This is a genomic window from Saprospiraceae bacterium, from assembly GCA_016716185.1.
Lineage (GTDB): Bacteria > Bacteroidota > Bacteroidia > Chitinophagales > Saprospiraceae > Vicinibacter.
On record JADJWV010000002.1, the window covers coordinates 1,510,589 to 1,568,259 of the forward strand.

At 44.6% G+C, this 57,671-nt stretch carries 34 protein-coding genes (2 of these 34 running past the window's edge); 13 read left to right on the top strand and 21 right to left on the bottom strand.

The features are described from left to right. The 4 genes from IPM34_07785 to IPM34_07800 form a co-directional block, all read right to left on the bottom strand. Positions 1-2,550: the beginning of a T9SS type A sorting domain-containing protein gene (locus IPM34_07785; GenBank protein ID MBK8955439.1), read on the bottom strand. 4,227 nt of this gene lie to the left of the window's left edge; 2,550 of the gene's 6,777 nt are visible here — the first part of the coding sequence; it begins with the start codon at positions 2,548-2,550; its stop codon lies beyond the left edge, outside the window. Positions 2,551-2,559: 9 nt separating this feature from the next. After that, the gene (locus IPM34_07790) at positions 2,560-2,739 is read right to left on the bottom strand and encodes a hypothetical protein (protein ID MBK8955440.1); all 180 of its coding nucleotides are present in this window, start codon (positions 2,737-2,739) and stop codon (positions 2,560-2,562) included. Positions 2,740-2,793: 54 nt separating this feature from the next. After that, positions 2,794-25,827, bottom strand: coding sequence for a hypothetical protein (locus IPM34_07795; protein ID MBK8955441.1), 23,034 nt, complete (start codon positions 25,825-25,827; stop codon positions 2,794-2,796). Positions 25,828-25,952: 125 nt separating this feature from the next. Then, the gene (locus IPM34_07800) at positions 25,953-26,201 is read right to left on the bottom strand and encodes a hypothetical protein (protein ID MBK8955442.1); all 249 of its coding nucleotides are present in this window, start codon (positions 26,199-26,201) and stop codon (positions 25,953-25,955) included. A gap of 388 nt (positions 26,202-26,589) precedes the next feature. Between IPM34_07800 and IPM34_07805 the strand changes: the two genes are divergently transcribed. Both IPM34_07805 and IPM34_07810 read left to right on the top strand, forming a co-directional pair. Then, positions 26,590-28,560 (top strand): cytochrome C peroxidase, encoded by a 1,971-nt coding sequence (locus IPM34_07805; GenBank protein MBK8955443.1) that lies wholly within the window; start codon positions 26,590-26,592, stop codon positions 28,558-28,560. A gap of 5 nt (positions 28,561-28,565) precedes the next feature. Next, positions 28,566-28,925, top strand: a complete 360-nt coding sequence (locus IPM34_07810) for a cytochrome c (GenBank protein ID MBK8955444.1) — start codon at positions 28,566-28,568, stop codon at positions 28,923-28,925. A 35-nt stretch (positions 28,926-28,960) separates the two neighbouring features. On the opposite strand, the gene IPM34_07815 is transcribed toward IPM34_07810, so the two are convergent. Further along, complete coding sequence (locus IPM34_07815; GenBank protein ID MBK8955445.1) at positions 28,961-29,386, bottom strand: nucleoside-diphosphate kinase; 426 nt, start codon at positions 29,384-29,386, stop codon at positions 28,961-28,963. 131 nt (positions 29,387-29,517) lie between these two features. Between IPM34_07815 and IPM34_07820 the strand changes: the two genes are divergently transcribed. The 3 genes from IPM34_07820 to prfB all read left to right on the top strand — a co-directional run bounded on the left by IPM34_07820 (position 29,518) and on the right by prfB (position 32,616). Then, on the top strand, positions 29,518-30,507 hold the full coding sequence (locus IPM34_07820; GenBank protein ID MBK8955446.1) for a bifunctional oligoribonuclease/PAP phosphatase NrnA: 990 nt from the start codon (positions 29,518-29,520) through the stop codon (positions 30,505-30,507). A 110-nt stretch (positions 30,508-30,617) separates the two neighbouring features. Continuing rightward, the gene (locus IPM34_07825) at positions 30,618-31,442 is read left to right on the top strand and encodes an FKBP-type peptidyl-prolyl cis-trans isomerase (GenBank protein ID MBK8955447.1); all 825 of its coding nucleotides are present in this window, start codon (positions 30,618-30,620) and stop codon (positions 31,440-31,442) included. An 81-nt stretch (positions 31,443-31,523) separates the two neighbouring features. After that, a protein-coding gene (gene prfB / locus IPM34_07830) for a peptide chain release factor 2 (GenBank protein MBK8955448.1) occupies positions 31,524-32,616 on the top strand; the annotation gives its coding sequence in 2 pieces (ribosomal slippage) (positions 31,524-31,571 and positions 31,573-32,616; 1,092 coding nt in all). A gap of 311 nt (positions 32,617-32,927) precedes the next feature. Here the strand turns inward: prfB and IPM34_07835 are convergent. Next, a complete protein-coding gene (locus IPM34_07835; protein MBK8955449.1) occupies positions 32,928-33,245 on the bottom strand; it encodes a divalent-cation tolerance protein CutA in 318 nt (105 codons plus the stop codon). Between the two features lie 38 nt (positions 33,246-33,283). Continuing rightward, the gene (gene ppk1, locus IPM34_07840) at positions 33,284-35,392 is read right to left on the bottom strand and encodes a polyphosphate kinase 1 (GenBank protein ID MBK8955450.1); all 2,109 of its coding nucleotides are present in this window, start codon (positions 35,390-35,392) and stop codon (positions 33,284-33,286) included. Positions 35,393-35,493: 101 nt separating this feature from the next. On the opposite strand from ppk1, the gene IPM34_07845 reads away from it, so the two are divergent. Then, positions 35,494-36,264: a triose-phosphate isomerase gene (locus tag IPM34_07845; protein MBK8955451.1), complete on the top strand. Its 771-nt coding sequence runs from the start codon at positions 35,494-35,496 to the stop codon at positions 36,262-36,264. Between the two features lie 30 nt (positions 36,265-36,294). Here IPM34_07845 and purE read toward each other — a convergent pair whose 3' ends face one another. Both purE and purK read right to left on the bottom strand, forming a co-directional pair. Further along, positions 36,295-36,816: a 5-(carboxyamino)imidazole ribonucleotide mutase gene (gene purE, locus IPM34_07850; protein ID MBK8955452.1), complete on the bottom strand. Its 522-nt coding sequence runs from the start codon at positions 36,814-36,816 to the stop codon at positions 36,295-36,297. Continuing rightward, on the bottom strand, positions 36,813-37,967 hold the full coding sequence (gene purK, locus IPM34_07855) for a 5-(carboxyamino)imidazole ribonucleotide synthase (protein MBK8955453.1): 1,155 nt from the start codon (positions 37,965-37,967) through the stop codon (positions 36,813-36,815). Before purK ends, purE begins: the two co-directional genes overlap by 4 nt. Before the next feature lie 66 nt (positions 37,968-38,033). Between purK and IPM34_07860 the strand changes: the two genes are divergently transcribed. After that, positions 38,034-39,371: a dihydroorotase gene (locus IPM34_07860; protein ID MBK8955454.1), complete on the top strand. Its 1,338-nt coding sequence runs from the start codon at positions 38,034-38,036 to the stop codon at positions 39,369-39,371. Position 39,372: 1 nt separating this feature from the next. Here IPM34_07860 and IPM34_07865 read toward each other — a convergent pair whose 3' ends face one another. From IPM34_07865 to IPM34_07885, 5 genes are all read right to left on the bottom strand, one after another. Next, on the bottom strand, positions 39,373-40,221 hold the full coding sequence (locus IPM34_07865; protein ID MBK8955455.1) for an MBL fold metallo-hydrolase: 849 nt from the start codon (positions 40,219-40,221) through the stop codon (positions 39,373-39,375). 26 nt (positions 40,222-40,247) lie between these two features. Continuing rightward, positions 40,248-40,739, bottom strand: a complete 492-nt coding sequence (locus IPM34_07870) for a 6,7-dimethyl-8-ribityllumazine synthase (GenBank protein ID MBK8955456.1) — start codon at positions 40,737-40,739, stop codon at positions 40,248-40,250. 18 nt (positions 40,740-40,757) lie between these two features. Continuing rightward, positions 40,758-41,468, bottom strand: coding sequence for a tetratricopeptide repeat protein (locus IPM34_07875; GenBank protein ID MBK8955457.1), 711 nt, complete (start codon positions 41,466-41,468; stop codon positions 40,758-40,760). 87 nt (positions 41,469-41,555) lie between these two features. Beyond that, positions 41,556-42,566 (bottom strand): pyruvate dehydrogenase (acetyl-transferring) E1 component subunit alpha, encoded by a 1,011-nt coding sequence (gene pdhA / locus IPM34_07880; protein MBK8955458.1) that lies wholly within the window; start codon positions 42,564-42,566, stop codon positions 41,556-41,558. Between the two features lie 81 nt (positions 42,567-42,647). After that, a complete protein-coding gene (locus tag IPM34_07885) occupies positions 42,648-44,663 on the bottom strand; it encodes a S9 family peptidase (protein MBK8955459.1) in 2,016 nt (671 codons plus the stop codon). A gap of 140 nt (positions 44,664-44,803) precedes the next feature. Between IPM34_07885 and recF the strand changes: the two genes are divergently transcribed. The 3 genes from recF (at position 44,804) to IPM34_07900 (ending at position 47,267) form a co-directional block, all read left to right on the top strand. Further along, a complete protein-coding gene (recF, locus tag IPM34_07890; GenBank protein MBK8955460.1) occupies positions 44,804-45,907 on the top strand; it encodes a DNA replication and repair protein RecF in 1,104 nt (367 codons plus the stop codon). Between the two features lie 28 nt (positions 45,908-45,935). Then, the gene (locus IPM34_07895) at positions 45,936-46,220 is read left to right on the top strand and encodes a DUF721 domain-containing protein (protein ID MBK8955461.1); all 285 of its coding nucleotides are present in this window, start codon (positions 45,936-45,938) and stop codon (positions 46,218-46,220) included. A gap of 210 nt (positions 46,221-46,430) precedes the next feature. Then, positions 46,431-47,267, top strand: coding sequence for a DUF2911 domain-containing protein (locus tag IPM34_07900; GenBank protein ID MBK8955462.1), 837 nt, complete (start codon positions 46,431-46,433; stop codon positions 47,265-47,267). 145 nt (positions 47,268-47,412) lie between these two features. Here the strand turns inward: IPM34_07900 and IPM34_07905 are convergent, their stop codons facing one another. The 3 genes from IPM34_07905 to IPM34_07915 are packed head-to-tail and all read right to left on the bottom strand — an operon-like array spanning position 47,413 to position 51,726. Beyond that, positions 47,413-49,068 (bottom strand): sodium:solute symporter, encoded by a 1,656-nt coding sequence (locus tag IPM34_07905; GenBank protein ID MBK8955463.1) that lies wholly within the window; start codon positions 49,066-49,068, stop codon positions 47,413-47,415. Beyond that, complete coding sequence (locus IPM34_07910; protein MBK8955464.1) at positions 49,065-49,202, bottom strand: hypothetical protein; 138 nt, start codon at positions 49,200-49,202, stop codon at positions 49,065-49,067. The genes IPM34_07905 and IPM34_07910 overlap by 4 nt, the downstream gene beginning before the upstream one ends. A gap of 1 nt (position 49,203) precedes the next feature. Then, positions 49,204-51,726: a PIG-L family deacetylase gene (locus IPM34_07915; protein MBK8955465.1), complete on the bottom strand. Its 2,523-nt coding sequence runs from the start codon at positions 51,724-51,726 to the stop codon at positions 49,204-49,206. 60 nt (positions 51,727-51,786) lie between these two features. Between IPM34_07915 and IPM34_07920 the strand changes: the two genes are divergently transcribed. Then, on the top strand, positions 51,787-52,854 hold the full coding sequence (locus IPM34_07920; protein MBK8955466.1) for a bifunctional 3-deoxy-7-phosphoheptulonate synthase/chorismate mutase type II: 1,068 nt from the start codon (positions 51,787-51,789) through the stop codon (positions 52,852-52,854). A gap of 125 nt (positions 52,855-52,979) precedes the next feature. Here the strand turns inward: IPM34_07920 and IPM34_07925 are convergent, their stop codons facing one another. Further along, positions 52,980-53,840, bottom strand: a complete 861-nt coding sequence (locus IPM34_07925) for a cupin-like domain-containing protein (GenBank protein ID MBK8955467.1) — start codon at positions 53,838-53,840, stop codon at positions 52,980-52,982. A 95-nt stretch (positions 53,841-53,935) separates the two neighbouring features. Here IPM34_07925 and IPM34_07930 point away from each other — a divergent pair, with 95 nt between their 5' ends. Beyond that, a complete protein-coding gene (locus IPM34_07930; GenBank protein ID MBK8955468.1) occupies positions 53,936-55,102 on the top strand; it encodes a phosphoribosylformylglycinamidine cyclo-ligase in 1,167 nt (388 codons plus the stop codon). Positions 55,103-55,108: 6 nt separating this feature from the next. Further along, positions 55,109-55,396: a hypothetical protein gene (locus IPM34_07935; protein MBK8955469.1), complete on the top strand. Its 288-nt coding sequence runs from the start codon at positions 55,109-55,111 to the stop codon at positions 55,394-55,396. A 47-nt stretch (positions 55,397-55,443) separates the two neighbouring features. Here the strand turns inward: IPM34_07935 and purB are convergent, their stop codons facing one another. The 3 genes in view from purB to IPM34_07950 are tightly spaced (at most 13 nt apart) and all read right to left on the bottom strand, a layout consistent with a single transcriptional unit that may run on beyond the window. Next, positions 55,444-56,784, bottom strand: coding sequence for an adenylosuccinate lyase (gene purB, locus IPM34_07940; protein ID MBK8955470.1), 1,341 nt, complete (start codon positions 56,782-56,784; stop codon positions 55,444-55,446). Further along, positions 56,781-57,497: a TIGR02206 family membrane protein gene (locus IPM34_07945; GenBank protein MBK8955471.1), complete on the bottom strand. Its 717-nt coding sequence runs from the start codon at positions 57,495-57,497 to the stop codon at positions 56,781-56,783. The genes purB and IPM34_07945 overlap by 4 nt, the downstream gene beginning before the upstream one ends. A 13-nt stretch (positions 57,498-57,510) precedes the next feature. Beyond that, positions 57,511-57,671, bottom strand: the 3' portion of a protein-coding gene (locus tag IPM34_07950; GenBank protein MBK8955472.1) for a tRNA-(ms[2]io[6]A)-hydroxylase. Its footprint extends 424 nt past the window's final position; only the last 161 of its 585 coding nucleotides appear in the window; its start codon lies beyond the right edge, outside the window; the stop codon is at positions 57,511-57,513.

Below are 57,671 nucleotides of genomic sequence, written 5' to 3' on the forward strand. Positions count from 1 at the left end.
GGTGACAGAACCACCACAAGCCGGAGGAGCACCCGCACTGTTGTTGGAGATCGCGGCATTGCAACCGCCGGAGAAACTAACAGTTGTAAGCCAGTTGGTAAAGGCAGCATCCACAGAGGCCTGCGATTGACAAGCTGTATGGGTCTGATTGACCGGACAGGTGAGGTTGACAGCCGGAGCTGCATTTACCGAGAACACAGCCGAACAGCTCACGGGCCCTTCACAGGAAGAAGTGACGGTCCAGGTTACTGTTTTCGAGCCACCACAAGCAGAAGGTGCCGCACCTCCGTTGTTGGAGATGGCAGCATTACAACCACCGGAGAAGGTGGCAGCATTCAACCATGCGGTATAAGCCGCGTCGATAGTCGACTGAGTTTGGCAAGCTACCTGGGTATTGTTGGCCGGACAGGTCAAAGAAACCGCCGGAGGTGTAGTAACGGTAAAGGAAGCCGAACAAGTCACCGGACCTTCACAGGAAGAAGTAACCGTCCAGGTAACTGTTTTAGATCCGCCGCAGGCAGGAGGAGCAGAACCGCCATTATTGGAAACAGCAGCATTGCAACCACCGGAAGAAGTAGCCGTGTTTAACCAGGCTGTGTATGCTGCATCGATTGCGGCCTGAGACTGACAAGATCCCTGCGTATTGTTGGCCGGACAGGTCAGAGAAACAGCGGGAGCCGCAGTAACGGTGAACGAAGCAGAACAGGTCACAGGTCCTTCACAGGAAGAAGTCACAGTCCAGATCACAGTCGTGGAACCCCCGCAAGCGGGAGGTGCACCGGAACCATTATTGGTAATCGTTGCATTGCAACCACCGGAAGAAGTTGTGCTGTTGAGCCAGGTGTTGTAAGCAGCATCAATAGCGGCCTGAGTCTGACAAGCTGCCTGGGTATTGTTGGCCGGGCAGTTGAGGACGACAGGAGGAGCTGCCGTTACGGTAAAGGAAGCGGAACAGGTAACGGGCCCTTCACAAGAAGAAGTAACGGTCCAGGTCACGGTAGTAGAACCACCGCAAGCAGGAGGCGCACCCGTACCATTATTGGAAACAGCGGCATTGCAACCACCGGAAGAAGTAGCAGCATTTAACCATGCGGAATAAGCTGCATCGATAGCCGCTTGTGTCTGACAGGAAGCCTGAGTATTGTTGGCCGGACAATTGAGCACGACAGCCGGAGCAGCAGTGACGGTAAAGGAAGCGGAACAAGTGACGGGTCCGGCACAAGAAGAGGTGACGGTCCAGGTCACAGTCGTGGAACCTCCGCAAGCAGCAGGAGCAGGTCCTGCATTATTGGAGATCGCTGCATTGCAACCGCCGGAGAAACTAACGGTCGTAAGCCATGTGGCATAGGCCGCATCAATAGCCGCCTGATTCTGACAGGCCGCTTGTGTGTTGTTAACCGGACAAGTGAGGACCACCGCCGGAGCTGCAGTCACGGTAAATGAAGCGGAGCAGGTGACCGGAGCAGCACAAGAAGAAGTAACGGTCCAGATCACAGTCGTAGAACCCCCGCAAGCCGGAGGAGCGCCGCTGGCGTTGTTACTGATGTCGGCATTGCAACCGCCGGAGAAACTAACGGTAGTTAGCCATGTATTGTAAGCAGCATCAATGGAAGCCTGCGATTGACAAGCTGCCTGAGTGCTGTTCGTGGGACAATTGAGCACGACAGCCGGAGCTGCAGGTACGGTAAAGGAAGCAGAGCAGGTCACGGGTCCTTCACAGGTCGAAGTGACGGTCCAGGTCACGGTGACAGAACCACCACAAGCCGGAGGAGCACCCGCACTGTTGTTGGAGATCGCGGCATTGCAACCGCCGGAGAAACTAACAGTTGTAAGCCAGTTGGTAAAGGCAGCATCCACAGAGGCCTGCGATTGACAAGCTGTATGGGTCTGATTGACCGGACAGGTGAGGTTGACAGCCGGCGCTGCATTTACCGAGAATACAGCCGAACAGCTCACGGGCCCTTCACAGGAAGAAGTGACGGTCCAGGTTACTGTTTTCGAGCCACCACAAGCAGAAGGTGCCGCACCTCCGTTGTTGGAGATGGCAGCATTACAACCACCGGAGAAGGTGGCAGCATTCAACCATGCGGTATAAGCCGCGTCGATAGCCAACTGAGTTTGGCAAGCTACCTGGGTATTGTTGGCCGGACAGGTCAAAGAAACCGCCGGAGGTGTAGTAACGGTAAAGGAAGCCGAACAAGTCACCGGACCTTCACAGGAAGAAGTAACCGTCCAGGTAACTGTTTTAGATCCGCCGCAGGCAGGAGGAGCAGAACCGCCATTATTGGAAACAGCAGCATTGCAACCACCGGAAGAAGTAGCCGTGTTTAACCAGGCTGTGTATGCTGCATCGATTGCGGCCTGAGACTGACAAGATCCCTGCGTATTGTTGGCCGGACAGGTCAGAGAAACAGCGGGAGCCGCAGTAACGGTGAACGAAGCAGAACAGGTCACAGGTCCTTCACAGGAAGAAGTCACAGTCCAGATCACAGTCGTGGAACCCCCCGCAAGCGGGAGGTGCACCGGAACCATTATTGGTAATCGTTGCATTGCAACCACCTAAGAAGTTGTGCTGTTGAGCCAGGTGTGGTAAGCAGCATCAATAGCGGCCTGAGTCTGACAAGCTGCCTGGGTATTGTTGGCCGGGCAGTTGAGGACGACAGGAGGAGCTGCCGTTACGGTAAAGGAAGCGGAACAGGTAACGGGCCCTTCACAAGAAGAAGTAACGGTCCAGGTCACGGTAGTAGAACCACCGCAAGCAGGAGGCGGAGATTGGTATTGGAAATAGCGGCATTACAACCACCGCTGAGAAGTAGCGGCAGCCAACCAGGCGGCAAAGCTGCATTGTCGATAGCCGTTTGAGTCTGGCAGGAAGGGCCTGGTCCGGTTTGGCGGACAGGTCAACGCGACAGCCGGAGCAGCAGTGACGGTAAAGGAAGCGGAACAAGTGACATCCATCTGACACGAAGAAGTAACGGTCCACGTCACGGTGACAGAACCACCGCAAGCGGGAGGCGCACCCGCGCTGTTATTGGAGATCGCGGCATTACAACCGCCGGAGAAACTAACAGTTGTGAGCCATGCATTGTAAGCATTGTCGACATCGGTTTGCGTCTGACAAGCTGCGACGTTTTGATTAACCGGACAGGTGAGGACCACCGCCGGAGCATCGGTCACGGTAAAGGAAGCGGAGCAGGTCACAGGTCCTTCGCAGGAAGAAGTAACGGTCCAGGTCACGGTTGTGGAACCGCCACAAGCATTCGGAGCGGGTCCTGCATTATTGGAAATAGCGGCATTGCAACCGCCGGAGAAACTAACGGTAGTTAGCCATGCATTGTAAGCGTTATCGACATCGGTCTGCGTCTGACAGGCTGCAAAGGTTTGATTGACCGGACAGGTGAGGACCACTGCGGGCGCATTGGAGACTGTAAATACAGCCGAACAAGTCAGATTCGGAGCACAGGTCGAAGTAACGGTCCAGGTTACGGTAACAGAACCACCGCAAGCCAGAGGAGCCCCGCTGCTGTTATTGGTAATGGCCGCATTGCAACCGCCGGAGAAACTAACGGTAGTTAGCCAAGTAGCGTAAGCGGCATCAATGGCCGCCTGAGTTTGGCATGCAGGTTCGGTTTGATTAGCCGGGCAGGTTAATGTAATAGCCGGAGCATCGGTCACTGTAAATATAGCGGAACAGGTGACGGGCCCTTCACAGGTCGAAGTGACGGTCCAGGTTACCGTTTTAGATCCGCCGCAGGCAGGAGGAGCGGAACCGCCATCGTGAGAAATGGCAGGGAAACAACCACCGCTTGAACTGGCAGAATTCAACCAAGCTGTGTAAGCTGCATCAATAGCGGCCTGAGTCTGACAAGCGGGCTCGGTTTGATTGGCCGGACAGCTTAAGCTGACAACAGGAGCAGCAGTGACCGTAAACACTGCAGAGCAGGTTGAATTGGGCTCGCAGGTCGAAGTGACGGTCCAGGTCACGGTTTTCGAACCACCACAGGCCGGAGGAGCAGAACCTCCATCATGAGAAATGGCAGGGAAACAACCACCGCTTGAACTGGCAGAATTCAACCACGCTGTGTAAGCAGCATCAATAGCAGCCTGAGTCTGACAAGCAGCTTCGGTCTGATTTGAAGGACAGGTAAGAGTAACAGGAGGTGCAGCCGTTACGGTAAAGGAAGCGGAACAGGTCACAGGTCCTTCGCAGGAAGAAGTAACGGTCCAGGTCACCGTAGTCGAACCACCACATGCAGGAGGAGCGCCGGTATTGGTATTAGAAATAGCGGCATCACAACCACCGCTGAAAGTAGCGGAAGCCAACCAGGTGGCAAATGCATTGTCAATAGCAGTTTGAGTCTGGCAGGCTGCCTGGGTATTATTCACTGCGCAATTAAGAGCAACAGCAGGAGCTGCAGTAACAGTATAGGAAGCGGAGCAGGTCACCGGACCTTCGCAAGAGCTGGTCACCGTAAAAGTAACTGTTGTCGATCCACCACAACGATTCGGAGGTCCTGAATTGTCGTTGGTAATGCTGGCATTACAACCTCCGGAAAGTGTATAAAGGGTCAGCCAGTTGGCAAAGTTGTTATCGATATTGGTTTGAGTCAAACAGGAAGCTCTGGTCCGGTTTGGCGGACAGGTCAACGCGACAGCCGGAGCAGCGGTGACGGTAAAGGAAGCGGAACAAGTGACATCCATCTGACAAGAAGAAGTAACGGTCCACGTCACGGTGACAGAACCACCGCAAGCGGGAGGCGCACCTGCACTGTTATTGGAGATCGCGGCATTACAACCGCCGGAGAAACTAACAGTTGTGAGCCATGCATTGTAAGCATTGTCGACATCGGTTTGCGTTTGACAAGCTGCGATGTTTTGATTAACCGGACAGGTGACGACCACCGCCGGAGCATCGGTCACGGTAAAGGAAGCGGAGCAGGTCACAGGTCCTTCGCAGGAAGAAGTAACGGTCCAGGTCACGGTTGTGGAACCGCCACAAGCATTCGGAGCGGGTCCTGCATTATTGGAAATAGCGGCATTGCAACCGCCGGAGAAACTAACGGTAGTTAGCCATGCATTGTAAGCGTTGTCGACATCGGTCTGCGTCTGACAGGCTGCAAAGGTTTGATTGACCGGACAGGTGAGGACCACCGCCGGTGCATTGGTCACGGTGAATACAGCGGCACAGGTGACATCAGATTCACAGGTCGAAGTAACGGTCCAGGTTACGGTAACAGAACCACCGCAAGCCGGAGGAGCCCCGCTGCTGTTGTTGGAAATGGATGCGCTGCAACCGCCTGAGAAACTAACAGTTGTTAGCCAGGCATTGTAAGCATTATCGACATCGGTTTGGGTCTGACAAGCCGCAACCGTTTGGTTAACCGGACACGTAAGTACTACTGCAGGAGCATCGGTCACCGTAAATACAGCCGAGCAAGTCACATCCGGACCGCAGGTATTGGTGACGGTCCAGGTTACCGTTTTCGAACCTCCGCAAGCTGGTGGAGCGGAACCGCCATTGTTGGAGATGTTTGCATTGCAACCACCCGTAAATGTAGCCGTTGCCAACCAGGCTGTATAAGCCGCGTCGATGGCCGATTGCGTCTGACAGGCAGGTTCAGTTTGATTGCTTGCACAATTGAGGACAATTGGAGGAGCGTCTAAAACAGTAAAGACTGCAGAGCAAGTGACAGGGCCTTCACAGGTAGACGTCACCGTCCAGCTTACCGTTTTTGAACCGCCGCAAGCCGGAGGAGCAGATCCTCCATCATTGGAGATCATCGCGTTACAACCTCCTGTAAAAGTTGCCGTAGCAAGCCAGTTGGAGTAAGCGGTATCTATGGCTGCCTGGGTCTGGCAGGCAGGTTCCGTATGATTTACAGCACAATTGAGAACCACTGCAGGTGCAGCCGTTACGGTAAACACAGCCGAACAGGTAACCGATCCCTCACAAGTTGAAGTGACGGTCCAGGTGACGGTTGTGGAACCACCGCAGGCATTTGGAGCTGCACCACCATTGTTGGAAATCATGGAATTACAACCACCGGAGAAGGTAGCCGAATTTAACCAGGTGTTAAATGCAGCATCAATTGATGCTTGTGTTTGACAAGCAGACTCGGTTTGATTTGCAGCACAATTGAGCACCACTGCAGGTGCTGCAGTCACGGTAAATACAGCCGAGCAGGTGACAGGAACCTCACAAGTTGAAGTAACGGTCCAGGTGACGGTTGTGGAACCACCGCAGGCATTTGGAGCTGCACCACCATTGTTGGAAATCATGGAATTACAACCACCGGAGAAGGTAGCCGAATTTAACCAGATGTTAAATGCAGCATCTACAGCCGTTTGTGTCTGGCAAGCGGGCTCCGTTTGATTTACAGCACAATTGAGAGCCACAGCCGGAGCCATCGTTACGCTAAAGGAAGCGGAACAGGTGACATCCATCTGACACGAAGAAGTAACGGTCCAGGTCACGGTGACAGAACCACCGCAAGCGGGAGGCGCCCCTGCACTGTTATTGGAGATGGCCGCATTGCAACCACCGGAGAAGCTAACAGTTGTTAGCCATGCATTGTAAGCATTGTCGACATCGGTCTGCGTCTGACAAGCTGCGACGTTTTGATTAACCGGACAGGTGAGGACCACCGCCGGAGCATCAGTCACGGTAAAGGAAGCGGAACAGGTCACAGGTCCTTCGCAGGAAGAAGTAACGGTCCAGGTCACGGTTGTGGAACCGCCACAAGCATTCGGAGCGGGTCCTGCATTATTGGAAATAGCGGCATTGCAACCGCCGGAGAAACTAACAGTTGTTAACCATGCATTGTAAGCATTGTCGACATCGGTCTGCGTCTGGCAGGCTGCAACCGTTTGATTGGTTGGACAATTTAAGACGACCGCCGGAGCATTGGTCACAGTAAACGAAGCAGAACAAGTCACCGGTCCTTCACAGGTCGAAGTGACGGTCCACGTTACGGTGACAGATCCACCACAAGCGGGAGGCGCACCCGGACTGTTATTGGAGATAGCCGCATTACAACCGCCGGAGAAACTAACGGTTGTTAGCCAAGTGGCATAAGCGGCATCAATAGCCGCCTGAGTTTGACAGGCCGGTTCCGTTTGATTTGAAGGACAGTTGAGGACGACTGCCGGAGCATCAGTCACGGTAAATACTGCGGAACAACTTACGTTCAGACCACAGGAAGAAGTCACGGTCCATGTCACTGTTTTAGAGCCACCACAGGCTGGAGGTGCAGAGCCACCGTCATTGGAAATGGCGGCATTACAGCCACCTGTGAAAGTAGCTGTTGCAAGCCAGGCAGTATAAGCAGCATCAATAGCTGTTTGAGTCTGGCATGCAGGTTCAGTTTGGTTGACCGCGCAATTAAGTACGATAGGCGGAGCATCCAAAACGGTAAAGACTGCGGAACAAGTCACCGGACTTTCACAAGAAGAAGTTACAGTCCACGTTACCGTAGTTGATCCACCACAGGCATTAGGAGCGGCACCACCAGAATTGGAAAGAGTCGCATTGCAACCACCGGAGAAGGTAGCCGAATTTAACCAGGTATTAAATGCGGCATCGATGGCCGCTTGAGTCTGGCAAGCAGGCTCGGTTTGATTAGCGGGGCAGGTCAAGGCAACGGCAGGAGCATTGGTGACGGTAAAGACTGCGGAACAAGTGACGGGACTTTCGCAAGTTGAGGTGACCGTCCAGGTAACTGTTTTCGAACCACCGCATGCTGGAGGAGCAGATCCACCGTCATTAGAGATCATTGCACTGCAGCCTCCGGTAAAAGTTGCGGATGCAAGCCATGTTGTATAAGCTGCATCAATTGCGCTCTGAGTCTGACAAGCGGCCTCAGTTTGATTGGCTGCACAATTAAGAACAACTGCAGGAGCATTGGTCACGGTAAACACAGCGGAACAGGTTACAGATCCTTCACACGTGGAAGTCACGGTCCAGGTTACTGTTTTTGAACCACCACAGGCAGGAGGAGCAGAGCCTCCGTCATTAGAGATCGCAGCATTACAACCTCCCGAAAATGTAGCCGATGCAAGCCATGCGGTATAAGCAGCATCTATAGCTGCCTGGGTTTGACAGGCTGCTTCTGTTTGATTTGAAGGGCAATTTAAAACCACCGCCGGAGCATTGGTCACTGTGAAAGAAGCCGTACATGTGACCGGTACTTCACAGGAAGAGGTGACGGTCCAGATTACGGTAACAGAACCCCCGCAAGCAAGAGGAGCCCCCGGGCTGTTATTGGAAATAGCCGCACTGCAACCGCCGGAGAAACTAACAGTTGTAAGCCAAGTAGCATAAGCCGCATCGATGGCCGCTTGTGTCTGGCAAGCAGGCTCGGTTTGATTTGCCGGGCAGGTAAGGACTACCGCCGGTGCCGATGTTACCGTAAATGAAGCGGTGCAGGTGACCGGAACTTCACAAGAAGAAGTCACCGTCCAGGTCACGGTCGTGGAACCCCCGCAAGCCGGAGGAGCGCTGCCGGCGTTGTTGCTGATGGCCGCATTACAACCGCCGGAGAAACTAACGGTTGATAACCAGGCATTGTATGCATTGTCGACATCGGTCTGCGTCTGACAGGCTGCAAAGGTTTGATTGACCGGACAGGTAAGGACCACCGCCGGGGCATCAGTCACGGTGAATACGGCGGCACAGGTTACATCAGCCTCACAGGAAGAGGTAACGGTCCACGTTACGGTGACAGAACCTCCACAAGCGGGAGGCGCACCCGGACTGTTATTGGAGATAGCCGCATTACAACCGCCGGAGAAACTAACGGTTGTTAGCCAAGTAGCGTAAGTTGCATCAATGGCCGCCTGAGTTTGACAGGCCGGTTCAGTCTGATTTGCCGGGCAGGTAAGGACCACGGCGGGAGCATCGGTTACGGTGAATACAGCGGTACAAGTTACCGGACCCTCACAGGAAGAAGTCACCGTCCAGGTCACAGTTTTTGAACCACCACAAGCTGGAGGAGCGGAACCGCCGTCATTGGAAATCATCGCATTGCAACCTCCTGTAAAAGTAGCAGTAGCTAACCAGGCTGTGTATGCTGCGTCAATAGCAGCTTGCGTCAGACAAGCAGGTTGAGTTTGATTGACAGCACATGTTATATTAACCGCGGGAGCATTGGTTACTGTAAATACAGCGGAACAAGTTACCGGACTCTCGCAGGATGAAGTGACGGTCCAGGTTACTGTTTTCGAACCACCACAAGCCGGAGGAGCTGAACCTCCGTCGTTTGAAATCATCGCATTGCAGCCTCCCGTAAAAGTGGCTGTTGCCAGCCAGTTGTTATAAGCATTGTCAATGTCCGACTGGGTTTGGCAGGCAGCTTCAGTTTGGTTGGAAGCACAGCTAAGATTAATTACAGGTGCGTTGGATACGGTAAATACAGCGGAACAAGTTACCGGACTCTCGCAGGATGAAGTGACGGTCCAGGTCACAGTTTTTGAACCACCACAAGCAGGAGGAGCTGAACCTCCGTCATTGGAGATCATTGCATTACATCCACCGGTAAATGTTGCAGAGGCAAGCCATGTTGTATAGGCCGCATCAATAGCGCCCTGAGTCTGACAAGCGGCTTCAGTTTGATTAACAGCACAGTTGAGATTCACTGCCGGAGCATTGGTGACCGTAAATACTGCGGAACAAGTAACCGGGCTGGTACAGGAAGAAGTCACCGTCCAGGTTACTGTTTTCGATCCACCGCAAATAGGTGGTGCGGAGCCTCCATCGTTTGAAATTGCCGAATTACATCCACCGGAAAAGGTAGCTGAATTTAACCATGCGGTGTAAGCTCCATCGATAGCAGCCTGTGTTTGACAAGCTGGTTCCGTTTGACTTGAAGGGCAGGTTAATACAACAGCAGGTGCATCAGTCACCGTAAACACAGCAGAACAGGTCACCGGACTTTCACAGGTTGAAGTCACGGTCCACGTCACCGTTGTGGATCCGCCACATTCTGGTGGCGCGATTCCAGCATTGTTGGAAATCATGCCATTGCAGCCTCCGGAAAAAGATCCAGAAGCCACCCATGCAGTGAATGCGGCGTTGATCGCTGCCTGTGTCTGACATGGAGGTTCTGTTTGATTGGCCGGACAGCTGATGACTACAACTGGAGCATTGCTCACAGTAAATGAGGCTGAACAGCTTACCGGAACTTCACAAGAAGAAGTCACGGTCCAGGTTACCGTAGTTGAACCTCCGCAAGCCGGAGGAGCACCACTGGCGTTATTGGAAATGGCGGCGTTGCAACCGCCAGAGAAACTAACAGTTGTAAGCCAAGCATTGTACGCATTATTTACATCGGTTTGGGTTTGGCAGGCTGCTACCGTTTGATTGGTTGGACAATTAAGCACAACGGGAGGAGCGTCCGTTACGGTAAATATCGCTGCACACGTCACATCGGGTTCGCAACTTGAAGTGACCGTCCAGGTTACCGTGACGGATCCGCCACAGGCTGGAGGTGCACCCGCGCTGTTATTAGAGATGGCAGCGAAGCAACCTCCGGAAAAACTAACGGTTGTTAGCCAAGTATTGTAAGCGTTATCGACAGCGGTTTGGGTTTGGCAAGCAGCAACAGTCTGATTAGCAGGGCAGGTCAGTGTAACCAGTGGTGCATCCAGTACAGTGAAAACTGCAGAACAAGTTACGTCGGGTTCGCAGGAAGAAGTCACTGTCCAGGTTACCGTTTTCGAACCTCCACAGGCATTTGGCGCTGAACCTCCATCATTGGAAATAGTTGCGTTGCAACCCCCTGTAAAAGTAGCAGTAGCCAACCAGGCTGTATAAGCGGCATCAATCGCGGCCTGAGTCTGACAAGCAGCCTGGGTATTGTTCGTCGCGCAGGTAAGTGCAATCAATGGAGCATTGGTGACCGTAAATACAGCAGAACAGGTCACCGGACTTTCACAAGAGGAAGTCACCGTCCAGGTTACCGTTTTCGAACCACCACAAGCCGGTGGAGCTGAACCTCCGTCGTTTGATATCATCGCATTGCAGCCTCCGGTAAAAGTGGCTGTTGCCAGCCAGTTGGCGTAAGCATTGTCAATGTCCCCCTGAGTTTGGCAAGCCGCTTCAGTTTGGTTGGAAGCACAGCTAAGATTAATCACAGGAGCATTGGTGACCGTAAATACAGCAGAGCAGGTCACCGGAACTTCGCAAGTTGAGGTCACTGTCCACGTTACTGTTTTTGATCCTCCACAAGCAGGAGGAGCGGAACCTCCGTCATTGGAGATCATTGCATTACATCCACCGGTAAATGTTGCAGAGGCAAGCCATGTTGTATAGGCCGCATCAATTGCCGTCTGAGTCTGACAGGCAGCCTCAGTTTGGTTGGATGCGCAATTGAGCACTACAGCAGGGGCTGCGGTGACTGTAAATACTGCAGAACAGGTAACATTTGGTTCGCAAGAAGAAGTCACGGTCCAGGTTACTGTTTTGGATCCACCACAAATGGGTGGTGCTGAACCACCATTATTTGAAATCGCTCCGTTACAGCCTCCGGTAAACGTAGCGGTAGCTAGCCAGGCTGCGTAAGCTGCATCAATAGCTGCCTGAGTTTGGCAAGCGGGTTCAGTTTGATTATTGGCGCAAGTGAGATTGACCAGAGGAGCATCGGTCACCGTAAATACTGCAGAACAGGTCACCGGAGATTCGCAGGTCGAAGTCACCGTCCAGGTTACCGTGGTTGAACCGCCGCACGCAGATGGTGCAGAACCACCTCCATTGGAGATGGAAGCATTACAACCGCCGGAGAAACTAACGGTTGTTAACCAGGTACTGAAAGCATTGTCAATCGCTGTTTGCGTTTGGCAAGGAGCTTCAGTTTGATTGGCTGGGCAATTCAATACAACGGGAGGAGCATCGGTCACAGTAAATATGGCCGCACAGGTAACATTTGGTTCGCAGCTTGAAGTCACTGTCCAGGTCACCGTAACAGAACCACCGCAGGCTGGTGGAGCACCGGTACTGTTATTGGAAATGGCCGCATTGCAACCTCCGCTAAAACTAACAGTTGTGAGCCATGCTGCATAAGCTGCATCTACTGCAGCTTGAGTCTGGCAAACTCCTACAGTTTGGTTGGCCGGACAATTGAGCACGACCAAAGGAGCGTCGGTCACCGTAAATACGGCAGAACAACTCACATCGGTTTCACAGCTTGAAGTCACTGTAAACGTGACCGTTGTTGAACCTCCGCAGGCCGGAGGTGCACCGGTATTGTTGTTGTTTAGTGTTGCAAAACATCCACCTGTAAAACCGGCTGTTGCCAGCCAGGCGTTGAAAGCATTATCGATTGCTGTTTGAGTTTGACAAGCGGCCTGGGTCTGGTTCGTCGGACAGGTGAGTGTGACCATTGGAGCATCAAGCACTGTAAAAACTGCAGAACAGCTTACATCGGGTTCACAAGTCGAAGTGACTGTCCAGGTCACTGTTTTCGAACCTCCACAGGCATCGGGAGCTGAACCACCATCGTTGGAAATAGTTGCGTTGCAACCCCCTGTAAAGGTAGCAGTTGCCAACCAGGCGGTATAAGCAGCGTCAATAGCAGCCTGAGTCTGGCAGGCGGCCTGAGTATTATTTGTAGCACAAGTGAGTGCAATTATTGGAGCATTGAGTACGGTGAATACAGCTGTACAGGTGACCGGACCCTGGCAAGTTGAAGTCACTGTCCAGGTCACTGTTTTAGAGCCACCACAGGCAGGAGGTGCAGAGCCACCGTCATTGGAAATGGCGGCATTACAACCCCCAGTAAAACTTGCCGATGCAAGCCACGTAGCATAAGCAGCGTCGATGGCTGCTTGTGTTTGGCAAGCCGCTTCTGTTTGATTTCCAGCGCAATTGATCGAAACGGTTGGTGCCGCTGTAACAGTAAATACAGCAGAACAGCTTACAGGAGCTTCACAACTTGAGGTCACCGTCCACGTCACTGTTTTAGAGCCGCCACAGGCCGGTGGAGCTGAACCACCATTATTGGAAATCATCGCATTACAACCCCCTGTAAAAGTTGCAGAAGCTAACCATGCAGTATAAGCTGCATCAATGGCAGACTGAGTCTGACAGGCAGCCTCAGTTTGGTTGGATGCACAATTGAGCACTACAGCAGGGGCAGCGGTGACTGTAAATACTGCAGAACAGGTAACATTTGGTTCGCAAGAAGAAGTCACGGTCCAGGTTACTGTTTTGGATCCACCACAAATGGGTGGAGCTGATCCTCCATTGTTGGAAATCATGCCATTACAACCACCAGTGAAACTTGCTGAATTTAACCAGGCTGTATAAGCGGCATCTATTGCACCCTGAGTTTGGCAAGCTGCTTCCGTTTGGTTAGCAGCACAGGTTAAATTAACGAGCGGAGCATTTGTAACTGTAAATACTGCAGAACAGGTAACATTTGGTTCGCAAGAAGAAGTCACGGTCCAGGTTACCGTTGTCGAACCTCCGCAAGCCAAAGGAGCCCCGGTATTATCGTTGGAAATCGTGGCATTGCAACCACCCGTAAATGTGGTGGTGGCTAACCAGGCGGTAAATGCGTTATTGATGGCCGTTTGCGTCTGACAAGCCGCTTCTGTTTGATTGGAAGCGCAACTCAAGACGACTACGGGTGCATCCGTAACGGTAAATGTTGCTGCACAGGTAACATTTGGTTCGCAAGAAGAAGTCACGGTCCAGGTTACAGTCACGGAACCACCGCATGCCGGTGGAGCACCGGGACTGTTATTGGTAAGGGTTGCATTGCATCCCCCGCTAAAACTAACAGTTGTTAGCCATGCGGTATATGCAGCATCAACTGCAGCTTGGGTTTGGCATGCCGCAACGGTTTGATTTGCGGGGCAGGTCAGGACGACCACGGGCGCATCCGTTACCGTAAATGTTGCCGAACAGGTTACATTCGGCTCGCAAGATGAAGTCACGGTCCAGGTAACGGTTGTAGAACCACCGCAAGCAGGCGGAGCACCGGTGTTGTTATTGGATAAAGTTGCGTTGCAACCTCCGGAGAAACTAACAGTCGTTAGCCAGGTAGCAAAGGCATTGTCAATGGCGGCTTGTGTCTGGCATGCCGCTTCTGTTTGATTTCCCGGGCAGGTGAGCACGACTGCAGGAGCATCCGTAACGGTGAATACTGCAGAACAAGTTACATCGGGTTCGCAGGTCGAAGTCACCGTCCACGTCACTGTTTTAGAGCCGCCACAAGCCGGTGGAGCTGAGCCACCATTATTGGATATCGTTGCATTACATCCTCCCGTAAAAGTGGCTGTTGCCAACCAGGCAGAATAAGCCGCATCGATAGCTGCCTGGGTTTGGCAAGCCGCCTGCGTATTATTGATGGCACAAGTAAGATTAACCAAGGGCGCATCTGTAACTGTAAAAACTGCCGAGCAGGTCGAATTTGCCTCACATGTAGAGGTCACCGTCCATGTAACAGTTGTTGACCCACCACAGGCTGGTGGAGCTCCGGTATTATTATTGGTCATGGAAGCATTGCATCCTCCGGATGTAGTTGCCGTTGCCAGCCAATTTGCAAATGCTGTATTGATCGCTGCCTGAGTCTGACAAGCTGCTTCGGTTTGATTGGAGGGACAATTTAAAACTACAGATGGGGCATTCGTTACAGAAAATACTGCGGAACAGGTCACATCGCTCTGACACGATGAAGTGACCGTCCAGGTGACTGTCGTTGAACCTCCACAAGCAGGGGGAGCCCCCGTATTGTTATTGGTCATCGTGGCATTACAACCACCGGAAAAACTTGCCGTTGCCAACCAATTTGTGAATGCTGTATTCACATCCGCTTGTGTTTGACATGCAGCTACTGTAAGATTAGTTGCACAAGTCAGGACAACCGGTGGGGCTGCAGTAACCGTATAAGTGGCACTGCAGGTTACAGGTGACTGACAAGAAGAAGTCACGGTCCAGGTTACAGTGGTCGATCCACCACATCTGTCTGGTGGTCCGGTATTGTCATTGGTAATGGTTGCATTGCAGCCTCCGCTGAAAGTGGCAAGCAATAGCCAGTTTGCAAAATTGTTGTTGATATTGGTTTGGGTAAGACACGAAGGTCTGTTCCTGTTGGGTGCACAGGTTAGATTTACGTTCGGTGCGGCTGTTACTGTAAAGACAGCAGAACAGGTAACATCCATCTGACATGATGAGGTAACGGTCCAGGTTACGGTCTTAGATCCACCGCAAGCCAAAGGAGCAGATCCACCATTGTTTGAAATAGCAGCGTTACATCCACCGGTAAAGCTCGCTGTTGCCAACCAGCTTGCATAAGCTGCATCGATTGCCGCTTGGGTCTGACAGGCGGCCTGTGTACTGTTGCTCGCACAGGACAATACTACATTGGGAGCATTGGTCACTGTAAATGTGGCCGAACAGGTTACATTGGCCTGGCAAGATGAAGTTACAGTCCACGTAACCGTTACAGAACCTCCGCAGGCTGCAGGTGCAGGTCCGGCATTGTTTGAAATGGCTGCGTTGCAACCTCCGCTAAAACTAACAGTTGTTAGCCATGTGGTGTATGCGGCATCGATAGCTGCCTGGGTTTGACAAGCAGCTTGCGTATTGTTTGTTGGGCAGGTTAAAACTACATTTGGAGCAGCCGTTACAGTAAATACAGCAGAGCAGGTGACATCAGGCTCACATGATGAAGTCACGGTCCAGGTTACAGTTTTGGAACCTCCGCACGCAGGAGGAGCAGAACCTCCATTATTGGAAATTGCGGCATTGCAACCCCCTGTAAAAGTAGCCGTTGCCAACCATGTTGTGTATGCGGCATCAATAGCTGCTTGCGTTTGACATGCTGCCTGAGTGTTATTGCTTGCACAGGTTAAATTTACAACAGGGGCACTGGTTACTGTAAAGACAGCTGAACAAGTGACAGGTGTCTCACAAGTAGAAGTGACCGTCCATGTAACTGTTTTGGATCCACCGCAAGCATCAGGAGCAGCACCACCATTATTTGAAATGGCTGCATTACAGCCCCCTGTAAATGTTGCCGTGGCCAGCCATGCAGAATATGCTGCATCAATTGCAGCCTGTGTCTGGCATGCTCCCTGAGTATTGTTTGTTGCACAAGTCAGATTCACCACCGGAGCATCTGTGACTGTGAAAACAGCGGAGCAAGTCACCGGACCTTCACAGGAAGAAGTTACCGTCCACGTAACGGTTTTCGAACCACCACAGGCAGGAGGAGCTGAACCACCATTATTGCTTATGACGGCATTACAGCCACCGGTAAAGGTAGCCGTTGCCAACCATGCTGAGTAAGCTGCATCAATGGCGGCTTGTGTTTGACAGGCAGCCTGAGTATTATTCGTTGCACAGGTTAAATTAACAACTGGCGCATTGGTTACCGTAAAGACTGCAGAACACGTGACATTAGCTTCACAAGAAGATGTTACCGTCCACGTAACGGTTTTAGAACCACCACATGCAGGTGGTGCAGAACCACCATTATTGGAGATGACGGCGTTGCAACCGCCCGTAAATGTAGCCGAAGCCAACCAGGTCGTATATGCTGCATCAATAGCTGCTTGCGTTTGACAGGCAGCCTGAGTGTTATTCGTTGCACAGGTTAAATTTACAACAGGTGCATTGGTTACCGTAAATACCGCTGAACAAGTCACATTGGGTTCACAAGTTGAGGTTACTGTCCAGGTTACAGTTTTTGCACCACCGCAAGCCGGAGGCGCAGAACCACCATTGTTGGAGATCATGGCATTACAACCACCGGTGAAGGTTGCGGAAGCCAACCAGGTGGCATATGCTGCGTCGATGGCTGATTGGGTTTGGCACGCAGCCTGTGTGTTATTGGTTGCACAAGTTAGATTGACAACTGGCGCATTAGTTACTGTGAAAACTGCGGAACAGGTCACAGGTGTTTCACAACTGGATGTTACCGTCCAGGTAACGGTCTTAGATCCGCCACAAGCAAGGGGAGCAGTCCCACCATCATTTGAAATCGTTGCATTACATCCTCCTGTAAAAGTAGCCGTTGCCAACCATGCGGAATACGCTGCATCGATAGCGGCTTGTGTTTGGCAAGCTGCCTGAGTATTGTTGCTTGCACATGTTAAATTCACAACAGGCGCATCAGTTACAGTAAACACTGCAGAACAGGTGACATTGGGTTCACATGTTGACGTTACCGTCCACGTTACAGTTTTAGATCCGCCGCAGGCAGGAGGAGCTGAACCACCGTTGTTGGTGATTGCAGCATTGCAACCCCCTGTAAAGCTGGCAGAGCTTAACCACGTTGAATAGGCAGCATCTATAGCCGCTTGCGTTTGACATGCTGCCTGTGTAGTGTTTGCAGCACAATTTAAGACGACCGCCGGAGCATTGGTCACCGTAAATACCGCACTGCAACTAACGGGTGTTTGGCAACTGGATGTAACCGTCCAGGTCACCGTCGTTGAACCTCCACATGCAGGAGGTGCAGAGCCACCGCTGTTGGACAACATCGCATTGCAACCACCAGTAAAACTGGCAGAACCCAGCCAGCTTGTGAACGCTGCGTCAATGACTGCTTGCGTTTGACATGCAGCCTGTGTATTATTTGAAGGACAGGTAATATTTACCATCGGAGCATCGGCAACTGTGAACACTGCAGAACAAGTCACGTCCGGTTCACAGCTGGAAGTTACCGTCCAGGTCACTGTTTTTGAGCCTCCGCATGCTGGTGGAGCGGAACCCCCATTATTCGATATAACGGCATTGCAGCCACCTGTAAAAGTAGCCGTGGCCAACCAACTGGCGTATGCTGCATCAATTGCAGATTGTGTTTGACAAGCAGCCTGGTTGTTGTTTGCGGCGCAGGTCAAATTAATAACCGGAGCAGCCGTTACAGTGAAGACAGCAGAACATGTTACATTAGGTTCACAGGTGGAAGTTACAGTCCAGGTTACCGTTTTTGAGCCCCCACAAGCGAGTGGAGCTGAACCCCCGTTGTTGGAAATAGCTGCATTGCAACCTCCTGTAAAACTTGCCGAAGTTAACCAAGATGCATAAGCGGCATCGATAGCCGACTGAGTTTGACAAGCAGCCTGAGTGCTGTTGGTTGCGCAAGTTAAATTAATGGTTGGCGATCCACTAACTGAAAAAATCCGCGTGCAGGTAACCGGTGCTGAACAAGAACTTGTTACGGTCCATGTAACCGTTTTTGTTCCACCACATGCCGGAGGAGCGGAGCCACCGTTATTGGAGATTTCAGAGTCGCAGCCCCCGTCGAAAGTAGCGGATGCAAGCCAGGCTGCATAGGCTGCATCAATTGCTGACTGGGTCTGACATGGTCCATGTGTTTGGCTTGACGGACAATTAATGGTTGGACCCGGTAAAGGATCCACATTAATGGTTTGAATACAGCTGACTTCGTTATCGCAGGAATCGGTTGCTGTCCAGGTTCTTTCTATCGTGAAATCACCAGGGCAGGTACCCGGTATGATGTTGTCTGTATATTCAATGTCGGTTACGTCCTCAGAACATAGATCTGTCGAGCTTGCATACCCGGTAGAATCCGGACTGGTATTGGCTTCGCAATCAATGGTAACAATGTTGCCTGGACATATAATTGTTGGTCTGGTTGTGTCTTCAATAGTGATCAATTGAATTTCAGTTCGGGTGTTTTCGCAATTGTCGTATGCAATCCAGTTCCGTTCAATGGTATAATTGTCGGGGCAGGTTCCCGGGATGATTTCATCCACATAGGTAAGTGTAGGAATGGTGTCGCAATTGTCTTCGAGATCCGTTGGATACCCTGTGATATCTGGTGACGGATTTACACTGCAGGAATCGTATTCGATGATGGCGCGAAGTTGGAAATTATCCATCAACAAAACAGATGGTTCAGGGCCTGTAGTATCGGAATACGTGACTCTGATGTACAGATTGGAAATGCTGGTTGTGATTGGTAGTTTGGCAGTGTCCTGCACCCATACATCTTCAAGTGTGGTATATTGATGGAATTTATTCCACACCACACTATCAATGCTGTAATAATAATAAATGGTATCAGAGCTGTTTTCGTCTTTCTTATAAGTTTGGGTATAGATTTCAAATTCGGAGCAAATGGGAAGCGTTCCCCCTTTGATATTAAATTGCCAATAGCCCGGATTATTGGATGTATCAACGCGTAGTGCCCATCGTGCAATCGGATTATTTGTAAACGCAAGGGTTCCTGTAACTGTACCGCTATCCAATTTAAATGGATTGGATGTTGTATCAATTTTTGAAGTAATTCCAAAATGTAACTTCGGTGATAGTTTGGAATAGGAAGTTCCATTATTGAAATCGTAATTCACCAATGTGAACGTATCGGTTGTAGCAGTACCCTGATAGATGGTGACATTTGGCGGAAGCATAAATGTTGGACGGCTGCTGTCGCTGACGGTAATCGTTTGGAGTTGCGACGGAGCTGTATTTCCACAACTATCCATTAAGGTCCAAGTCCGGTAAATGATGTGCGAACCTTCACAGGGTGAGTTTACAATAGAATCGCAGTAAGTGGCTTCTATATCCGGATTACAGCTGTCGAATTCATCGGTCACATCTCCGGTTTTGTTTGGAGAAGCATCGAATACGCAACACATGTTTGCCCTTACCTGGAAATTATCCAGGAGTAAAGATTTAGGATTGGAACCCGTGTTTCCTCCTGAATAGGTGACTCTGAGGAATAATGAATCCGGGTTTGCAACACCGGTAATGGTTGCGGTATCCTGAATCCATGTTGCCAAGGTCAATGCTTTGGTTCTGAACGTGGTCCACGTAGTTCCATTCAGACTGTATTGCAATACCAGATTATCAGCACTGTTGATGCCATTTTTTCTGGCCTGAATATAAACAGCGATATCTGTTGCTTTGGGTAAGTTTTCACCAGTCAGATTAAACTGCCAATGACCAGAAGTGTGAGATGAATCGACCAGGAGCGCACTTCCTCCAATGGTATTTTGAGTATATGCCAGAGAACCCGATGCTACACCAATATCTGTTTTAAATACGTTGGAACTTGCATCGACTTCGGAAGCAATACCTGCAAATAATTCAGGGCAGAGGCCATCGTAACTTGTTCCGGAATTGAAGCTGTAATTAACCAAAGTAGTTGTATCCGGATTATCATTGCCTTTATAAATAGTAACATCAGCAGGCTTGGTAAATGTAGGCACGATGGTATCAAATTCAACTGTAAACGATGCCGAACAAGTGACCGGAGATTCGCAACTGCTGGTTACCGTCCAGGTCACCGTTTTACCACCACCGCATGGTGGAAAATCGCCCGAATTGTTATTGGAAATGCTGGCATTGCAACCACCGCTAAAGCTTACAGAATTCAGCCAGGTATTGAATTTTCCTTCAATGACCACTTTTGATTGACAAGCCGGTTCTGAAACATTCATGGGACAGTTGAGAACGACCGCAGGAGCTGTAGTAACCGTAAAGACCGCAGAACAAGTTCTGTCCACTTCACATGTTGAAGTCACCGTCCAGGTTACTGTTTTGGAACCACCACAGGCGGGTGGGGCAGAACCACCGTCGTTGCTCATGGTAGCATTGCAACCACCGGTAAACGAAGTTGAAGTAAGCCAGGATGCGTAAGCAGCATCAATCGCGGCCTGAGATTGACATGAGGCCTGAGTGTTATTGTTGGCACAAGTCAGTGCGATAACAGGAGCATCAGTTACAGTAAATACTGCAGAACAGGTTTTATTGACATCACAAGTAGAGGTCACTGTCCAGGTTACGGTTTTGGAGCCTCCGCAGGCGGGTGGGGCAGAACCCCCGTTGTTGGAAATGGCAGCATTGCATCCACCGGTAAATGTGGCTGAAGTAAGCCATGTGGCATAAGCCGCATCGATAGCTGCCTGTGTTTGACAGGCTGCTTGAGTATTATTAATTGCACACGTCAGACTCACAGGAGTGGCCGCTGAAACAGTAAAAACGGCTGAACATGTTTTGTCTGTATCGCAAGTAGAAGTCACGGTCCAGGTAACGGTTTTAGATCCACCACAAGCGAAGGGGGCAGAACCACCATTATTGGAAATTGTCGCATTGCAACCACCTGTAAAAGTTGAGGAAGCCAACCATGCTGTATAAGCCGCATTTATTGCTGCTTGTGATTGGCAAGCTGTCTGTGTATTGTTTGTAGCACAAGTTAGGGCTACTGAAGCAGCAGTTGAAACTGAAAAGATAGCTGAACAGGTGACATCAGCTTGGCAACTTGAAGTGACCGTCCAGGTTACCGTTTTAGTGCCTCCGCAAGCAGAAGGTGGAGAACCACCATTATTTGATATAGCGGCGTTGCATCCACCGGTAAAAGTAGCAGAAGCCAACCAAGCTGCATATGCAGCATCTATTGTAGCCTGACTTTGACATGGAGCATGTGTAGTATTGGTAGCGCAAGTTAAATTGATGTTTGGAGTTGCTGTAACGGTAAACACTGCACTACATGTAGTGGTCGCTGCACAAGTTGAGGTTATAGTCCAGGTTACCGTTTTAGAACCGCCGCAGAAATTAGGTGGAGAACCTCCATTATGAGAAATATTTACATTACAGCCACCAGATGTGGTGGTAGTGGCCAACCATGCGGTGTATGCAGCATCAATAGCTGCTTGTGTTTGGCACGCAGCCTGAGTTGTGTTTGTCGCGCAGGTCACACTTAGTCCGGGAGCTGCCGTAACTGTAAATACTGCACTACAGGTTTTGGGTGCTTCGCATGCACTGGTTGCAGTGAACGTTACAGTTACTGCACCTCCACAAGCCGATGGTGCTCCACTGTTGTTATTTGAGATCCCAACAAAACATCCGCCAGTAGAACTCACTGAATTTAACCAGTTGGTGAATTTTGTATTGATGCTGGCCTGGGTTTGGCAAGAAGCTTCCGTAACGTTGATTGGGCAGAATAAGGTGAGTAAGGGTGCAGCGTTAACTGTAAATACCGCTGAACAACTTACGTTAGCCTGACATAAAGAAGTAACCGTCCAAGTCACTGTTTTGGACCCACCGCAAGCTGGAGGAGCTGATCCACCATTGTTTGAAATGGCAGCATTGCAACCTCCGGAAAAAGTAGCAGTATTTAACCAACTTGTATAAGCGGCATCAATGGCAGCCTGTGTCTGGCAAGAGGCCTGGGTGTTATTTGAGGCACAAGTAATGGTAACAACCGGTGCTGCAGTAACGGTAAACACAGAAGTGCAGGTAAGTGTATCGCATAAAGAATTCAAGGTCCAGGTCACTGTTTTGGATCCACCACAATTTGAAGGCGCGGAACCCCCATTGTTTGATAAAACACCACCAGGGCAACCGCCAGAAAAACTGGCACTGTTTAACCAAGCAGTATAGGCAGCATCGATTGAAGCTTGTGTTTGGCAAGATCCTTCGGTTTGATTAGATGGGCAGGTTATAGTGGCAGATGGAGCTGTTGTCACTGTGAATATCGCAGAACAGGTTACAGGGGGCTCGCAACCAGAGTTTACAGTAAAAGTTACAGTCGTTGATCCCCCGCATTTTGATGGTGCACCGGTATTGTTGTTTGATAAAATGGTGCTGCAACCTCCGGCTACCATGGCGGTATTTAACCAATCATCAAAAGCATCATCTACAGCAGTTTGGGTTTGACAATTGCTTATGGTCAAATTCATCGGACAAGTCAATACCACATTAGGAACAGAAGTATCAACCAAAATTGTGTATGTTGAAGTACACATGGTCGTATCGGGAGCACAGGTACTTACATAAAAAAAGGTGACTGTGGCAGTATCGCCGCAATAATCAGGTGGTCCGGAATTGTTGTTGGTCAAAACACCGTCACAGCCACCCCCGCCACTTGCGCTTAGCAACCAGGCATCAAAATGTGCATTGATGGTGTCTTGTGCAACGCAGGCAGAGTCGAAACCCGGAGCTGGACAATTGAGTTCAACCAGGCTATAATCTTCAACTTCACCATTGCTTGCAGATGAATATGCCCGTTCATCCCGCGGTGTAGCTGCATTGTCAATTAGATTGTTAGTGGTAAGTCTTAACCTCAAATATTTGTTTGTATCAGGGCCACTGACAGTAACTCCATTCCAATTCAAAGTTACAGATCCATTAAAACCATTGGGAATGGTCGCAGTCCTCGCTTCAGCAACTTCGAAGCCAAACATATTATCTCCATTCAGGTTGATCCATGCATATAAAGTGGCACTGTTGCCAGTTGTGTTTTTTATACTATCAACTGTAATAGAAATATTTTGGTTGGTCCCTGCGGTTAATGATGGTGGATTGGGAACGCCATCTTCATCATCCGAACCAAGAGTATCATCTCCATCTGCATCTTTGGTATGTTGTGAGGAGGATTCTGCATCTATTAGTGGCCCGATTCGCAGGTCATTACACAGAATTGTATGCAATGGTTTACCAAGCCATAGTGGAGCATCACTAAAATCAGTTTCGACGATTGAAGCGATCTCGATTTCGAAAATGCAATGGGAATCATTGGTGCCATTGGACTTTGAAATATCAAATCCATTTTGGATATATGTCGGGGCGTTATTACCATCAGAGTGGGTTGTAGTACCAACATAAATGTTACTTCCGTAGACAAACAGATGATTGGCGCCTCTGGGATCTCCAATATTTCCTAAATAATCATTATTGTTTCCGCCCACATAAGTGGCATAAACCAAGGTATCTAAAGTATTTTTAAAACCCGCAAAAAACATGTCTACACCTCCGTTGGTTCCCAGTGAGTCAAAGAAACTTTCGTTATTTAGATTTTTTGTAGGAAGGCTATCTCCTGTAACAGTACCCCAAACTAAAATAAATGTTTGGGAGGTGTTTCCTCCGCAGCCTCCTGTTGTAACCTGTTTGATGCCGTTTCCAAGATCATTGGAATTCGATCCTTGAGTTAGACCATTACCCGGGGGACCATAATATGTGGCTTTATAGTTTGCTGAACCACCGGTGTCATCAACCCTTCCAATGATGGCATCACAAGCAGACACATTAAATCCAATTTGTGCATTACTACCACCATTGTACGTATCATCGTATTTCGTCCCTGTTCCAAGAGGGAAACCTGTTCCAACTGCGCCGGTAAAATACAATACTCCGCTGTACCATTCTACGTCAAAAATTCGGTCCCGGTTGGCCCCGCCTAATTTATCCAGATAATCCATAGTATGGCCATTGGAGCTCAAAATTCCGATCAAACCATCCGTATTTGCGCCACTGGCACCCGCCCCATTGACTTCAGTTATTGTACTTTGTGTCCAACCAGCAAAGATGATTTTTCCATTGGGTATGATCTCCAGATCATTTAAGGTGTCTCCCTGTGTTCCACCAACATAAGTTCCCCAACTCATGGTATTGAGGTTCGTGAATTTGCAAATGAAGATATCGTAAACACCATTAAAGGTGATATCATAGGCACTGGCGTCAGGAGTATAGTTTGGAGTGGCGGCAGGTAAAGCAGCATCCGGTGTAAAACCGAGTACGTAAGAGTAGTCATCAATTGCCTGGATAGAAGTAGTTCCAAAGGTTTCGTTTCCAGTAGTGCTGCCCAGATAGGAGGCATAATGAAATGTATCGAGATTCTTACTAAAAACTGCAACATAAGCATCCTGGAAGCCTCTCGTAGCATCAAAGGGGCTGCCTGTCATTGGTAAATCGTGGTTTGTAAATCCACCAACGAACACTCTGTTAGGAGATAAACTTAAAGAATGCGCCCTGCTGGTCTCATTGTTGGAAGATGAGTTATTTCCGTAAAGTGTCAGGTCGAGAAGATCATTGCCGGCCGAGTTGATTCTGTATATGACAGTTACATATTCGTTGTTGTTGCTGCCCCCATCAAGACCCGTTATGATGTTTCTCCAGCCATTGGCGTCGTATGGGGCAGTTCCGGTTGGAATTGCAAGATTGGTAGCACCTGCACAATACATGATGTTGGTCAGTGTATCCAATTGAATTGCATATAAGTATTGATCGAACGTAGCACCGGGGTTGCCATTATTTCCGTTTGTACCATTTCCATCCATATAAGTACCCCATATCAATACCGGATCGATGATTAATGGAAGTTGTTCATTTAGTGGTGATAAATTTTTAAATTGGATGTTTTTATTGTCAATTTTATCAAAAGCAAAAAGTACCGGAATTTTTCCTTGAGGTCCTACCTGATAAGCTTCGGGGATATTGAATTTCACATCTGCAAACCGTAATTGAACTGCGAGATTGCCTTTTTTATCAACTTTTAGTTTGTCCTGACCGTCGAACTCCATTTGAATTTTTTGAAAGTCCAATGCGTTATCCACGATCCAATCGAATTCCAGAGATCCATCGGTATTGCTGTAAATTCTCAGGTCGACCCCATCGTAGATATCTTCTATGGTCAATTCTTTAGCTGCTTGTACCCCGGTAACCCAGTCATTCGGGTTTTTACTCATAAAATAGTTGAATTTCGTGCTAAACTGTTCTCCTAAACGGACCTTTGGCGATGCGTTAGCGTTTTTAAAACGCATAGCAAAAGCGTGTTCGGAAATTAAAAGAGGATCTTGCTCAGCGATCATATCGGAGCTAAGTCCCACAGGTGCAGGGGAGTTGATATATTCTTTTGCAACAAATTTGATTTGGTCCTTTTCAATATAAATGGTTCCGTGTTTGCTGTCAAGGTAATACAAGACACTGTCGATTTTCAATTGACCTTTATTTTGTACAAATTGTAATAAAGCTGCATTCTCTTTTAAAGTTTGTTTGACCTGAACAGCTAATTGAGGATCCAGACTTTTTGTCTGCTGGGCCTTTGCAGTAGAAACCATTAATAAACAGAATACCATCAGGGACAAGTACCTGAAAAATAAAATTTGCTGAATGATAGCTGGTATGCCCAAGCTTGAATGTCTATGATGATTAATCATGTCGGGGCTTGGTCTATGATTAAAAAAATAATGTACAGGCATTTTCATGATGCAGCAAAATGAATGATGAATGAAATAAAAGAACAGATGGATGATTTGAGGTGCCAAACATTGGGTCCTTGGAACAAGAGGGTCAACGGTCTGCCAGTTTCAATTTTGAATTGCAGGACTCTGCGAAAAAAATCTTTGGATTGGAGAATAAAACACTCTTTATCAGCTCCAAAGCAAATGCATTGAGTGTTTTGGTAGGTACAAGCTAATGTAGATGCCAGATATCCTGGTTTTGCAACCATATTTCTCAGGTTTAGTCAATGACAATCGGACATTTTGCATTAGCTCCAAACGCGATAAAATATTTAACTATTTATATCTGCCTGAAAACCAATAAAATACTACTACTACTGTCTTAAAATTGTCAATTCAAAGGTAATAAATATTCAGTTTATTTTAAAAAATTTAACATTTCAGGAAGCTAAAATTCTTAACTTGATTGTTGAATTAAGGTCAAAATCAAAGATCGGATTTATTTATTCCTCTGCTGTTTCGTGCTTTTTTGATAAATCCATATATTATTTTTTGTTAATTTGTTTAAGAACTTCGCCTTGAATGATTTATTTCACTATTTATGCAAAAGCATTTGGTAAAGAAAAGCGCTTTTAAATTTCAATATCCAATAATCGAATGAGATCTTTGAGTATCAGATCTAATGTTTACAGCATCAGTCTTTTTCTGTTATTTTGGCTGCTTCACTCATTCGGCGATAGTTTGACTTCACACCATTCGAAAAAAACTTATTTTAAACCTGTAAACCCAATTGAGCTTACTCCATATCAACAACTTTATTTCGAACGGTTAACGGCTTTGGGAGATTCTGTTAACCATTTACTCAATTTGCTGGAAGATAAGGATATATCGAATTATTCCAATCTGGAATCTTCCCTAAAAGCTGCCAGAAAAACCTTAAAGGCCGGCGATTTTTTTTGGAGGTATATAGACCCCATTCAATACCGAAAATTGAACGGAGTCCTGCCTGTCGAATGGGAAGTCGAAGTTTTTGAAAAATGGGAGGCTCCCTATCGAAGAGAAGGAGGAGGATTCTTCCTTCTGGAAGAACAACTTGGAGAAACGCATCGCGATCCTGATCCAATGAAATTGCTTTTGCGGAAGTCAAAGGAGGCCATTCTTGCATTCAGACAAGACAGCAACACCAGGCAACTTTCCGATCCGGGTCATTTTTATTTTGCGAACAGGCTGTTTCTATTGAATCTGGCTGTGATATACACCAGTGGATTTGAGAATCCGGATACAGCTCAGATTCTGCCCGAATTATTATCGATGCTCCATAAGACCAGGGACATTTACGCAGCATTTGCACTTTCTCATCCTGCTTATTTACTACCTGCTGATTACACCAACCTGTTCTACAGAATGATCTTTTTTATCAATTCAAGTCAGGGAGTATATTCGAATTTCGACCATTTTACTTTTATCAAAGATTATGTAAATCCCTTATACCGTTTGAACGCAAAAAGAATCCTTGAGCTCAATCTGAGATCGAAGAGCTTCAATGATTATGCCCTCAACAATCAAGCTCCAGATATTTTTTCTAAGAATCTCTACCGCGCGCAGGAGAATTTTTTTCTGTTTAAAAGGGCTGCTGCAACCACCAAAGCAGAATTGATTAAATTGGGGGAATTGTTGTTTCACGATCCTTTGTTATCCGGAAACAATTTGCGATCCTGTGCATCTTGCCATAAACCCGGCCAATTTTTTACAGATACGGCTACCAGGACAGCCTTGACCTTTGACCAACAGGGCCTGTTGGCAAGAAATGCACCAACCCTTTTGAATGCAGCAAGCAACCACCTGATGATGTACGACGGTTTGCACTTAAGCCTGAAAGATCAATTAAAAGCCGTGCATCTGAATGTAGAAGAAATGAAAGGGGATGTGGTGACCACCATGAAAGAGTTGTTGTCCTGTTCTGTTTATAAAAACAAACTCGAAGCATTAGCTGCGCAGAGTACCGAAAAAAAATTGTCTTTTGACCATGTGGCAGAAGCCATCATAGCTTATTACACCCGTTTCGATACTTCGGTTTCTGGATTTGACAAAGCCATAAGAGGTCAGACTGAAATTTCCAAAACCGTGAAAAAGGGATTTAATTTATTTATGGGAAAAGCGGCTTGCGGAACCTGTCACTTTGCTCCACATTTTAATGGCATCAAGCCACCATACACCGGAAACGAATTTGAGGTTTTAGGAGTGCCCGTCGATACCCAATTTACCTCGCTGAGTCCTGATCCCGGACGATTTGGTGTGCACCCGGTTCCTGAAATGCGAAATGCCTTCAGAACGGGTGCGTTGCGCAACATCGCCAGAACGAAACCCTACATGCATAATGGAATTTACAATAGCCTGCTGGAAGTCATTGAATTTTACAACAAAGGAGGTGCAAAGGGAAGAGGGTTGAGTCTGGATAACCAAACCTTGCCGGAGGATCATTTAAATCTAACAGATTCGGAAAAGATACAACTGCTCCGGTTTTTAGAAAGTTTGAACGAAGATGTATCTATTCAATCCACATTACCTGCCTTACCGGGGTGCAAAACAAAAGAATTAAACCAACGCGCAGTGGGGGGCGTTTATTGATCAATATGTTTACAATTACCAATCTAAAGAGCTTTAGTTTTATATGTTTTATGTTGGGGGTGCTGGCATGCGCCAAAAAAGGAAGCGAATACTTTTTGCCAGCCGACATGCATCCCAATACAAGGAATTCATTTATTGTCTATTTGGACAAAGGCAAAAATTTATACAGAGAGTTTTGTTCTGAATGTCATGGGATCCATTCGGCGGGAAAAGACAGCATTCCCAATTTTTCTAATGCGCAACTGGATATGTACCAGGCCAAGCTTTCGATGCAGTCTTCACCTTCCCATGGCATGGTGGAAACTCTGACCTACGAAGAAGTCGAATCGATACTTAACTTTCTTAGATTCAGGAAGAAAAAATGAGAGGGAATTAAAAATTCCCTTTTTCAATATCAGTTTTACTGATTGAATATTTCGGTACCTGCAAAGTGAAAACTTCCTTCGATGACTGCATTTTCATCGGAATCAGAACCGTGTACAGCATTCTCTCCTACATTTTTTGCATAAAGCGCACGAATCGTTCCGGGTTCTGCTTTTGCTGGATCCGTGGCTCCGATAAGTTTCCTGAAGTCTTCAACGGCATTTGTTTTTTCAAGGATAGCGGCTACGATCGGACCTCTTGACATAAAAGCTACGAGTTCTCCATAAAAAGGTCTTTCCCTGTGCACTGCATAGAATTCACCTGCCTTCTCGGGAGATAGTTTTGTGTATTTCATGGCTACGATCCTGAAACCACCTCCAATTATTTTGTCGAGTATTGCTCCCATATGTCCGGATTCAACAGCATCCGGTTTGATCATCATAAATGTCCTGGTCCCTTTCATTTTGAATAAAATTTGGGCAGCAAATCTATTGTAGTTCGCGTCTTCAATGGCAATTGCTTACTTAGTTTGTGCAGTCATTAACAATTAGAAAGGAAAAATAACGCCTATTTCTAGGCAATTTTGCAGGCTTTATGGATGCAATCAATCAGCTAAAAGAGCTCATACAATCGCCAAAAAACAGCATCATCCTTTCACATCGAAATCCCGATGGAGATGCTCTTGGTTCCAGTCTTGGTCTGAGCTTATTTCTTCAGCAATATCAGCATAATGTACGCGTCATTTTCCCAAGTGAATATCCGGTCAATTTCGAATGGATGCCTCAGACTGAAGAAATTGTAATTTACGATTTGAATCCCAAATTGGCAGAGCAGTATATTCAACAGGCAGATTTAATTTTTTGTCTGGACTTCAATTCGTTGGAGCGCATTGATAAAATGGCAGTGATGGTCTCCGAACGCCATGTTCCCAAGATCATGATCGACCACCACATCGATCCGGAGCCTTTTGCGGACCTTCAATTCAGCGATGAACATTCCAGTTCCACTTCGGAAATGGTTTATGAAATCATCAGGCATATAAGCGAAGAAAAGAGCAGCAAAAATTTGATCCTGGATTGCCTGTATACGGGTATCATGACGGATACCGGATCGTTTCACCATGCAACCAGTTCGAAAGTTTTTAAGATCCTTGCCGAGTTTAAAGAAATGGGATTGAATGATACGAGGATCCAGGAACTGGTCAATAATAGTCAACCGGATAAGTATTTAAAATTACTGGGCCATTGTTTGCACAACAGGATGGAATTGTATCCCGAACAGCAATTTGGTTTGATCTGGTTGAGTAAGGATGATTACAGGAATTTTGATATCAAGCGTGGCGATACGGAAGGCATCATCAATTACCTGATGATGTTAAAATCCGTGAGGGTAGGAGCTTTGGTGATGAATCAACCCAACATTGTAAAATTATCGCTTCGGTCTAAAGGAGATTTTTCCGTGCAACAGTTGTGTAAAAAACATTTTAACGGAGGAGGTCACCGGAATGCTTCCGGTGGTTATTTTAAGTCGGGTTTAGAAGAGGCCATATTAAAATTAAAACAAGCCATGCACGTGGTTTCATAAATGCAACAATTCATATTTAATCAGAAACAATTATAACAATGAAAAACTTTTTATTTATTTTATCTGTCGCATCAGTTTTTTTATTGAACGGGTGCAAACAAAATGCATCTATGCAAAAAACACTGAACGGATTTGATTTTGAATTCATTCAGAATGAATCCGGCGAGTCACCTAAGGAAGGCGATTATGTTTATTTTCGCTATTATGTTAAAACCGGGGATTCTTTGTTGTTTTCATCGACCATGCAAAACGACATGATCCGCTTTAAATTGCCTAAAGTTGAAAAGCAGGAAGCCAAGAATGCTCAACCCATGCTTGAAGCCATTTATTTAATGTCAAAAGGCGATAGTGCTGTCGTGCATCAGGTTGTAGATGAGGATATGAAAAAAGCAATTGGCATTTCTAATGTCGAGAAGTTATCATTTTATGTTGCTCTTTTGGACGTTAAAGATGAAGCTTCCTACAAAGCAGACATGGAAGTAGAACAAAAGAAAGCTGAAGAAAAGAGAATAGCCATGCAAGGCGAAGCTGCTGCTGTTGCAGAAAAAGCTAAAGTAATTTTAGCGGACTTTAAAGCGGGCAAATTCGATGCAACTTTATTAAAGACAGAAAGTGGATTGAGGTACATCGTACACGAAGCAGGTAATGGTCCGAAAGCAGAATCTGGCAAACCGGTTTCAGTGCATTATTACGGGATGTTGATGGATGGTACTAAATTTGATGATTCGTGGTCCAGAGGAGATGTTTTTAAATTTATGTTGGGCCAGGGACAAGTCATTCCAGGTTGGGACGAAGGAGTATCAAATCTCAACGAAGGGGCAAAAGCTACCCTGATTATACCTGCAGCATTGGGATATGGTGCAGAGGGAGCTCCACCATCGATTCCTGGAAATTCTGAATTGATGTTTTATATTGAAGTTCAGAAAGTTAATTAATAATTTTTATTTAGGAAATAGCAAAAGGGATTTGCAAGTTTTTGACGGATCCCTTTTGATTTTTAATTTTAGATCTTGTCTATGACTATAGAACAATTTAAAGATTTAAAGAAAAGGCTCGGTGAGCTAAGGGGGTTTCTTTGACGTCGATCATAAGAGAATTCAGATAGAGGATAAGGAGCAACAGGCATTGGACCCGAATTTCTGGAATCAGCCGGAAAGGGCGGAAGAGATCATGAAGGAAATTAAATCTGCAAAGAAGTGGCTTTCCTCATATACTCAGGCTGAAACAGCGGTAAATGACCTGGAAGTGTTGTGGGAATTCGCCGAAACCGGCGATGTTAGCGAACAGGAGCTCGATGATAAGTATCAGGAATGTATCCACATCATCGACGATATTGAATTCAGATCCACACTGAATAAACCGGAAGATGAATTGAGTTGCGTAATTGAAATTAATGCCGGAGCAGGGGGTACTGAATCCTGTGACTGGTCGGCGATGTTGTATCGCATGTATTTGATGTGGGCAGAGCGCAATGGCTACAAAGTGAGTCAGATCAACTATCAGGCCGGCGATGTGGCAGGTATTAAAACTGCAGAACTCGAGATCAATGGCGAATATGCTTATGGCATGTTGAAAGGAGAAAATGGTGTACATCGATTGGTGAGAGTCAGCCCATTTAATTCTCAGGGTAAACGGATGACATCATTTTCATCGGTATTTGTGCATCCGCTTGTCGACGATCGCATTGAGGTTAATATCAACACTGCAGATCTGGAATGGGATACATTCAGGTCGAGTGGGGCGGGAGGACAGCATGTCAATAAAACAGAATCCGCTGTGCGGGTACGACATCTGCCAAGTGGACTGGTTGTGGAATGTCAGCAGGAAAGGTCCCAGCATCAAAATCGCGAAAAGGCATTGCAACTTCTAAAATCCAAATTGTATGAAAAAGAACTCGAGCGGCAGATGTTTGAGAGAAACAAAGTCGAAGCCACGAAAATGAAAAACGAATGGGGTTCACAAATCCGTTCTTATGTATTGGATGACCGCCGTGTGAAAGACCACAGGACAGATTATCAAACTTCTCAAACTGAACTGGTACTCGATGGGTATATCGATGAGTTTCTGAAAGCTTATCTGATGAGTAAACAGGAAGTTGCGGGGGAATGAGATTTGTTTGAATAAACGAATGTGTATTTCGACCTTTTAAGTTTTTGAAAATTAGGAATAGTGTTATGGTTGTATAGAACCGCTGTTTCCAGAAACTGTCCAAAAAAAAATATTTATTTACAAAGTTATATTTCCTGGCTCAGGCAGTAAAAATAATTCTGGCTTATTTTATTCTAAAATTTCTGTATTTTAATCTGCGCGATTTGCGTCATCTGCGGGCCAAATATTTCGGGAATTCAAGCAGATTGCACAGATTGCGGTATAAGTAAAGTGCATTTAACTGGCAGCTAAATGCTTGCAGACGATGTCCATTACTTTTTCACAATACTCCTGGCCCAATTATAATATTCCTTGTTGACCTGCATTTCAAAATGGCCTATAAAAGGTAATTCATAAGGATGCATTTTTCGAATGGCTTTTCTAAGAGCTTTTTGAGATGCTTTCAGAGTTTTAGCAATCAACACAATTTCATCGGATTTTTCAAATTGTTTGTTCCAAAGGAAATTTGAATGCACTGGAAAATACTGAACACAGGCAGCTATTTTGTTTTCAATGAGATGCATACCTGTTTCTCTTGCAGATATTTCGTCCGGATAGGGTATGTAGAAAAAAACAATTGATTTATTCATAAGCGCTTGTTCAATTTGGTAATAATGATTCAATCAGATTATTTGCCGTACTGTTGTTCATTTAATTCTTTAAAGTATTTGTGTGTCTCTAATTGTGATTGGAATTTTCTTTTGCCTTCTTGTCTTATATAGGCATTCAAAGTTTCGTAATGTAAGGTCCGTGCCTTTACGTTGTCTCTGAGCTGGTAATCGATATTGTCCAGGATTATTTTTTTAAATCTTGAATTGTAAATTGGGAATGCGGTTTCAATCCGGAAATGCAGATTTCTTGCCATCCAGTCTGCAGAAGACAAAAACAACTTTTCCTCACCGCCATGATAAAAATAATAGATACGGGAATGTTCTAAAAAACGGTCTATTATAGCAATGCCTTCTATGTTTTCGCTCAGTCCCTTTTTGCCAATAATCATTCCGCAAATACCACGGATGACTAGTTTAATTTCGACACCGGATTCAGAAGCTTTGTAAAGCATGTCCATAATCTCGTAATCCTGGAGGTTGTTGAGTTTTAATATGATCTGAGCCTTCTTGCCTAATCTAGCCTGATTTTTTTCAAATTCGATCAACGAATGGATTTCATCGTTGAGATTGAATTGTCCCACTAACAAATGTTTGAATCCAACATTGGGCAGCTTGATGTTTTCCAAAAAACTGAAAAAGCGGCTGATCTCAGAAGTGAGGGATTCATCTTTGGTAAAAAATCCATAATCTACATAGATGCGCGAGGTGAGTTCGTGAAAATTTCCAGTAGATAAATATGCGTAATGCTCAAGAGTATCGTTTTCCTTTCTCGTAATGAGTGCTGTTTTTGAATGCACCTTCAGTCCGGGAAAGCTATACCTGACTTTAACCCCCATTTTTTCGAGTTCCTCTCCCCAGGCTAAGTTATTGGCTTCGTCAAACCGGGCTTTAACTTCGATAAAAACAAAAACACTCTTTCCTTCAGAAGCTGCAAGCTTTAAGGCATCCATGATGCGCGATTTTCGTGCAACACGGTATTGGGTGATTTTAATTGAAGTGACATCCGGATCTTTGGCAGCCTGTTCAAATAACTGGATAACCGGCTCATAATTATGATACGGAAAGCACAAGAGGTGTTCAGATTTGCTGATGTTGTCAAAAATATTTGAACCTTTGGCTAATCCTCGGTAATCTATCGGTCTTAGCGTTTTATTTTTTAATTCTTTTTTGCCGAAATCCGGGAAGTTTAGAAAATCAAAATTATTGTGGTAACGTCCTTCGGGTGTTAAGTCATCCTTATCAATTTCCAGCAGCCGGAGGAGGAATGCCAGCATTTCTTTTGGCATTGAATTGTCATAGACCAGTCTCGAAGCCGGACCGATATTTCTTTTAATTAAACTCTTTTTAATTTTTTCGAGCAGGTCTCCGCTAAATTCGTCTTCAATGTACAACTCAGCATCTCTCGTTAGTTTAATGCTGTAGGAATCTATGATATCAAATCCCGGAAACAACCACTTTAAAGAGGCCCGCACGATTTCATCGAGCAAGATGACATCATGCCTGTCTTTTTCGCAGGGCAATTCAATAAAGCGGGGCAGGTGATCGGAAGGAATTTTTACGACCGCATAGTGCAGTTCTTGGGTCAGCAAAGATTTGTCTTTCAGCATGACCGTCAGGTAAAGTTCTGAATTGGCGAGAAAGGGTTTTACCTTTTGTTCTATAAGAAGCACAGGTTGTACAAAAGGAAGTAAATTTTCGTTGAAATAATTTTCGACAAATTGTTGTTGTGCTTCAGAAATTTCTATATGAGAAAGCAGATATATCGAATGGTTTTTGAGTTCGGGTATAATTTGGTTGTCAAAAATATTATTGAATTCCGTCAATTGGTTGTTGGCAATTTTGTAAAGTTGTTTCAGCATTAATTTGGGGTTGTAATCCAAATGGCTCTTGGTGTTTTTGCCTAATTTGGCCAGGTTTTTATGGTGAGCTACCCGAATTCTGAAAAACTCTCCAAGGTTGGAGGAATAGATGGCCAGAAATTTTAATCGCTCCAACAGGGGAACATCGGCATCTTTGGCTTCTTGCAATACCCGGTAGTTAAAATGTAACCAGCTGATATCGCGGTCTATATATTCTTGTCTGACGGTCGTTTCCAGCGACTCCTGGTTGAATATTGGATCGGACATAAAAACTTCAAAAATAGCGGAGTTTTATGACTCGCACCAACTGGCTATTTTATATTTGTATTAAATATTAGGCTGTTTCGCCGGTTAAATATCAAACCAACATGTCTGTAAATCGTCCCAAGATCGTTGCTGCAAACTGGAAAATGAATCTGTTGCCTTCCGATGCTATGGATTTAGTTGCTCAATATGATTTTAAATTTGGAGAAGATGCCGCAGAGGTGGTCTTGTTTCCTCCTTTTACGCACATCAGCATGATGAAAGCGGCTTTGCAACTAGGTTTTAAGCTTGGGGCGCAAAATTGCTCTTTAGAGCAAATGGGAGCGTTTACCGGAGAAATTGCAGTTGAAATGCTTACAGATCTGAATTGTTCGCATGTCCTTGTAGGTCATAGTGAAGCCAGGAGCAGGAATAGTCATGAAAATGGGTGGGTTTCGAAGAAAATCAGAAGGGCTTTGGATGCAGGACTCCATGTGGTGTATTGTTGCGGGGAATCTTTGGAAACCCGTTTACGGGAAGCCGAATATACATGGGTAGGCAATCAATTGTCCGGTGATTTGAGTTTGGTACCAGCCGGTGAACTGGGGCAGTTGATCATCGCGTATGAACCCATTTGGGCTATAGGAACAGGTAAAAATGCCAGTCCGGAACAGGCCCAGGAAATGCATGTTTTTATCAGGAAAAAGATGTCAGAACTTTATGGCCAGGTCTCAGCGGAAATTCCCATATTGTATGGGGGAAGTGTCAGCTCAGCGAATGCTTTGACACTTGCTGAAATGCCTGATATTGATGGAGTTCTCGTGGGTGGCAGCAGCCTGAAGCCGATCGAATTCAGAATGATTTTTGAAGCCTTTCGTGGGTTGTCAGAACAATGATTTCTTTAAATTATTAAAACCAGGATAAAATTACATTATGGGCTTACGCGTTGACATTCTACCCGATATTTTTTCATCTTTTTGCATGACGTTAGATGCCATTTCCCACCTGTATGATTCCAGATCTGAATAGAGGATCTCATCATTTACGGCCAAAATCTTACATGCCAAAAGTCCTGCATTTTTTGCGGCATTTAAAGCCACGGTTGCCACAGGGACCCCGTTAGGCATTTGGAGAATAGACAAAATAGAATCCCAGCCATCAATAGAATTGGAAGATCTTATTGGAACTCCAATGACTGGCAAATTAGTCATTGAAGCAACCATTCCTGGTAAATGCGCTGCTCCACCGGCACCGGCAATGATGACCCGGAGCCCTTTTGTTTTTGCTGTTTTCGCATATTCGATCATGTACTCCGGAGTTCGGTGTGCTGATACTATGCGCAATTCATAAGCAATTCCAAATTGCTCCAATACATCTGCAGCTTCTTTCATAATGCGCAGGTCGCTGTCTGAACCCATAATAATGCCTACTACTGCCTGATCTTTCATGCGATGATTTTAAAAGTGTTTCTGATTAATGTTGCTGTCTTTTTACAATCTTCCAAATTTTTTCCATGGATGTTGATATGTCCCATTTTCCGCAACGGACGGGTTTCTTCTTTGCTGTACAAGTGAACAAAAACGCCATCCATTTTCATGATCTCATCAAAACCTGAATATAATGCTTTTCCTGAATAAACAGGATCTCCGAGGAGGTTAATCATGACGGATGGCAACATGCAGGTCGTCTGTCCGATACCAAGTCCGAGGATAGCTCTGAGATGATTTTCAAACTGGCTTATTGCACCGTTATCTAAAGTAATGTGTCCGCTGTTGTGAGGTCTGGGTGCTATTTCGTTGATCCATAAGCTGTCATCTTCGTTGTAAAACATCTCCACAGCAAGCAATCCAACAATCTCCAGTTTGTTGGCAATTCTGATGGCCAAATCTATGGCAGCCATTTTAGTTTCTTCTGGAATTTCTGCAGGGCATACCACATCTTCCACCAGATTTGCTTCGCTGTGAAAATCCATGGACACCGGAGAATATGCTTTACATTCGCCAAAAGTATTTCGCACAGCGATTACGGCAACTTCCTTCTGAATTTTCGCTTTTGTTTCAATAATACCAGGTTCATCCATTAATTTGGAAAGGTCGTCCCTGGAATTTACAATCTGAACACCTTTTCCATCATAACCGCCTTTGCGGAGCTTTTGTACAAAAGGAAACTCTATATCGCCACGATTTACTGCTTCCAGAATTTCTATTTTATTTTCGTACAAACTGAATTCGGCAGTTGGAAAATGATGATCCTTATAAAATTGCTTTTGCAATCCTTTATCTTGTATGAATTCCAATACATGCGGTTGTGGGAATACCTGAATTCCTTCTGATTCGAGTTGTTTCAGGGCTCCTATATGAACATGTTCGATTTCAATTGTAACAACGTTCATCTTTCTTCCAAAATTCAACACATCGTCGTAGTTGTTAAAATTGCCTTCGTAAAATTGTGGACACACCTTTGCTGCAGGATAACCTTTATCCTTGTCCATAAAAGAGACATCGAGATCCATTCTGGAGGCTTCCTGAGCAAGCATTTTACCCAATTGTCCGCCACCTAAAATTCCTATTTTTCTGGACCGAGGATTGAAAATTCCCATAATTATTGCGAAATTCGGAAAGCTTTGCTTAAGGTTTAAGACCTTTGAACATTCTTTGCAAACATTATGAATAAATTAATTATTAAAAATGCCCTCATCATCAATGAAGGAAAGCAGTTTTACGGAGACGTGCTGGTTTCGGGATCCAGAATAGAACGCATCGATACAAGTATATCGACAAGCAACGAGGAGATCTATGATGCTAATGGATTGTGTCTGTTGCCCGGATGCATCGATGACCAGGTCCATTTCAGGGAACCAGGACTTACGCATAAGGCAGATATTTATAATGAATCCAGGGCTGCTGTGGCCGGTGGTGTGACCAGCTTTATGGAAATGCCGAACACCGTACCGCAAACTCTGGATGCTGAATTGCTGGAAGAAAAATATGCCATGGCCTCCAGGAATTCATTGGCCAATTATTCTTTTTACATGGGAGCATCGAATCACAACCTGGAAAACGTACTTGGCGTTGATTACTCACAAGTTTGCGGCATCAAAGTTTTTATGGGTTCATCCACCGGAGACATGCTGGTCGACAATGAAAAAACGCTTGAGAATCTATTTAGAAATGCCCCGGTGCTAATTGCTACGCATTGTGAAGACGAGGCCACTGTAAGGCAGAATCTTCAGTATTACCAACAACAATACGGAGAAGAATTGAATGCATCTATGCACCCGAAGATCAGAAGCAGGGAAGCATGTTATATATCCTCATCTCTGGCGGTGTCACTGGCAAAAAAATACAATACGAGGTTGCATATCTTGCATTTGACGACTAAAGAAGAATTGGCTTTGTTTGAATCATCAATTCCACTTGCAGAGAAAAGGATTACCGCGGAAGTTTGTGTACACCATTTGTTTTTTACAGACGCAGATTATGAAAGTTTAGGAAATAAGATAAAATGTAATCCGGCTATTAAATCAGAATCGGATAGGTTGGCATTGGCAGCTGCATTAGAGGCCGGAATTCTCGATGTGGTCGCAACGGATCATGCTCCACACACATTGGAAGAAAAGGAAAAACCTTATTTACAGGCACCCGCCGGTCTGCCATTGGTTCAACATAGTTTGTTACTCATGTTAAGTCTTTCTGAAAAGTACAACTGGAGTCTTCCTTTCATCGTCGAAAAGATGTGTCACCATCCGGCGATCTGTTTTCGGGTGAAAGAAAGGGGATATATTCGCGAAGGTTATTACGCGGATTTGGTTTTGGTTGATCCTGAGTGTCAAACAAAAGTGAATCGCGATGAATTACTGTACAAATGCAAATGGTCGCCCCTTGAAGCCGGCTCATTAAAAGGAGCTATAAAAAGTACCTGGGTTAATGGCTTTCAGGTGTTTGATGGGCAATCGGTGCATACTCCACAACAGGGCATGAGACTGCAATTTGATAGGAGTTAATTCAATATAACTCGATGGTTCGGTCGATGATGATTTTTCCCCTTTCGTTGCGTTTTACAGTTGCTGCATCAACAAAGGGATCGTGTTCAAATACTAACACATGTTCGTTATCTGCTGCCTGATTTAATACAATTTCTTTTTCCTGTAAAGTGACCAGAGGTCTCACATCGTAACTCATGATATAAGGCATGGGTACGTGAAACGAACTTGGAAATAAATCGGCGCAATAAATATAAGTTCTGTTTTCGAAATTGATTTCCGGCAACATCATCGCTTCTGTATGACCGTTTACAAATCGGATATCAATCCCGGGTCTCCATTCCAAAGTCGCTTTGTCGTTTTCTATAAAATGAAGAACTCCATGATCGAGTAAAGGAACAAAATTCTCTTTGAGAAATGAAGCTCTTTCTCTATCGTTTGGATTCATAGCCCATTCCCAATGTCTGGGATTGCTCCAATATTTTGCATTCGGGAAAGTGGGAATCAATTCATTCTTCTCGTTTCTGATCACTGCGCCGCCACAATGATCAAAATGCAGGTGGGTGAGGAATACATCTGTGATATCTCCTGCTGCAAATCCTTTTCCTTCAATAGATGTCAGTAAAGATTGCTGCCCATGCGGATAAAAAAAAGATCTGAATTTTTCATCCTGTTTATCTCCCATTCCGGTATCCACAAGGATTAGGCTGTCCTCTGTTTGAATCAGTAAACATCTTAAAGCCCAGGTACACATGTTGTTTTCGTCAGGTGGATTTTGTTTGGCCCACATCGTTTTGGGAACTACCCCAAACATGGCTCCTCCATCCAATTTGAAATAACCACAATTAATTTTATATAAGGCTTTGATCATGCTTCATTTTCATTTATAAGCTCCGTTTATGGATTTGAATTTTTCAGAATTAACATTTTAATGGCTGTAACCGCTGCTTCTTCACCTTTGTTCCCCAATGCACCTCCGGCGCGTTCCTGGGCCTGGTTTTCTGATAACACAGTCAGGACTCCAAAGATCACCGGATTTCCATGTGTCAGGTTTAGAGTCATGAGGCCCTGAGCAACGGCCTGAGCAATGTATAAATCGTGATCGGTTTCTCCTTTGATGATGCACCCCAGACAAATCACGGCATCGACTAGTTCCTGATCCAATAGATATTTTGCAGATAAGGGTAGTTCGAAAGAGCCCGGTACTTTTTGAATGACGATGTTTGCCTCAGTTACACCACAACCCTTCAATGTGTCGAGACAAGCTTCGAGTAATTTGCCGGTAATATGCTCATTCCAAAGGGCAACAGCAATTCCATAGCGGAAGTGCCAGGCATCGTTTATTTCCTGTGGAGTTAAACCTGAATGGCCTGGTAAATTTCCTGCCATCTGTTTATGCAAGGTATATTATTCAAGAGGGATGATAAATTTATCGATCCCGTTTCCATCCGGAGAGTTCGGATATTTCTCTTTAATCGTTTTAAAGGCCTGCAAAGCGCCTTCTTTATCGCCTTGTTTCTGGCGCAAAACACCTAATTTTTTCAGGTAAGAAGCGGTAAGCAATTCATCGTCGGACTTAATCGCTTTTTCGTAATAACTAATTGCTTTATCAAAATCATTGAGCTCTGCGTTAACATCGCCTAGCAGACCGTTTTTTAAAATGGGCATAAGATTGCCTGAGGCATTGTAATCTTCGAAGTAAGTTTTTGCTTCCTCAAATTTTCTCAAATTCAAACAACAGATCCCTGCATAATATCGGGCAAGATTACCGGCAGGTGTAGAGCCATAGTTTTCGGAAATTTCTGCAAAACCGGCAAAACCTCCACCTGGATTGTTTAGTGCCAGCTCAAAGGAGTCCTTTTCGAATAGAAATTCGGCCTGGTACATCTGATCGAGGGCTTCGTTATTTTTAGGTTCCAGATACATGTACTTGTAGAATAACCATCCTCCGATAATTAAAACCAATCCACCAAGACCTCCAAGAATGATCATCCTGTATTTTTCGAAAAAATCTTCTGCCTGATGCTTAACTTCGCTGATGTCGAGTAAAGTATCCTGTTTTCCTCCTGTGGTATTCACATTTTTCGGCGTCACATGTGATCGATAACCTCTTGCCATATATAATCAAAGTTTAGGTTTGTTAAAAACTGCGCAAAAATAACACAGTCTGGCCAATTATAGCCGGAAATATGTTCGCTTCAAGCCTTAATCTACAATAAACGGATAATTGGCTTGGGTATAATTGTCTTCATAAAGCTCAGATTCCAGTGGAAACGGGGAATTTTCTGCAAATTGAACCGCTTCTTCCATTTCATTTTTTACTTCTTCCTGTATTTGAGCCAACCAGGCGGAATCGGCCATTTTGTATTCAAGCAATTGATTTTCAACGACGATGAGTGGATCGATAGACTTGTAATATTCAACTTCTTCTTTACTCCGATAGGTAGCAGGATCCGAAACGGAATGTCCCCGATAACGGTAGGTCTTTATTTCCAGAAAATACGGGCCTTTTCCAGATCTGATGTGTTCGGCAGCTTTGGTAACGGCTTCGTGGACGGGGCCCGGATGCATTCCATCAACTGCTTCAGAAGGCATATCAAATGATTGGCCAATTTTATATAGATCTCCAACATTGCTGGTTCTTTCTACAGAGGTCCCCATGGCGTAACCATTATTTTCAACGATATAAAGGACCGGTAGTTTCCATGTCATGGCCATGTTGAAGGATTCAAACAATGCCCCCTGTCTTGCTGCTCCATCTCCAAACATAGTTACGCAAAGGTTGCCGGTGTTTTTGTATTGTTCAGCCAGAGCTATGCCGGTTCCTATCGGAATTTGCGCGCCAACGATGCCATTACCACCAAAAAACCGGTGTTCGGCCGAGAAAAAATGCATAGAACCCCCTTTTCCTTTGACACATCCATCAACGCGTCCAAATAATTCTGCCATACAGGAATTTGCAGTCAAACCACGGGCTAAGGCCAATCCATGCTGACGATACCCGGTGATCATTGCATCCTGAGGTTTAATAGCGGAAATCAAGCCAGCAGCTACTGCCTCTTGTCCGATGTATACATGGCAAAAACCGCGTATTTTTTGCTGTGAATACATCATCAGGGTTTTTTCTTCAAAACGGCGGATTCTTAGCATGATCCGGTACCACTGTTGCCACAGTGCTTTTGGATATTCAGGTTTATTGCTCTTTTTACCGGCCATTAGATGTAAAGTATTTGATGGATCCTAAATAAATTGGGTCGCAAAATTAAGCGAAAAACATTCATGAATTCCGCCTTTAGATCAAAGGGTCTCTTGGAGCCAGCGAAAAAACTCTTTTTGCCAGAGCAATCCGTTTTGAATTTTTAATACGTGATGTCCTTCATCGGGAATGTACAGCAGTCTGGATTTTAAATTTTTAAGCCTTGCGGCGGTAAAGGCTTCAAAAGCCTGAGTGTCGGGTATCCGGTAATCTTTACCTCCCTGGATGATCAAAATCGGTGAATCCCATTTATGGATCAGTTTATGGGGGGAGTGTTTGGTATAACTCAATTCGTTTTTCTTCTCCCAATAAGGGCCTTTCAAGTCCCAATTTGCAAACCACAATTCCTCGGTACTGCCATACCAGGATTCGAGATTGTACGTACCGCAATGAGAGATAAAAGTTTTAAATCTTTTTTCGTGCATCCCGGCAAGCATAAAAACCGAATATCCACCAAAGCTGGCTCCCACAGCTGCTCTGCGAGCAACATCTACATAGGGCTTTGCGGATATGTAGTCAATTGCCGAAAGGTAGTCCTTCATGCATTGTCCGCCCCAATCACCTGAAATCTGTTCATTCCATTTAGTGCCCCATCCTGGCATACCCCTTCGGTTCGGAGCAATGACAATATAGCCTTTGGCAGCCATGAGTTGAAAATTCCATCGGAATGAATAGTATTGTGTCAATGCAGATTGCGGGCCACCCTGGCAATACAATAAAGTTGGATATTTTTTGGTGGAATCAAATCCCGGTGGAAAAATTACCCAGGCCATCATATCCTTCCCATCGGTGGTTTTAATCCAATGTTTTTCAACTGGACTTTTTTGTACCAGTTTGTAGATGTCGGCATTAACCTGGGTGATGGCCCGGCTTGAACCACTTTGAAGTTCGACTGCATAGATTTCAGCAGCCTGGTTGACATCGACTCTCGAACAAATGAGCTCATTTCCTGCAAACCCGACGATGTCGTTAAAATCATGTTCTGTATGGGTCACCTGTCGGTAGCGAATGGCTGGATTTTGGCTCAGATCCAGATCCCATTTTATTTCAAAGATTTGAATATTTCCCCGATAGGGAACATTTGTAAAAATGGATTTCGAGTCTGGACTCCATTTAAAATGGTTGATCGTTTCATCCCAGTTTAAGGTAAGCGTATGTTTTTTTCTCGAACTGAGCTCCATGACGATCAGATTTTTCTTGTCGGCTTCGTAACCATCTCTTTCCATACTCAGCCAGGCAAGATATCTTCCATCCGGAGAAAAACTGGGCTCGGTATCGTAACCCATCATCCCTTCTGTAATGTTGGTGGTTTGGTTGCTTTCAGGGTGATACAGATATATTTCTGAATTCGTACTGACAGCATAATCTTTGCCTTTCTTTTTTACACAAACGTAGGCCAGCCATTTGCTGTCGGTGCTCCAGGCAAAATCCTCCAATCCGCCGGAAGGTGTTGTGGGAGTATGGAAAGGTTCGCCCGGCATAATATCAACTTCCTGGTCGATGCCATCCGGAGTCAGTTTGCCGATAAACAGGTGATTGTAGGACCCGTTCTCCCAATCTTTCCAATGCCTGAACATCAGGTCGTCGTATATCATAGCAGAAGATTTATCCAGATCCGGATAATAATCCTGACGGATCTTGTCGATTTTTACGCTTCGCGAAAATGCGATCCACTTCCCGTTAGGCGCAGGAGCCAGATTTGAATATTCCAAATTTGGTATTCCAAGATTTTTTTGGATAAGATCGTGAAACACCTGACCATCTTTGGAATACATCAGGTTGCCACCCCCGTCAAAACACACATTTCCGGCATAATTCCGGGCATCAGAAACCAAATGGCTCGTGCCCCCCTGAATAGGAGTCATGTAAAGCTGGGTTTGACTTTTATTTGATTCTTTGTCGTATTTCGTAACCGTATAATACAGGTATTTGCCGTCGCGCGAAACAGCTTCACCATGTACGCGCCCCAGCGACCATAACAACTCTTCTGTCATTAGACTTTGGGAAAAAGCAAAACCAGAAATCCACAACAGGATAAAACAAATATTAACTTTCATAGCAGAAATTGTGTCCCAAAAATAGGGCATTTCGAGAATATCGAATTCCAGTTAATTATTTACGGGCAAAGCCTGTTTTTGCTTGGTGTTTAAGATAGTTGAGCCAGACTTTCCCATCTTTGTGTAATAAATTGGTCTTTTTGTTTATTAATTCATTGCATTTATACAACTTCAAAAATTTCGAAGATCTTAACTTGAGTTTGGGTCCAGGATTTCATTTTATAACCGGACAAAATGGAACCGGAAAATCCAATTTCCTGGATTCGATATATTTTCTGGCTTTGGGAAAAAGTTTTATTCAGCATTCAGACAAAGAACTGATCCAAAATAGCAAAGAATTTCTACGAATAGAAGCCGATGTTTCAGAAAGTAATCAAAAGGAACAATATGAAATAAAATTCAAACCTCCATCCATCAAAGAATGGTCTTTACAGGGTAAAAAATACGAACGCCTGACCGATCATATTGGCAAAATACCCTTGGTTTTGTTAGCCCCTGACGATATTTATTTATTGATGCATTCGGGTGAAGCAAGAAGGAAATATTTAAATCAGATTCTTGTGCAAACGGATAAAGAATATCTGAGAAGAAGTATAACATACAATCAGTTTTTGAAGCAAAGGAATGCAGCAATCAGACAAATGCGATTGGCAGGACGGATGGATCCTCCATTACTCGATGCTTTGGATCATGGATTGTCTGAAAATGCTGCTTATATTGTCGATGGCAGGTCGAGATTGATTCAAGTGTTGAATCCACTGGTTGAATCGTACGTTGAAAGCATCAGTAATGGGAAGCAGCAGGGGAGTCTTCAATACTTGGCCGATATTTCTGAAAATTTTATGCAAACATATCGGGAAAGCCGCGAAAAGGATTATTTTTCGGGGAGGACGCAGCGCGGTATTCACAAGGACAAAATAGAATGTTTACTGGAAGGAAAAGCGATCTATCAAGCGGGATCCCAGGGACAATTAAAGACTTTCGTAGCTGCGATGAAACTGGCTCAATATTCTTTTATGAAGACCAGTCTTCATAAACAGCCTATTGTCTTATTTGATGATATTTTTGCCAAACTGGATGCAGAAAGGGTCAATCAATTACTCGAGGTACTGAGCCAAGAAGAGATCCAGCAATGTTTTATTACGGATACAGATATTGAACGATCTAAGAAGCTGATGAATAGCCTGAATGAAAGTTGTCATCTTTACCAGACGGGTCAGGGGGTGATCCGGAGGGTATTATAAACCCTTAAAAGTGTTAAATTTTTAATAAATGAAGAACGACGAGGTCAAAATAGGCGCATTGCTAAAACTGTTTTCCGGCCAGGAAAAGATTAAAACAAAATTGACCCAAAAGCGACTGGAACAGGCCTGGAGAGAGCTTTATAAAGACCTTCAGATATATACGCGGAAACTCCGATATCACGACGGACAACTGACTGTAGAATTGGATTCGGCCGTTTTACGGAATGAGTTAAATTATAATATTCAATTGATAATCAGCCAATTGAATGAATATATAGGAGAGGATGTCGTAAAGACGCTGGTATTGCGTTAAACTATTGTTCCTGTTCTGCAGTCTTCATTTGTAATAAGAACCAGCTGCATAAAAAACAAAGGGCACAAGTCGTTGCGATGATCATAATTTTGTTATTTTGAGTTATCCTGTGTGCAAATATATAACATATTATTAAAGATCATAATATGTTTGTAAAAAAATTTGTGATCAATTTTTAATAATTTGCGTTTATATCTTAAAATTATAGCCATGTTTAAAAAAATTCTCGTTTTAGCTCTTTCGGCATACCTCTTTCCAGGATTTGCCCAGATTTCTGTCCCGGCTCCTAGTCCATCTTGTAAAATTGAACAAAAGCTTGGCCTGGGAACGGTTACTGTTGAATACAGCAGGCCGGGTAAAAAAGATCGTATTGTATTCGGTGACCTTGTGCCCTATGGCAAAATGTGGAGAACCGGAGCCAATGCTGCAACCAAGATCACTTTCAGCGATGATGTTGAAGTATCGGGTGTAAAGGTGGGCAAAGGAACATATGCCTTATTTACCGTACCCGGAGAATCCAGTTGGGATGTGATCCTGTACAGCGATTCTAATGTTTCGGGAGTTCCTCAAAATTACGATGTGACCAAAGAAGTCGCCAAAGTAACGGTTACTCCGGAACTTATCCCTTATACCTTCGAAAACTTTATTGTTGATTTTAATGAAATTCGCAACGAGTCTGCTACTTTGAATTTGATTTGGGAGACCACTTTAGTGCCCATTAAATTAAAATTCGATACAGACAGCAGAGTGATGTCCAGTATCGATAAAGTGCTTGCCGGTCCTACCAGCAACGATTATTATCAAGCTGCCAGATATTATTACGATGCTAAAAAGGATCAAAACCTGGCATTGCAGTGGGCTCATAAAGCCAATGAAATGGCTCCAACGTTTTGGAAGCTCAGGTTGGAATCGCTGATCCTTGCCGGATTGGGTAGAAAAACAGAAGCTATTGAGGTGGCTCAAAGATCAAAGGCTCTTTCCATAGAAGCCAACAACGACGAATACGTAAAAATGAATGAGCGTTCGATCCAGGAATGGAGTAATTGATACGAAAATAATTTTTATTGATAATATAAACCCGGGCCAAGAACATCAGGTCCGGGTTTTTTATTACGCAATATATTGCTCAAAGTTTTATTTTTATCTGCATTCAATTTATTCGTTCAGATCAGCCATGAAGAATAACCAAGTTTCAAGCTCTTTTGGGCCTGAATTTTTCTAACAACAGCGAAATACCCATGACGATCCCGCAACTGATCGCATTGAACCAGAGAAATCCCAAATCCGTATAAATAAACAAAACCAGATTCAGCGTTTGTGCGATCAATGCAGCGGTAAATACGCTGTTTCCGGTAACTTTTTTCAAATAAAATGCACTCAGAAAAATTCCCAATACCGTACCATAAAATAAAGATCCGATGATGTTGATAAATTGAATCAGATTTTCAAACAGTCGGGCATACATAGCAAACCCGATAGCGATCAATCCCCAAACGCTCGTTAGTATTCTCGACCAGCTCAATTCCGGAAATTTGGAATACCATCGCGGAAATGACCTTTTTACGATATCTACGGTACTCGTTCCCGATAAAGCATTGAGTTCTGCTGAAATCGATGACATGGCTGCACATAAGATCACCGCGATCATGAGTCCAACGAATCCCTTAGGAAGATGGTGGATGATGTAATGAAGAAACACGTAATCCCTGTCATTGCTTTCTTCCTGCGGCATTTCTTTTTTGATATATGCAGTGACCTCTGATTTTAAATCTTCTCTCTCCAGATTGATTTCATTCAATTTCGTACGGAGCATTTCTTTATCTGAAAATCCTCTAATGGACAGCAGATGAAAATGAATGCTGTCATTTTTTGCTTGCCACGTGTTCCATTGTGCCTGGTGATTCGTTTGGAGTTCCTTTTCGATTTTACCGTTAAAATGAATGGGTGTTGATTCAAATTGGTAAACCGTAAAAAGCAATACGCCACACAGCAATATGAAGACTTGCATAGGAATTTTTAGTATGCCATTCATGATCAATCCCATCCGGCTTTCGCTTATGTTTTTTCCGGCCAGGTAGCGTTGAACCTGTGATTGATCGGTACCAAAATAGGCAAGTGCCAGAAAAAAACCTCCTGTGAGTCCGGCCCACAAATTATAGCGATCATTAAAATGCAGGCTGTAATCTACCGCTTCCATCCTTCCGCTCCAGGATGCAATTTCCAGAGAATCTGAAAAGTTTATGGCATCCGGTAAATCTTCCAGCATGTAGAAAAAAATAAAAACCATGCCGGCAAAAATGACAAACAATTGTTGTAATTGAGTTTTGGTAACAGCTGTGGATCCGCCACTTACTGTGTAAATGATCACGCCTATTCCACTGATGACATGTGTCCATTGCAAATTCCATCCAAATACAGTGGAAAGAATTATACTGGGTGCATAGAGAGTAATTCCTGCCGCAAGACCTCTCTGAATAAGGAAAATGATTGCGGCTAATGTTCTTGTTTTGTAATCAAATCTTTGTTCGAGGTATTCGTAAGCAGTATATACTTTGAGTTGATAAAATCTTGGAATGAAAGAAATGCAAATTACAATCATTGCAAGGGGTAATCCGAAGTAAAATTGTACAAATCGCAATCCGTCTGAAAAACCCTGACCGGTCGTTGAGATGAACGTGATGGCACTTGCCTGGGTCGCCATAACGGTAAATCCTACCATCCACCAACGATTGGATTGATCACCCAATATAAATTCGTTGAGGTCTTTCTGTTTGCGTGTTTTTACAATTCCGTAAACGATGATGAACCCCAGCACCAGAGTCAGAACGATCCAATCTGCTGTGCTCAACGCATTTCTTTTTGAACCAATGGATTTTTTACTGCCGGATATTTCAAAGACAAACTGCCAAGCGCCAGGATGTAGAACAGCAATAAACCTATCAATAACTTGTAATACTTATTCCAGGATGATTCGGTTTTCATACTACTCGAATGAAACAAGATTATTGAACAAACGATATGCCCCTGGAACCCCTGCCTTTAATTGTCTGAAAAAGGAAAGCGATGTATAAATGAAATGTCCTTGTCCGGTTTTTCGAATTAATAATGCGGATTTTTGCGGATTTTCCTTTCCATCCTGCATACTCAATAACTCTTCATAACTTCTATCGTAGGTCGATGGAAAATACAATCCTCGTTCCTGAACCCAATTTTGAAAATCGGTATGGCTAATTTTATCAGGTGAATTGAAAACGGGATGTTCGGGTTTTAATATGGTAACTTCGGCATTTTCATTCGTGACTCTGCCCCTTCCGATTTTTAATTCAGCTGGTGCAAAATCTGTAGTCACTAAATCTGCAGTAGTATTGTATTGCATGATTACTTTTCCTCCCTGTTCTATAAACGGAGTGATGTATTTTTTACAGTGTTTTAGTTCATCGCGATTGTTCAAAGCGCGTATACCAAAAACGAGGACATCAAATTTTTTGTTTAACAACTGATCGAGTTCTGCAGCTGCGAGATAATAGACCTGATGACCTGATTTGATCAGGGCCTCATCGATAAAATCACCTGCTCCTTCTACATAGGCGATGCGTTTTGGTTTATGTACTTTAGGGGCATGTATGAGTTGAATTTTTGCAGGAGTGAGTACATTTTGCTTTTGAATATGTGGATATTTAATGGATTTGTAAAAGTACCCTTGTTTATGATCGAGATGTACCGGAATTTCAAATTTCTCATTGGTCTGATCAGTAATCTGCAATTCGAAAACCACATATTTGGTTTCACCTGCTTTTTCAAAATGCAAAGAGATGTCGCTCGTTGGACATTTTACTCCCACCGGCAATACTAAATTTACCAAAACATCCTGTGCCGGCAGGGTGGACAAAATGCGAAGCGAACAAACTGCTTTTCTTTCTCGTATAAGGAAATTAGGATCGTCTGCCAAAACTACACTTGAAGGGAGAATGTCGAGCCCTTCTTTAACTTCTCCCAAGACCGGGTCGTCATTTTTGTAAACCAAGGGACTGACGTGTTCGTATTCCTTGTTGTTTATTTTATAACGGAAATGAATATTTAATTCTTTGGGAGCATTAGGTAGCAAACCGTGGGGACTGTCGCTGGTTTGGTAATAATTATTGGGCCTGCCTTTTAACAGCCAGAAAGGTGCAGTGTGGCTTAAGCCTGCCGGCAACTCAAAATCTTTCTGGAATGTGTATGCTTTATTAACAACTGCTCTTGTCTGAAAGCTGCTATCGAAATTTAATTTCGGTATTTCGATCTTCATCATTTCGAGATCAACCGGATTCCGGACAATGAATTCGGTATGGACTCTGAATTTTGATTGGGCACTGATCATTTGCTGGTCGGTAAAAGCTTCAGCATAGATTCCTGCACAATCGGCAATAATTGAACGGATCTCATTCAGTTTGATTTGCTTCCAGTGGTGATCGGGCAGTTCCTCCATATACCGCTCAGCTTTTTGCAGCAAGGCCATACTTTTCCATGGGTTCTTATAATCGTAGGATCGTATAATTTCATCGAGAACTTTATCGACATTTCCGCCACCATTGATTCGAGTCCAGCTCAGATCTAAACCGTCAAAAGGATCTGTTTCATCATTGGGTTTGGGTGCATCCAATCTTTCGAAATATTCAGTCATGGTACCACGGCTCGAATTGATTCCAAAGCCCTGAGATTTATGCATACTTCTGCTCAATGAAGCGATTTCGTTGTTGGATGCTCCGTAAGCAGGGTAGAAAGGTCCGGCATCGAGTTGGTAAAGAAAGGATTTGTCCATAGTATCAAACTTTTCCCTTCCGTAGAAGAAAAAAGAAGTGTTGAAATAAATGCGTTGAACCTGATGCGGCTCCGTATTTTTTAAAACTTCACGCATAGTCAGTGGACTATTGCAATACTTAAAAGCATCGAGACCAAGTATAGCAGATGCTGTATGATGTCCATGCGTGCGTCCACTGGTTCTGTGATCAAAGCGATTGATGATCACATCGGGCTTAAATGTTCTAACTACTTTCAAAACATCGGCTAAAATGCTGTCGCGATCCCATATGCTAAATGTCTCTTCAGCATTTTTTGAATATCCAAAATCGTTTGCCCGGCTGAAATATTGAGTCCCTCCGTCAATTTTTCTGGCTTCGACCAATTCCTGAGTTCGGATCACTCCCAGATACTCATCGAGTTCATCTCCAATGAGATTTTGTCCGCCATCGCCTCGGGTCAAAGAAATATATGCAGTTCTGAAATGCCTTCCTTTTGATAAATAAGTGATCAGTCTGGTGTTTTCATCATCGGGGTGGGCAGCGACATATAGTACAGATCCGAGCACCTTTAATTTTTGGAGATCTTCCATGATCTCGGAGCTGTTTCTTATTTTCTGACCAGAGGCCAGAAAAATTGTTGCAGGAATGAACAGGGCAGTTAGTAAAAAATTTCGCATCGTGCTGACTAATGGTTCGATTGCAAAGATGTAAAGAATCATTTCCACAGTTGCATCAATTTGATACTACATTTGTTTCCTATATGTTAAAGTTTAAGGGATTATTACATGCAACCAGCAGTTGACAAGCAGGGAGATTCAAAAGTGTTGATTTTAGGACCCTGCAGTGCGGAATCAGAACAGCAGATGCTCGAAACAGCCCGATCATTGAAGAACCTGAATCCCGATTTCATCAGGGCTGGCCTTTGGAAACCCAGAACCCGGCCGGGTAGTTTTGAGGGATATGGCAAAGAAGCCATTCCTTGGATGAATGCTTTGCAACAGGAATTGGGAATGAAAGTTTGCACGGAAGTCGCCAATGCCAGTCATGTCGAGATTGCTTTGAAAGCGGGATTCGACGCTCTTTGGATAGGAGCCAGGACCTCCGTCAATCCATTTTATGTCGAAGAAATTGCGGTAGCCCTCAGAGGAGCTGACCTCCCTGTTTTTATTAAAAATCCGATGAATCCGGATCTTCATTTGTGGCAAGGAGCTATTGAGCGTATTCTGAATGCGGGGATAAAGCGAATTGCGGCTATTCATCGCGGATTTAGTTTCTATGGTAACTCCATTTACAGAAATATTCCCAGATGGCAAATTCCCATTGAACTCATGCGCAGACTGCCAGGGATTCAAATGATCGCAGATATTTCCCATATTGGAGGTCGGCCCGGGTTGTTGAGAGAAATTGCCCAAATTGCGTTTGACCTCAATTACAATGGAATCATGGCTGAAGTGCATAGGGACCCGGTTCATGCTTTAAGTGATGCGGACCAGCAAGTCACTCCCGAATTTTTTAAGGAACAAATATGGGATAAATTAATCCTACGAAAAGGATTTAGCCTGGACGAAACTTATAATCAAACTGTAGATCACATTCGTGAAAAAATAGATCAGGTCGATCTCGAAATTGTCGGATTGCTTGCAAAACGCATGCTTCTTGCCGAAGAGATCGGCCATCATAAAAAAGAACAAGGTGTATCAATTTTCCAGCCGCAACGCTGGGACCAAATTGTTGATACCTTGTTGGGTGAAGGCAAAAAACTTAAGCTGAGTGAGGAATTTATTTTCTCCCTGATCGAAGCGATACATATTGAATCTATTCAGCATCAAAGCAGACGGATGAACGAGGATTGAAAAAACAATCTTTTATTTCATTGTTTAAATTAAGCTCAATAAAAAAGGCCAGCCTTTCGGCCAGCCCCATTATCAGATTGGTTTTAACAACTACAGTAATTGGTTTCGTTGTTATGGTTATTTAGTCAAATTTCATGCCACAGTTGCTTTCTCGAATAAGCCTTACGGGCAAGATCAATTTTTAAGTCTCCCCATTTTGCACCCAAAATAAAGTTCATTCCACGATCTACAGCTAAATGTCTGGCGAGATTTACGGTTCCTTTTAATTTTTGTGTAAAGCTATTGGCAGCCCGTAAGGAAATTGAAAATCCCGGATCAATATATTCAATATGGTGCCAATACATACTAGGAATGAATAGGGTCTCTCCGTGTTCTAAGGTTGTTTCCCAACCCTGGAGATATTTCAAACCCGGAAATTTATCCTCATCGGGATTGTTCATGTCAACCAAACATCCAACAGTAAAAGGAATTTGGCCAAGTAAAGGAGTTTGATCCTGTGAAAAAAGCAGTACCCGTTTTCTTGTTCTGAACTGAGAGAGGAAAACATGTGAGCAATCTACGTCGTAGTGAATTTTGGTATACGAACCTTGACCTCCAAAAAACAAAAATGGAAATTCATTGTAAAATCCATTCATGATGCGGGGGATTCGGATGTCATTCACTAATTCCGGCGCTTGTTTTAGAATATTCCATAAAAAAATTCGCAATTCGCAGGGCCCTTCCAATATTTTATTTAAATAGTCTCCGAATTTCATTTGGAATGATGCTTTCATGTAAGTTTTTCCGGCTTTGCTGAAATTTGGATCATAAACCGGAACAGTCAAATGGCCATAATTCTTTATAAAGAATTGAAAATCCCATTGCTGGAAAGCCGGCCAATCTTTGATAAGATCTTTAAATACAACGGGCCTTTTGTTATTTAGGAATGATTCTGCGAATTCATGCGGTGTAAGACCGCTAAGTTTTGGAATTGAAACGAGCTCCATTTTTATAAGATTGAGGTATTGAAATTCAGGTTTGAATGGCAAGAATCAACTTGCCTGCAACAATTTTCACGTAATAAATATCCTACCTTTGTTTCATGGAAATACAAAGATATGACGCTTTGGGGGTCTCTTCAGGTAAGGAAGAGGTACATAAAGCCATAGAAAATTTAGATAAAGGATTGTTTCCTAAGGCGTTTTGCAAGGTTTTACCCGATCTGTTAAATAATGATGATGAATTTGTAAATTTAATTCATGCGGATACTGCGGGCACAAAAACCAGTTTGGCTTATTTGTACTGGAAAGAAACCGGAGATCTTTCGGTATGGGAGGGCATTGCTCAGGACGCATTGGTCATGAATCTCGACGATCTGGCTTGCGTGGGTTGTTGCGACCAAATAATCATCTCATCTACCATTGGCCGCAATAAACATTTGATTCCAGGGAATGTCATTGAATCGATCATCAACGGAACGCAGAAATTCATATCGAAAATGAAAGATCATGGCATCACCATCATTTCCGGAGGTGGTGAAACGGCGGATGTAGGCGACATCGTGCGCACCATTGACGTTGGGATTACAGCATTTTCCAGAATGAGAAAATCGGATCTGCTGATCAACAATATTTCAGCTGGTGATCTCATCATCGGACTGGCCTCATACGGACAGTCAAGTTATGAAGACAAGTACAACAGTGGAATTGGTTCCAATGGCTTGACTGCAGCGCGGCACGATCTGCTCGACAAGCATTATGCGAATTTTACAGAGTCCTATGCTCCGGAAACTGCAAAGGAACATATATATACAGGCCCCTGGTCTTTGTCAGACATCTGGACGGATCGGGATATGCAATTCAAGGTTGGCGATTTGTTACTGTCGCCTACAAGGACTTACTTGCCGGTACTGAAAGAAGTGCTTGCCAGTCACAAAGCAGGTATTAGTGGTATCATCCATTGTACCGGAGGGGCACAGTCAAAAGTCAAAAAATTTATTTCGAGAGTCCGGATCATCAAAGACCAGCTTTTTGAATTACCGCCACTGTTTAAACTATTGGAAAAATATTCACTCTGCAGTCCCCAGGAACTATATCAGGTTTACAATATGGGGCATCGACTTGAAATTTATGCCAAAGAAAATGTTGTAGAGCAAATATTCAGAATCTGTAAAGTTTATAACATTGACGCGCGCATCATAGGCAGGGTCGAACCGGGTTCAACGGAAGAAGTCATTGTAAAAAGCCATCTCGGCGAATTTAAATATTAAACCGGAGTGGGCCAAGAACCGGATAAAGAATTGATCTGGAAATACCTGGATGGAAATTGCGATCCGGGTGAAAAAAATTATCTGGAAAATCTTTTAAAAAATGATCCCGGTTTTAAACAACGCTTTGAAAGACTAAAAACTTATCGGGAGTTTCTGAAAAACAGCGAAGAAAATCAATCAGGTTTTATTCCTGAATCGACTCCTGAAGGCCGGGAATTTAATCCGTTTCTTTGGGCAGGTGTTGTGATTCTGTTGGTGCTGTTATTGTTGTGGATTTACTCGTGGATCAAATGAATCAAATCTAATTGGATCCTGACTTATATTTTAATAACCAGATTGGACTAAGTTTTTCCAAGCGTTCCCAAATAATTATGCGGACTTAAAGCAAGTAATTCCGCTTTTACCTGATCACTGATTTGCAATTGATGAATAAAATCGTGCAGGATTTCTTTGGTAATGGAACTGTTTACCCTCGTAAGTTCTTTCAGGGCTTCATAAGGTTGGGGATAATTTTCTCTTCGCAGTATGGTTTGTATAGGTTCGGCTAAGATGATCCAATGATGATCCAGATCAGACCAAAGTTTATCTTCATTCAATATGAGTTTTGATATTCCTTTCTCTATCGAGAGCAATGCGAGATATAAATGTCCACAGGGAACGCCAACATTTCTCAGAACAGTACTGTCGCTTAAATCGCGTTGTAACCGCGAAACCGGTAATTTTTCAGCCAGGTGAGAACCTATTGCAGTGGCTAATCCCAGATTGCCTTCGGCATTTTCAAAATCAATTGGATTCACCTTGTGTGGCATGGTGGAAGAACCGATTTCACCAGCTTTTATTTTTTGCTTGAAATAATCCAGTGAGATATAAGCCCAGATATCTCTGCAAAAATCCAGCAATAATGTTTGGATCCGGATCAGCATGTGAAACCATTCGGAAATCTCGTCGTAATGAGCAATTTGTGTAGTATATTTTTGGCGGTATAGCTCGAGATCTTCCAATAAAAAAGAATCAGCCCATTCAGGCCAATTGATATTGGGATAAGCAGCACAGTGCGCATTAAAATTCCCGGTAGCTCCTCCAAATTTCCCGCTGAACTTGAATCTTTCCAATTGCATGATTTGATTTTCAAGCCGCTCTGCAAAGACCAGCCATTCTTTGCCCATTGTTGTAGGAGTTGCAGCTTGCCCGTGAGTTCTCGAAAGCATAGCTTGTCCGATCCATTGATTTCCATTGTCGCGTATGGTTGCATTTAAACTTTTGAGCCTCGGAAGTAAAATCTGAGACGTGAAATCTTTCAAAATCATGGGTGTTGCAGTATTGTTGATATCCTGCGAAGTCAATGCAAAATGGACAAACTCGCAAATTTGATTCAGTCCGATTTTATTCAATTGCTCTTTAATAAAGTATTCAAGCGCTTTTACATCGTGATTGGTTTTTTTTTCGATTTCCTTGACTTGTGTTGCTTTTTCCTCGTTGAATTCAAGAACTATTTCATTAAGCAAATTGAACTGAGCATTATTTGCTTTGGCTGGAATGACTTCAGTTTGAATAAGCCGTTTTAAATAAGCCATTTCCACTTTCAACCGATATTTTATCAGCGCAAATTCTGAAAAATAATTACCCAGTTCCCTGAGCTTATCGGAGTAACGTCCATCCAATGGAGAAATCGCTCGTATCATAGTGGATTTGTATTCATAAAATGAGGTTTTGGCAATACATTTCGACTTAACCAAAACAATAGCAGAATATGGAGGGTTCCAAAAATTTCAAATCCCAGCAAATGCATGGGGTAGGGGTGTAGTATCAAGGGATTGTTCACCAGTGGTGCTCTCATGAGATAAATGTAATTGGAATCCAAAAGAAGATTCAAGAGGTATACACTGCCTAATATAACATGAGCCAATACCCAGATTTTCCACCAGGCTTCTTTTCTTGGTCTTAATTTAAGAACGAACAAAGCATACATGGGTACAAAGATGATGCCTGCATGACTAAAATAATAATCGATAATAAAGTAAGTGGAATAGCCATGAGTGAGTTCCGGAGTGATGATGCTTTGCAAAGCACCACCCAGACTGAGAAGTAATAAAAATTCAAAAATAAACAAATTGGGTCTGATTAAAAATACGATCATGCTCATGTACGAAATTCCGCACAGATGCAGTGGAAGTGAATCTTGTAAGGTAAACATTCCTTTATCGGCAATATATGCAAAAAGGTAAATTTCTCGAATCAGAAAAATTCCTGCCAGAAAAAGTCTGTATTTTAATTCAAATCCATTCGCCAACGCATATTTCCCGATTTGTATTAATGCATAAAAAAGCATAAAGCTGAGCAGGGCACCCAAATACCACTGCAAAGAAAACATCGGAACAATATAATGCGGATGCATGATTTAATTCGGATTAATGAAGTGCGGCCCTGATCGGTAATTGTTTGATCACCTCAGCTTCGATGTTGACCCATTCATTCAATCGCTGGTAAACTTGTTTTTCTGGAAAATACTGAAGTGCCATTTTTATATAAATATGCCCATGTTTAGCTTCGGAAGTCCATAACATTTTGT

Excerpts from the sequence above, each read along its gene's own strand:
- ppk1 (MBK8955450.1), bottom strand. The coding sequence starts at position 35,392 with ATGTCCGATCCAATATTCAACCAGGAGTCGCTGGAAACGACCGTCAGA.
- IPM34_07870 (MBK8955456.1), bottom strand. The coding sequence starts at position 40,739 with ATGGCAGGAAATTTACCAGGCCATTCAGGTTTAACTCCACAGGAAATA.
- IPM34_07895 (MBK8955461.1), top strand. The coding sequence starts at position 45,936 with ATGAAGAACGACGAGGTCAAAATAGGCGCATTGCTAAAACTGTTTTCC.
- pdhA (MBK8955458.1), bottom strand. The coding sequence starts at position 42,566 with ATGGCCGGTAAAAAGAGCAATAAACCTGAATATCCAAAAGCACTGTGG.
- IPM34_07900 (MBK8955462.1), top strand. The coding sequence starts at position 46,431 with ATGTTTAAAAAAATTCTCGTTTTAGCTCTTTCGGCATACCTCTTTCCA.
- IPM34_07815 (MBK8955445.1), bottom strand. The coding sequence starts at position 29,386 with ATGAAAGGGACCAGGACATTTATGATGATCAAACCGGATGCTGTTGAA.
- IPM34_07885 (MBK8955459.1), bottom strand. The coding sequence starts at position 44,663 with ATGAAAGTTAATATTTGTTTTATCCTGTTGTGGATTTCTGGTTTTGCT.
- IPM34_07835 (MBK8955449.1), bottom strand. The coding sequence starts at position 33,245 with ATGAATAAATCAATTGTTTTTTTCTACATACCCTATCCGGACGAAATA.
- IPM34_07820 (MBK8955446.1), top strand. The coding sequence starts at position 29,518 with ATGGATGCAATCAATCAGCTAAAAGAGCTCATACAATCGCCAAAAAAC.
- purK (MBK8955453.1), bottom strand. The coding sequence starts at position 37,967 with ATGGGAATTTTCAATCCTCGGTCCAGAAAAATAGGAATTTTAGGTGGC.
- purE (MBK8955452.1), bottom strand. The coding sequence starts at position 36,816 with ATGAAAGATCAGGCAGTAGTAGGCATTATTATGGGTTCAGACAGCGAC.
- purB (MBK8955470.1), bottom strand. The coding sequence starts at position 56,784 with ATGATACGAGCGATTTCTCCATTGGATGGACGTTACTCCGATAAGCTC.
- IPM34_07910 (MBK8955464.1), bottom strand. The coding sequence starts at position 49,202 with ATGAAAACCGAATCATCCTGGAATAAGTATTACAAGTTATTGATAGGT.
- IPM34_07920 (MBK8955466.1), top strand. The coding sequence starts at position 51,787 with ATGCAACCAGCAGTTGACAAGCAGGGAGATTCAAAAGTGTTGATTTTA.
- IPM34_07875 (MBK8955457.1), bottom strand. The coding sequence starts at position 41,468 with ATGGCAAGAGGTTATCGATCACATGTGACGCCGAAAAATGTGAATACC.
- IPM34_07805 (MBK8955443.1), top strand. The coding sequence starts at position 26,590 with ATGAGATCTTTGAGTATCAGATCTAATGTTTACAGCATCAGTCTTTTT.
- IPM34_07945 (MBK8955471.1), bottom strand. The coding sequence starts at position 57,497 with ATGCATCCGCATTATATTGTTCCGATGTTTTCTTTGCAGTGGTATTTG.
- IPM34_07930 (MBK8955468.1), top strand. The coding sequence starts at position 53,936 with ATGGAAATACAAAGATATGACGCTTTGGGGGTCTCTTCAGGTAAGGAA.
- IPM34_07800 (MBK8955442.1), bottom strand. The coding sequence starts at position 26,201 with ATGGTTGCAAAACCAGGATATCTGGCATCTACATTAGCTTGTACCTAC.
- IPM34_07810 (MBK8955444.1), top strand. The coding sequence starts at position 28,566 with ATGTTTACAATTACCAATCTAAAGAGCTTTAGTTTTATATGTTTTATG.
- IPM34_07925 (MBK8955467.1), bottom strand. The coding sequence starts at position 53,840 with ATGGAGCTCGTTTCAATTCCAAAACTTAGCGGTCTTACACCGCATGAA.
- IPM34_07865 (MBK8955455.1), bottom strand. The coding sequence starts at position 40,221 with ATGATCAAAGCCTTATATAAAATTAATTGTGGTTATTTCAAATTGGAT.
- IPM34_07860 (MBK8955454.1), top strand. The coding sequence starts at position 38,034 with ATGAATAAATTAATTATTAAAAATGCCCTCATCATCAATGAAGGAAAG.
- IPM34_07845 (MBK8955451.1), top strand. The coding sequence starts at position 35,494 with ATGTCTGTAAATCGTCCCAAGATCGTTGCTGCAAACTGGAAAATGAAT.
- IPM34_07795 (MBK8955441.1), bottom strand. The coding sequence starts at position 25,827 with ATGGTATTCTGTTTATTAATGGTTTCTACTGCAAAGGCCCAGCAGACA.
- IPM34_07825 (MBK8955447.1), top strand. The coding sequence starts at position 30,618 with ATGCAAAAAACACTGAACGGATTTGATTTTGAATTCATTCAGAATGAA.